General features: G+C 38.3%; 50 protein-coding genes, 1 tRNA gene and 1 riboswitch (2 of these 52 running past the window's edge). Of the genes, 22 read left to right on the forward strand and 29 right to left on the reverse strand.

Annotated elements, in window-relative coordinates; all coding sequences use genetic code 11:
- Together HEQ36_RS10265 and HEQ36_RS10270 are read right to left on the reverse strand one after the other, a co-directional pair.
- Positions 1-331, reverse strand: partial view of a hypothetical protein gene (locus tag HEQ36_RS10265; RefSeq protein ID WP_168636927.1) — the 5' portion only. The gene continues 179 nt to the left of window position 1, outside the view; only the first 331 of its 510 coding nucleotides appear in the window; its start codon is at positions 329-331; the stop codon falls past the left edge of the window.
- 139 nt (positions 332-470) lie between these two features.
- Positions 471-1,118 (reverse strand): class I SAM-dependent methyltransferase, encoded by a 648-nt coding sequence (locus HEQ36_RS10270; RefSeq protein WP_168636926.1) that lies wholly within the window; start codon positions 1,116-1,118, stop codon positions 471-473.
- A 111-nt stretch (positions 1,119-1,229) separates the two neighbouring features.
- Between HEQ36_RS10270 and HEQ36_RS10275 the strand changes: the two genes are divergently transcribed.
- Together HEQ36_RS10275 and HEQ36_RS10280 are read left to right on the forward strand one after the other, a co-directional pair.
- Positions 1,230-2,882, forward strand: coding sequence for a glycosyltransferase family 39 protein (locus tag HEQ36_RS10275; protein WP_168636925.1), 1,653 nt, complete (start codon positions 1,230-1,232; stop codon positions 2,880-2,882).
- Positions 2,883-3,242: 360 nt separating this feature from the next.
- On the forward strand, positions 3,243-4,109 hold the full coding sequence (locus tag HEQ36_RS10280; protein ID WP_168637105.1) for a hypothetical protein: 867 nt from the start codon (positions 3,243-3,245) through the stop codon (positions 4,107-4,109).
- A 189-nt stretch (positions 4,110-4,298) separates the two neighbouring features.
- Here HEQ36_RS10280 and HEQ36_RS10285 read toward each other — a convergent pair whose 3' ends face one another.
- From HEQ36_RS10285 to HEQ36_RS10305, 5 genes are all read right to left on the reverse strand, one after another.
- Positions 4,299-5,132: an ABC transporter ATP-binding protein gene (locus HEQ36_RS10285; protein ID WP_053539391.1), complete on the reverse strand. Its 834-nt coding sequence runs from the start codon at positions 5,130-5,132 to the stop codon at positions 4,299-4,301.
- 17 nt (positions 5,133-5,149) lie between these two features.
- Positions 5,150-6,592, reverse strand: coding sequence for an ABC transporter substrate-binding protein (locus tag HEQ36_RS10290; RefSeq protein WP_168636924.1), 1,443 nt, complete (start codon positions 6,590-6,592; stop codon positions 5,150-5,152).
- Positions 6,593-6,674: 82 nt separating this feature from the next.
- Complete coding sequence (ntrB, locus tag HEQ36_RS10295; protein WP_168636923.1) at positions 6,675-7,520, reverse strand: nitrate ABC transporter permease; 846 nt, start codon at positions 7,518-7,520, stop codon at positions 6,675-6,677.
- A gap of 99 nt (positions 7,521-7,619) precedes the next feature.
- Positions 7,620-7,816, reverse strand: a riboswitch (cyclic di-AMP (ydaO/yuaA leader).
- Positions 7,817-8,326: 510 nt separating this feature from the next.
- Complete coding sequence (gene rnc, locus HEQ36_RS10300) at positions 8,327-9,001, reverse strand: ribonuclease III (RefSeq protein ID WP_039200756.1); 675 nt, start codon at positions 8,999-9,001, stop codon at positions 8,327-8,329.
- Between the two features lie 125 nt (positions 9,002-9,126).
- Positions 9,127-9,894: an NYN domain-containing protein gene (locus HEQ36_RS10305; RefSeq protein WP_039200757.1), complete on the reverse strand. Its 768-nt coding sequence runs from the start codon at positions 9,892-9,894 to the stop codon at positions 9,127-9,129.
- Between the two features lie 550 nt (positions 9,895-10,444).
- On the opposite strand from HEQ36_RS10305, the gene HEQ36_RS10310 reads away from it, so the two are divergent.
- A complete protein-coding gene (locus HEQ36_RS10310; protein ID WP_039200758.1) occupies positions 10,445-10,861 on the forward strand; it encodes a XisH family protein in 417 nt (138 codons plus the stop codon).
- A complete protein-coding gene (locus HEQ36_RS10315; RefSeq protein ID WP_039200759.1) occupies positions 10,849-11,184 on the forward strand; it encodes a XisI protein in 336 nt (111 codons plus the stop codon). The genes HEQ36_RS10310 and HEQ36_RS10315 overlap by 13 nt, the downstream gene beginning before the upstream one ends.
- A 49-nt stretch (positions 11,185-11,233) precedes the next feature.
- Here the strand turns inward: HEQ36_RS10315 and HEQ36_RS10320 are convergent, their stop codons facing one another.
- Positions 11,234-11,950 carry a GUN4 domain-containing protein gene (locus HEQ36_RS10320; protein WP_039200760.1) on the reverse strand — a complete coding sequence of 239 codons (717 nt, stop codon included), beginning with the start codon at positions 11,948-11,950 and terminating at the stop codon, positions 11,234-11,236.
- A 430-nt stretch (positions 11,951-12,380) separates the two neighbouring features.
- On the opposite strand from HEQ36_RS10320, the gene HEQ36_RS10325 reads away from it, so the two are divergent.
- Positions 12,381-13,802, forward strand: coding sequence for an NADP-dependent isocitrate dehydrogenase (locus HEQ36_RS10325; RefSeq protein ID WP_168636922.1), 1,422 nt, complete (start codon positions 12,381-12,383; stop codon positions 13,800-13,802).
- A 139-nt stretch (positions 13,803-13,941) separates the two neighbouring features.
- Here HEQ36_RS10325 and HEQ36_RS10330 read toward each other — a convergent pair whose 3' ends face one another.
- On the reverse strand, positions 13,942-14,403 hold the full coding sequence (locus HEQ36_RS10330; RefSeq protein WP_039200761.1) for a hypothetical protein: 462 nt from the start codon (positions 14,401-14,403) through the stop codon (positions 13,942-13,944).
- A 755-nt stretch (positions 14,404-15,158) separates the two neighbouring features.
- On the opposite strand from HEQ36_RS10330, the gene HEQ36_RS10335 reads away from it, so the two are divergent.
- Complete coding sequence (locus HEQ36_RS10335; RefSeq protein ID WP_039200762.1) at positions 15,159-15,662, forward strand: DUF4112 domain-containing protein; 504 nt, start codon at positions 15,159-15,161, stop codon at positions 15,660-15,662.
- 19 nt (positions 15,663-15,681) lie between these two features.
- Positions 15,682-16,617 carry an alpha/beta hydrolase gene (locus HEQ36_RS10340; RefSeq protein ID WP_039200763.1) on the forward strand — a complete coding sequence of 312 codons (936 nt, stop codon included), beginning with the start codon at positions 15,682-15,684 and terminating at the stop codon, positions 16,615-16,617.
- 505 nt (positions 16,618-17,122) lie between these two features.
- Here the strand turns inward: HEQ36_RS10340 and HEQ36_RS10345 are convergent.
- Positions 17,123-17,638 (reverse strand): hypothetical protein, encoded by a 516-nt coding sequence (locus HEQ36_RS10345; protein ID WP_052149817.1) that lies wholly within the window; start codon positions 17,636-17,638, stop codon positions 17,123-17,125.
- Between the two features lie 196 nt (positions 17,639-17,834).
- Positions 17,835-18,896, reverse strand: a complete 1,062-nt coding sequence (locus HEQ36_RS10350) for a D-alanine--D-alanine ligase family protein (RefSeq protein ID WP_053539385.1) — start codon at positions 18,894-18,896, stop codon at positions 17,835-17,837.
- Between the two features lie 224 nt (positions 18,897-19,120).
- Between HEQ36_RS10350 and HEQ36_RS10355 the strand changes: the two genes are divergently transcribed.
- The gene (locus tag HEQ36_RS10355) at positions 19,121-19,315 is read left to right on the forward strand and encodes a hypothetical protein (RefSeq protein WP_160289939.1); all 195 of its coding nucleotides are present in this window, start codon (positions 19,121-19,123) and stop codon (positions 19,313-19,315) included.
- 45 nt (positions 19,316-19,360) lie between these two features.
- Here the strand turns inward: HEQ36_RS10355 and HEQ36_RS10360 are convergent, their stop codons facing one another.
- On the reverse strand, positions 19,361-20,770 hold the full coding sequence (locus tag HEQ36_RS10360; RefSeq protein ID WP_168636920.1) for a 1-acyl-sn-glycerol-3-phosphate acyltransferase: 1,410 nt from the start codon (positions 20,768-20,770) through the stop codon (positions 19,361-19,363).
- A gap of 116 nt (positions 20,771-20,886) precedes the next feature.
- Between HEQ36_RS10360 and HEQ36_RS10365 the strand changes: the two genes are divergently transcribed.
- Positions 20,887-21,519 (forward strand): DUF938 domain-containing protein, encoded by a 633-nt coding sequence (locus HEQ36_RS10365; protein WP_053539383.1) that lies wholly within the window; start codon positions 20,887-20,889, stop codon positions 21,517-21,519.
- A gap of 75 nt (positions 21,520-21,594) precedes the next feature.
- Here HEQ36_RS10365 and HEQ36_RS10370 read toward each other — a convergent pair.
- Positions 21,595-21,667 (reverse strand) — tRNA-Ala (locus HEQ36_RS10370).
- 79 nt (positions 21,668-21,746) lie between these two features.
- Between HEQ36_RS10370 and HEQ36_RS10375 the strand changes: the two genes are divergently transcribed.
- Entirely contained in the window at positions 21,747-22,634 is an 888-nt protein-coding gene (locus HEQ36_RS10375; RefSeq protein WP_053539382.1) for a rhodanese-related sulfurtransferase, read from the forward strand.
- Between the two features lie 185 nt (positions 22,635-22,819).
- Positions 22,820-25,690, forward strand: a complete 2,871-nt coding sequence (gcvP, locus tag HEQ36_RS10380; RefSeq protein ID WP_168636919.1) for an aminomethyl-transferring glycine dehydrogenase — start codon at positions 22,820-22,822, stop codon at positions 25,688-25,690.
- A gap of 154 nt (positions 25,691-25,844) precedes the next feature.
- Here gcvP and HEQ36_RS10385 read toward each other — a convergent pair whose 3' ends face one another.
- The 7 genes from HEQ36_RS10385 to HEQ36_RS10415 form a co-directional block, all read right to left on the reverse strand.
- A complete protein-coding gene (locus tag HEQ36_RS10385) occupies positions 25,845-26,486 on the reverse strand; it encodes a hypothetical protein (RefSeq protein WP_015081133.1) in 642 nt (213 codons plus the stop codon).
- Between the two features lie 970 nt (positions 26,487-27,456).
- Positions 27,457-27,858, reverse strand: coding sequence for a GxxExxY protein (locus tag HEQ36_RS10390; RefSeq protein ID WP_168636918.1), 402 nt, complete (start codon positions 27,856-27,858; stop codon positions 27,457-27,459).
- A gap of 1,050 nt (positions 27,859-28,908) precedes the next feature.
- Entirely contained in the window at positions 28,909-29,256 is a 348-nt protein-coding gene (locus HEQ36_RS10395; protein ID WP_053539379.1) for a type II toxin-antitoxin system RelE/ParE family toxin, read from the reverse strand.
- Entirely contained in the window at positions 29,253-29,507 is a 255-nt protein-coding gene (locus HEQ36_RS10400; protein ID WP_053539378.1) for a hypothetical protein, read from the reverse strand. The genes HEQ36_RS10395 and HEQ36_RS10400 overlap by 4 nt, the downstream gene beginning before the upstream one ends.
- A gap of 756 nt (positions 29,508-30,263) precedes the next feature.
- Positions 30,264-31,514, reverse strand: a complete 1,251-nt coding sequence (locus HEQ36_RS10405) for a DUF4912 domain-containing protein (protein WP_168636917.1) — start codon at positions 31,512-31,514, stop codon at positions 30,264-30,266.
- A 477-nt stretch (positions 31,515-31,991) separates the two neighbouring features.
- The gene (locus HEQ36_RS10410; RefSeq protein ID WP_168636916.1) at positions 31,992-34,280 is read right to left on the reverse strand and encodes an IMS domain-containing protein; all 2,289 of its coding nucleotides are present in this window, start codon (positions 34,278-34,280) and stop codon (positions 31,992-31,994) included.
- A 280-nt stretch (positions 34,281-34,560) separates the two neighbouring features.
- A complete protein-coding gene (locus HEQ36_RS10415) occupies positions 34,561-34,869 on the reverse strand; it encodes a DUF3067 family protein (protein WP_053539375.1) in 309 nt (102 codons plus the stop codon).
- A 316-nt stretch (positions 34,870-35,185) separates the two neighbouring features.
- Here HEQ36_RS10415 and petC point away from each other — a divergent pair, with 316 nt between their 5' ends.
- From petC to glp, 3 genes are all read left to right on the forward strand, one after another.
- Positions 35,186-35,725: a cytochrome b6-f complex iron-sulfur subunit gene (gene petC / locus HEQ36_RS10420; protein ID WP_168636915.1), complete on the forward strand. Its 540-nt coding sequence runs from the start codon at positions 35,186-35,188 to the stop codon at positions 35,723-35,725.
- 106 nt (positions 35,726-35,831) lie between these two features.
- Positions 35,832-36,833, forward strand: coding sequence for a cytochrome f (gene petA, locus HEQ36_RS10425; RefSeq protein ID WP_168636914.1), 1,002 nt, complete (start codon positions 35,832-35,834; stop codon positions 36,831-36,833).
- A 547-nt stretch (positions 36,834-37,380) separates the two neighbouring features.
- Positions 37,381-38,607, forward strand: a complete 1,227-nt coding sequence (gene glp / locus HEQ36_RS10430; RefSeq protein WP_168636913.1) for a gephyrin-like molybdotransferase Glp — start codon at positions 37,381-37,383, stop codon at positions 38,605-38,607.
- Positions 38,608-38,719: 112 nt separating this feature from the next.
- Here glp and HEQ36_RS10435 read toward each other — a convergent pair whose 3' ends face one another.
- From HEQ36_RS10435 to HEQ36_RS10460, 6 genes are all read right to left on the reverse strand, one after another.
- Complete coding sequence (locus tag HEQ36_RS10435; protein WP_168636912.1) at positions 38,720-39,115, reverse strand: hypothetical protein; 396 nt, start codon at positions 39,113-39,115, stop codon at positions 38,720-38,722.
- 258 nt (positions 39,116-39,373) lie between these two features.
- Positions 39,374-41,218: an ATP-dependent zinc metalloprotease FtsH3 gene (gene ftsH3, locus HEQ36_RS10440; protein ID WP_168636911.1), complete on the reverse strand. Its 1,845-nt coding sequence runs from the start codon at positions 41,216-41,218 to the stop codon at positions 39,374-39,376.
- Positions 41,219-41,421: 203 nt separating this feature from the next.
- A complete protein-coding gene (locus tag HEQ36_RS10445) occupies positions 41,422-42,207 on the reverse strand; it encodes a hypothetical protein (protein ID WP_168636910.1) in 786 nt (261 codons plus the stop codon).
- Positions 42,208-42,383: 176 nt separating this feature from the next.
- The gene (locus HEQ36_RS10450) at positions 42,384-43,598 is read right to left on the reverse strand and encodes an acetate kinase (RefSeq protein WP_168636909.1); all 1,215 of its coding nucleotides are present in this window, start codon (positions 43,596-43,598) and stop codon (positions 42,384-42,386) included.
- A 41-nt stretch (positions 43,599-43,639) separates the two neighbouring features.
- Positions 43,640-46,042: an exonuclease domain-containing protein gene (locus HEQ36_RS10455; RefSeq protein WP_168636908.1), complete on the reverse strand. Its 2,403-nt coding sequence runs from the start codon at positions 46,040-46,042 to the stop codon at positions 43,640-43,642.
- A gap of 165 nt (positions 46,043-46,207) precedes the next feature.
- Complete coding sequence (locus HEQ36_RS10460) at positions 46,208-47,551, reverse strand: DEAD/DEAH box helicase (RefSeq protein WP_168636907.1); 1,344 nt, start codon at positions 47,549-47,551, stop codon at positions 46,208-46,210.
- A 275-nt stretch (positions 47,552-47,826) separates the two neighbouring features.
- Here HEQ36_RS10460 and HEQ36_RS10465 point away from each other — a divergent pair, with 275 nt between their 5' ends.
- The 5 genes from HEQ36_RS10465 (at position 47,827) to HEQ36_RS10485 (ending at position 53,838) form a co-directional block, all read left to right on the forward strand.
- Positions 47,827-48,951, forward strand: a complete 1,125-nt coding sequence (locus tag HEQ36_RS10465; protein WP_168636906.1) for a DNA cytosine methyltransferase — start codon at positions 47,827-47,829, stop codon at positions 48,949-48,951.
- A gap of 113 nt (positions 48,952-49,064) precedes the next feature.
- On the forward strand, positions 49,065-49,751 hold the full coding sequence (gene deoC / locus HEQ36_RS10470) for a deoxyribose-phosphate aldolase (RefSeq protein ID WP_039200300.1): 687 nt from the start codon (positions 49,065-49,067) through the stop codon (positions 49,749-49,751).
- 116 nt (positions 49,752-49,867) lie between these two features.
- Positions 49,868-50,797, forward strand: coding sequence for a DNA repair protein RecO (recO, locus tag HEQ36_RS10475; protein ID WP_168636905.1), 930 nt, complete (start codon positions 49,868-49,870; stop codon positions 50,795-50,797).
- Positions 50,781-52,400: an MFS transporter gene (locus HEQ36_RS10480; protein ID WP_168636904.1), complete on the forward strand. Its 1,620-nt coding sequence runs from the start codon at positions 50,781-50,783 to the stop codon at positions 52,398-52,400. The genes recO and HEQ36_RS10480 overlap by 17 nt, the downstream gene beginning before the upstream one ends.
- A 289-nt stretch (positions 52,401-52,689) precedes the next feature.
- Entirely contained in the window at positions 52,690-53,838 is a 1,149-nt protein-coding gene (locus HEQ36_RS10485; protein WP_027401627.1) for a glycosyltransferase family 4 protein, read from the forward strand.
- Between the two features lie 62 nt (positions 53,839-53,900).
- Here HEQ36_RS10485 and HEQ36_RS10490 read toward each other — a convergent pair whose 3' ends face one another.
- Positions 53,901-54,134: a hypothetical protein gene (locus tag HEQ36_RS10490; protein WP_053539365.1), complete on the reverse strand. Its 234-nt coding sequence runs from the start codon at positions 54,132-54,134 to the stop codon at positions 53,901-53,903.
- A gap of 174 nt (positions 54,135-54,308) precedes the next feature.
- Positions 54,309-54,539: an RNA chaperone Hfq gene (locus HEQ36_RS10495; protein ID WP_053539364.1), complete on the reverse strand. Its 231-nt coding sequence runs from the start codon at positions 54,537-54,539 to the stop codon at positions 54,309-54,311.
- 118 nt (positions 54,540-54,657) lie between these two features.
- Here HEQ36_RS10495 and dapF point away from each other — a divergent pair, with 118 nt between their 5' ends.
- From dapF to HEQ36_RS10510, 3 genes are all read left to right on the forward strand, one after another.
- Positions 54,658-55,497 (forward strand): diaminopimelate epimerase, encoded by an 840-nt coding sequence (gene dapF, locus HEQ36_RS10500; RefSeq protein ID WP_053539363.1) that lies wholly within the window; start codon positions 54,658-54,660, stop codon positions 55,495-55,497.
- A 984-nt stretch (positions 55,498-56,481) separates the two neighbouring features.
- The gene (locus HEQ36_RS10505; protein ID WP_174763373.1) at positions 56,482-57,081 is read left to right on the forward strand and encodes a Uma2 family endonuclease; all 600 of its coding nucleotides are present in this window, start codon (positions 56,482-56,484) and stop codon (positions 57,079-57,081) included.
- A 148-nt stretch (positions 57,082-57,229) separates the two neighbouring features.
- Positions 57,230-57,370 (forward strand): hypothetical protein, encoded by a 141-nt coding sequence (locus HEQ36_RS10510; protein WP_160289959.1) that lies wholly within the window; start codon positions 57,230-57,232, stop codon positions 57,368-57,370.
- A 248-nt stretch (positions 57,371-57,618) separates the two neighbouring features.
- Here HEQ36_RS10510 and HEQ36_RS10515 read toward each other — a convergent pair whose 3' ends face one another.
- Positions 57,619-57,671: the final stretch of a GMC oxidoreductase gene (locus HEQ36_RS10515; protein WP_168636903.1), read on the reverse strand. It continues 1,480 nt past the right edge of the window; the window shows 53 of its 1,533 coding nt (coding positions 1,481-1,533); its start codon lies off the right edge, out of view — the gene reads right to left on this strand; its stop codon occupies positions 57,619-57,621.

Here is a 57,671-nt window from a genome sequence, read left to right on the forward strand (position 1 = left end):
CAAATTTAGCCGCTGCCCCTGGTATGCTACTAGTATCAGAAATAGCGAGTTGGGCAACTACCTTACCACCCTTTTTCAAGTTTGCCTCAGAAAAGCCCTTTTTCTCTTGGGTGTAGACTCGATCATAGCCATCTCCGCCACTGGGGAAGAATTCATTTAATTTACTACCCTGAGTTGCATTTTTAACTACTGCCTGTCCACTTCTTTGCTTCGTACTTTCCTGTTGTACTTGATCAAAACGACTGGGTGCTTTTGTCGCGCAAGCTGTAGTCAGTAGTACAATTGATAGCAGTACAGCAGCTAAAACTCTCCGCCCACGATTTATCACCATTTTTGGCTTCTCCTTGATACTTGAGCTTGTGAGGCAATTATCAACTATTTTGTCACTTACAAACTAGAAAATTTACTTTTAAATAATGATTGGAGGTAGTGATCATCACAAAATATTTGGATATTTTTGTAGTACAAGACTACGCGAGACGTTGAGCTATCACTGCATAAAAAGGATCTCCACCTGCTACTCCCAACCACTGCAAGAAAATTGGTGCTGTTGAGGTCGAACAAATCACTTCCGGGGTCGTGAATCCAGGAACTGAGGTAAAATAGCCCTTGACCAATTCTACTCTAAAAGCTTCCGAACCATCTCGCCAGGCTTGAATTGCCTTTTGAAAAAACATCCGGTTAGAAAAACTAATAATTGCGATCCCACCGGGTTTAAGAATGCGGTGTATTTCCGAAAATATAGCCTCTGGGTATTGGATATATTGCACAGAAACACAGTTAATAACAGCATCAAAGTCTTGATCTGGAAAAGGTAACTGGAGATTTGTATTGAGATTTTGGACAAAATAATGATTTAATTGAGTATTTCGGGCTAGTTCTTCAGCATTTAGTCCATGTCCTTGTACATGAGCAAAATTTATCTCTGTAGGTAGATGCGATACCCAGCTACTCATTAGATCAAGAACACGCATATTTTCTTGAAGTCGCTGACGATATAAATCAGTCAGTTGTCGAATAAAACCATCATCTACATGAGTGACAAAGCGAGGGTAATCATAGAATAACAGATCATCCGATTCATCTAACTTAATCCGTTGATTTGGTTGCAGTAGCATAAATGTCTTTTTTACCTGATCTAGAAATTTTGGCTAGTATTTTAATTGGTAAGTTATTTTTGATAACTTCACTTATTTTACATGAAAAATACTATATTTTACAATTCATAAATGTTTTTTAAATCACCACGAATCATCAATATTATCCAATTAATTCGGCTATTTTGGCAATTACCATATTGCAAATTATTAATTTGGCTACTTCCTTTATTGTTATTTACTTCTGGGGAAACCAGTCTCATGGCTCATGATGAAACACTTTATGCTTTGAGAGCTAGACAAATGTTGGAAACAGGTGATTGGGTATCACCTTGGGGTCATCCTCATCATAAGACCCCTGGTTTTTATTGGTTAATTGCTATTTTTTATCAAATATTTGGCGTTAGTGATACAACCGCGAGAATACCGACAATGATTGCGGGAATTTTGAGCATATTTGTTATTTATAAAGTGGGAGAAATTCTTTTATCTCAAAAATTAGCATTTTGGGGAATTATTATTCTCAGCGTAGAATTTTTGTGGATACAATATTGTCGGTTATCAACACCAGATTTACCAACTATATTATTAGTATTTATAGGAATTTTCTTTTTATTAAAATCTGATATAAATCCTCAAGAACGATATTTATATGGTTTTATCACCGGGGTGAGTTTTGGCTTAGGTTTTTTGATGAGAAGTTTAATGATTTTTCTGCCAATGATGGCATTATTACCTTATTTAATCATAGATCATCGTCGTCATCGTCATTTAACTAACCCCATGTTGTATTTAGGGTTTTTGGTCGGTTTAATTCCTACCTTAATTTGGCTTTATTTTAGCTGGTTACGTTATGGTAGCGATAGTATTGCAGCTTTATTGGGATTTGTTATAGAACTAGGTAGTCATGAACAACATAGAAATGGCATTTTATTTTATGTATGGAATCTAGCTTTAAAATCTTTTCCTTGGTTCTTTTTCAGTTTATTAGGAATAATATTAGTAATTCGGCATTCAATTTCTAAATATCCATTAATATTAATCGGGTTTCCCGTTATCTTATTTACTGAATTGAGTATATTTTCCACTCGTTTATCTCATTATAGTCTTTGCCTTTATCCATTTATTGCTTTTTTATCTGCGGTGGGTTTAGATTGGTTAGGAAAAATTTACCAAAAAGGATTTGATGATCAACATTCATCTCATCAAATAGTTTATTTACCAAGAAATATCAGTTGTGCTTGGGGAATATTAGGCATAATTTTAGTTTTAGCCGGAATAAGTATTTTAGTTTGGGGTGAGGTAAATATTCACAAATATGCAATTCTGATGATATCTTCTGGTTTTGGTAGCTTAATTGTGCCGTTAATCTGGATAGGTAAGTTTTATTATCACCGTAAGTTTTTAACTTCTCATTATTGGCTAGGTAGCTTATTAATTAGTTGTTGGTTATCTGTAGCTACAGCAAGTAATTTAGGTTTGTTAGGTGATTTCAACCCAGATTTTAGAGTATTTTACAAACAAGAAACAATTAATAAAGTTTTGCATAATCATCCGATTAACTTTGTTAAAGGTAAAGGATTTAATGATAAAGAATCTCTGCTAATTTACTTCTATACACCTCAATATGGGAAGAATGTAGATTTAGTTTCCCAGTTACCTATTTTGAGTTATGCTTGGATTTACCAACCGAGTTTTGTTGAGTTACCAATACATTATCGGGTTATTGGTAGTTTTAAAGATTATCAATTAATTCAGGTTGTATCTAAAAAAATTCTGATATAGGAGTAATATTTTATTTTTGATAACTAGTAGTCTGTCAAATAAATTTTGACGGATAAAGAAGAAATGAACCACGTTCGCGGAGCGTGCCGTAGGCATTAGGACGCAAAGAGCGCGAAGAAAGAAAGAAGAGGAAAGAAGGAAGAGGAAAGAAGGAAGAGGAAAAATTTATTTACCCGTCAATTAGTTCTTGACAGACGACTAAGGTATGTTAGCTACAGCGTAACTCACCATGATATTAAAATTTCTCAAATATCATTCATGATTTCTATTTTTATATGTGAAAATTCCCGATAAATATTAAAAGTATAATTTAGGTTTATGTTAAAATACGGGAATATTCTCGATTATTGTAACTTCACCATGAAAAAATTAATTCCCGTAATTGCTGTCATTCTTAGCTATGTATCTTTGATAGGTTGTGGTAACACACCCAAGGTTGCAGTTCAAGAAAATTCGAGTAATATTGTTACTGAAAGTCCAACGGAAACTTCTCCAGTAGCAGTCAGTGAAAAAGAAGATAAACAAGCATCAGAAACACAAAGAAATAAAGATAATAAAGAACATAAGAGAAAATTTGTTCGTAATAATCTAGATAAAAATACTAAAACGGGTACAAGTATAAAACCCAAGGAGGGAACGGTTACAAAATTAGTCAATGGTGATTTAATGTGTTACGTCACTTTAGTAGATAAAAAAGGAATTGAACACAATGTTGGGGCGACTTTTGAAATGTGTGCTGATGAAAAAAAGGTGTTAAATAAAAAAGTTAATGCCGTTTATGAAATCCAATCAGTGAGTGATTGTCAAAGTGCAGAACCTTGTGGTAAAACTCGCAAAGAATCCATTATTACAAAAATGGAAGTTGTAAATGCAGGTGTAGAGGAAAAATCACCAAGCAGTAATTCCCAAAGTGGTAAATCACAAACTTTAAGTAATGATAAATGGACAATTACTTTGAGTAATACTGATTCTTGGAATGGAGTTAATGGTACGGGAGATGTCAGTTATCAAGGATGTGATACTAATGGTAAATGTCTCCAGTTAACAGGTGGTAAAGTCTCCTGTCGAGATGGTAAATGTATTACAGGTTGGAAAAATGGGGATTATGTCTACATTTTAGAACAACCTATAACTGAAGATGGAAATTCTACCTCCACTTTAATAGTGAGAAAAGATAATACTGAAATTTTAAACTCTCCGGGCTTAAAAGTTGTCTCTGGTAATTAGGGAACAAAAATTTGGCGTTGCTGATTAAGGGTATGAATTTTAGTCTCACGCCAAGGCGCAATCACGCACTGAGGTTTGAGTTTTAAAGGTTCAATTTGGGAATTTCATACCTCGATATGGCTACGCCGCGCAGGCTATCAGCAACGCCAAAAATTTAAGCAAATTTGGGCAACAACGGGGGGTTTGTCCCTACTCCGGTGTGAAATTTTGATCAAGAAAATTCAGAGCATGATTGCGAAGTTCAAAATATTCTGTGGAGTTACGCATGGCTATTCTATCTCTGGGATGTTCAAAAGGAACTTTTAAAATTTCTCCTATTTTTGCCGATGGTCCATTCGTCATCAAAATAATTCGGTCTGACATATAAATTGCTTCGTCAACATCATGGGTAATCATCATGACTGCTTGACGATGATGTTCCCAAATATCTAATACTTGACGTTGTAATTTACCACGAGTTAAGGCATCTAAAGCCCCAAAAGGTTCATCCATTAATAACATTTTGGGACGAATTGCTAAAGCCCTAGCAATACCAACCCTTTGTTTCATTCCTCCAGAAATTTCATCAGGGTATTTATCTGCGGCTGGGGTTAAGTTTACCATTGCTAAATGTTCATTGACAATGCTAATTTTTTCGGCACGGTTGGCATTTTTCAAAACTTCATCTACTGCTAAACGGATATTTTCGCGGACAGTTAACCAAGGTAATAATGAATAATTTTGAAATACCATCATTCTATCGGCTCCTGGTTTACGAATCTCTTTTCCATCTAAGCGAACTGAACCAGATGTAGCTTTTTCAAAACCACCAATTATTTTTAATAATGTGGATTTACCACAACCAGAATGACCAATTACAGAAATATATTCATCTTCCTTAATAGTCAAATTAACATGATCTAAAACTGTGAATTTTCCTTTGTCCTGGGTTGGATAGGATTTAACTAAATTTTCGATTTCTAAAAATCCGTTACGGGGCAAAGTTTCTGTAATATTATGTTGGGATGAAGTTATATATTCCATAATTAATTACCTATTTTTTAGGATAAAAAAAACTGAGAAGGAGCGTTAGCACGGATATCAAAACTATGAAGATATCCTACAGGATTACTAGGATCAAATCCTTTTTTATCTATAAATGCTTCAGGAGGTTCAACTTTATAATCATCTTTGGGACATTCAATTCCCATTTCTGCGGCTATCTCTCGATATAAATCGGTTCTCCAACCTTTTGCGGCTACTTCTTCAGCATTTTTAGGAATTTCTTTGATTTGTCCCCACCGTGCTGCTTGAGTCATTAACCAAAGACTGCGAGAACGCCATAAAAATGTAGAATGTTCCCCTTTTTCGAGGGGAATACTGTTAGGAAGATCATAAAAAATTGTCGTATCATCTGCTTTGATAGTTCTGTCTTTACCATCAAAACCACCATAGTTATAATTGCCAATAATTCCCGGTCCAGTAAATTTAGTAATAGGAACACCCGGCTTTTTAGGTTTCGCACCAGTAAATGATCTTTCTGTGAGTAATTCGGCTATTTCTTGGCGATTTTCGGGTTTGCTACAATATTGACAAGCTTCAATCATTGCCTTTACCAAAGAACGGTAAGTTTTAGGATAATTAACAATAAAAGATTCCATTACACCCAGGAGTCTATCTGGATGTCCGTGCCAAATTTCCTTACCTTGAGCGAATGTAAAACCAATACCTTCATTACCTGTAATTGCTCTAGTATTCCAAGGTTCGGCGACCATGTAAGCTTGCATTGCCCCAATTCTCATGTTTGTTACCATTTGCGGTGGTGGAACAATTATGACCCGAAATTCTTTAAGAGGATCAACACCCGCAGCAGCAGAAAGATACCGAGCAAAGTATTCATAAATGGCAGAACTGAGGACTACAGCCCAGATTTTCTTTTCTGGGGGTTGTTTGTCAAAATAGCCGCGAAAGTCCTTCCCAAAGGCTTCTAATGCCCCATCACCGTATTTTTGTTGATATTCATACCAGGGACGAATGCCATAGTCCCACATATCCCGATTCATGGTCATGGCGTTACCATGTCGGTGGATGGTCATTGCTGCACATAAGGGGGCATGACGCGCACCTTCTGCACCTATTCTAGCGTTGGTAACAGCACCGGAGACGACGGGGGAAGCGTCGAGACGACCGAAAATTAAGCCGTCGCGGGAGGTAGCCCAACTGGCTTCGCGGTTGAGTGTGACATTTAAACCATATTTGCGGAAAAATCCTTTTTTCCAAGCGATCGCAAATGGCGCACAATCATTAACAGGAACATAACCCACAGTAATGTCCGGTTTTTCTAAATCTTGGGATTTGACTACAGGTGTCACCGCTAAAGCTTCTTCTGTTAATCCCTTAGCAGACCTATCTCCCGAAACAGCACAGGATGATAATATTATTCCCGCAGTTGTCGCCCCTATTCCTGTAATAAAATCTCTGCGAGTTAAATGATTTTCAGTCATAATTTATCATTTGGGATTTTATGAAAGTACAAATTCATCTGCGTTTATCCGCGTTCATCATCTTCTATCAGCGTTTAAATCATTAATTTCCTGGACGGTGAGTAACTAACTCTTGAAGTTTCCCTACACCGTAATCTAAAACCAACCCAGTTAAGCCAATTATAAACACAGCTAAAAATACAGAACTCAGATTTAAACGACTCCATTCATCCCAAACAAAAAAGCCAATTCCTATTCCACCTGTCAACATTTCTACAGCCACAATTACCAACCAAGCAATACCTAAACTAATTCGCAAACCTGTAAAAATATAAGGCAAACTAGCAGGTAGAATAATTTTAGTAATCTGTCGCCAACGGGGCATTTCTAGGACTTGTGCTACATCTAAATAGTCTTTTGGTACACTAGAAACTCCTAATGCTGTATTAATAATAGTTGGCCAGAGGGAAGTAATGAAAATCACAAAAATAGCGGAAGGATCTGCTAAATTAAACAGAGATAAAGAAATTGGCAACCAGGCTAAGGGTGATACAGGTTTGAAAATCTGAATAATGGGATTAAAAGCCAGCATTGCGGGTCTCGAAATTCCAATCAAAAAACCCAAGGGAATTGCTACTAATGCCCCTAAACCAAATCCTAATATTACCCGCCGTAAACTGGCTAATAATAACCAACCAATTCCTAAATCACCTGGACCTCTCTCATAGAATGGATGTAAGATATAGTCCCAATTGGCAATTAAAGCTTCCGGTGGTGTGGGCATTAATTCATGGTTAGCTAGTGCTACTACCCACCACAATAAAATAATTCCTAAACAGCCGAGTGCGGGAAATACGAAAGTATCTTGAAAAATTACTGGTTTGGTTTTTCTCCAAATAGCTTTTCCAGCAACTGCGACAATGGCAGCTAAATTTAGTTGCAATATCATTTATTTCACCTCAGCAGAGTTAAGCTTGGATACGCAAATATTAACTAGTACCAACCTTGGACACTGATGAGATCAGAACATAATTAAAATTCTGTCTCTTCAGTCTCCTCTCAATGCCTACGAAGTTAGCTGACGGGCTAGGGTTGAGAGATACCCTTTTTTGCTTGATTTTAGATTTGATTTGAGTTTTAAATCTTAAATTCCTAAATTAGTCAAGACAAAAATACGCCCCACAATTTGGTTCCTCCGTTCCAGCACTATTAAATTAAATGTACTGGATTAAGCTGACTTACTCAATTCTGAATCATGATAGAACATTAACATTTATATTCAGTAATAACATCAGTATTCGTCATGAATAATAGTTTCCGGCGATTATAAATCGCTACTACACAGGCTAAGTCCACCTGCGTGAACTAATGAAAAATCAAGGGTTTGAAACCCATGTATCCCTTAGAGGATGTTTTAAAAGTGGTATCCCGTAATTTTCATCATATTGTTACCCCCCTTAAGTAGGTTGGTGTTGAAAATTGTCGTCATAGCAAGGCAAGAGGCAAGAGTAAAGAAGTTTTCAGGGATTTTACGTTTCTTTACACAGTTTGGTTTTATTGAAACAAGAAAATCCAGTTCCCTCCCCTTTATAAGGGGAGGGTTAGGGAGGGGTAAAACATTTGATACAGCAATCATGAATTTTCAAACACCCTCTCACGGGACAGCAGGAATAGATGGGTTCTGTCTGTGTAGCTGCGAATTATATTCGCCAATACAAGCAGAAAATCAACAATTATCAATTTAATAACCATTTTCTACAAGTTATCTAACGCATTTTCAGCAGCAGCTTTTTCTGCATCTTTTTTATTGCGTCCTTGTCCTTTTCCCCGCCATATTTCTTTCCCATTCACTACTTCAAAGACATCAGATTCAAATATTGGTGTATGAGATTGTCCACCTATTTGTCTTGTAACATATTTGGGTGGAGTTGTGTTACCACTACTTTGTACCCACTCCTGAAAGCGGTTTTTTGAGTCTACATTAGAGCGAGATACAACAATATTCTCAGGTACAGAGGCAAAAAGTTTTTCTACAATAGGGCGAAGTAATGCAATATTGCAATTTTTATCTCGATAATAAGCACCAATAACTGCTTCAAATGTGCTACTTAATAAATTAGGATTATTATATCCTCCATCGAGAATTGCACCTTGTCCTAAACGGATTCTCAAGTCTAAACCTACTTCAATCGCAAATTTTGCTAATTGTTTTTCATCTACTAATGCAGAACGACGACGAGTTAATTCATCTTCTCCTTTTTCTGGATGAAGTTCATAGAGATATTCACCGCTTAAAAAATTGAGAATAGCATCACCAAGAAACTCTAGGCGCTCGTTATGTTCTTCTCCTGGGTGTTCATTGACATAAGAACGGTGAGTTAGTGCTTGACGAAGAAGTTTTTCGTTATTGAATGTGAGAAGTTCGTGCATTTTAATCTTTTATCTTTTAGGGACTTATTGAAAAAAACAAAAAACCGCAAGGTGCGGTTATCATAAACCAGTTATATTAATAAACTGGAATTAACAAGACAAATTCAGGCAGGTATTTTATCTAATTATTCTAAAAATAAATCCTGATTTTGTCTGATGATTCTACCTTCCTTGACAACCATATCAACAAATTGTGTAAAGGTTTTGATTTTTTTGCCATTAGGTGTGGAAATAGAAGGAACACCTTGATATTTAGGCAAAAGTTGACGCATCAATTTACTAAGATAGCTGTAGTTTGTAGGTTTACCTTGAGTGACTGCTTTCTTGATAGCTTTTTTCAAACATTCTACAGCTTCATTATAACTAATCTGAGCATGGATATTAGTTATTTGAGGTTGATTTCTTTTCTGAACTAATTTAGGTAAATTGTCTATTAAATAGAAATTCTCATCTCCAACCAGGTTGATTAATCTTTGACTTGCACTACCTTTTTGAGCCAAAACAATTACTTTTTTTCCCATAGCTTTGAGAATTGTAATTAATCCAGCAAAATCCCAATCTCCTGAAACAAGAATAATCGTTTTTAGCAAAGGATTAACAGCAACTGTTCTGCAACATTCTTTATTAAGTTGCTTATCTGCACTATTTTTTGAATTATCAGGAATATCTACACAATTAAAACCAAGTAATTCAAATTTATTTTTAGCATCAACTTGACTTTTGTGCAGGGAATTATAGTAAAAATTCTTCCATTTTATAATTCCCTGCATTTTCGCAAAATCAAGCAATAAATCAGCATTTTTTGTGATTAAACCGACATTCTGAAAGTCACAAAAAATGGCAACAGAGTCTTGTTTTTGAACTGTTTCGGTGTTCAAAGGTAGATGACGCATAGTAAAATATCCAGTTTTTTAAGTTAACTGGACAGCTTCAACAAATCACACATTTATAGCAATATAACTAGACGAAGGAAAAAACTAAAAAATTAGCTTTCCCTCATTTAGTTGCTCTATGTTAACCAATTTCAGTGTTAAATCAGTTTCAGTCTCAGCAGCAAAATTCCTCCCTGGGAAAACCTGCGTTATGCCTTAGACTCAATATTTATCCATACAGCTTATTTCATTCGTACTAATTGAGTAATTAGCGACGCAACAAAACATCGGGATAAATATTGAAACTAAGCCACAACGCAAGATTTGCCATAAAGGAATCCTGCTTCTGAGACAACCACCGATGCTTTAGCCATAGAGTTCTAAGCTGTTGTACCATTTGTTTGGTTGTCCTGTTTAATTATTTACACATCTCATCTGAGGTGTCAATACTTAATTTAGATGTACTATATATAACGCACAAATACTTATTTGGGCTATTACGAGAATTTCAGTTAGGTGAGACGGAAAATATTATAATAATCATAGATAGAAATGACTTAATTGTAAGCTAATGTCTGCTAAAGATATTTTTCATGATGCTGTTAGGAAAGGATTAGAAAAAGAGAGTTGGGTAATCACGGATGATCCTTTGAGAATTCGCTCAGGTAGGGTTGATATGCAAATTGATTTGGGTGCAGAAAGAATCATAGCTGCTGAGAAAGGAGAAGAAAAGATCGCGGTTGAGATTAAAAGCTTTGTTAGTTCCTCAAATATTTCTGAATTTCATACAGCCTTGGGTCAATTTCTTAACTATCGTCTTGCTTTGAAAAAACAACAGCCTGATCGTTTTTTATATTTAGCAGTTCCGCAGGGGGTTTATGAAACCTTTTTTAACTTGCCATTTATAGAAGAAGTTATTGACCATTTTCAATTAAGTTTACTAATTTATGATCCAAATAATGAGGTGATTTCACTATGGAAAAAATAGAACAATATCGTGGGTATATCCAAAATTTATTAATTGAATATGCCCAGGGAAGTCCATCGGATGAAGAAGTAGAAACACAACTCATTTTTGATCAAGAAAGAGATCATTATCAGGTTGTTTATACGGGTTGGAAAAATCGCCACCCGATGTATGGTTGTGTTTTACATCTTGATATCAAAAACGGCAAAATTTGGATACAACAGAATGGAACTGAAATTGGTATTGCCGATGAATTAGTTAAATTAGGTGTACCAAAAGAAGATATTGTCTTAGCTTTTCATGAGCCTTTGATGAGACAATATACAGGCTTTGCAGTTGGTTAATTTCAGATCCCCGACTTCTTTGAGAAGTGGGGGATCTAACGGGATATAACTACTTATTCCAAGCAGGATGACACAACAGAGAAGACATCACCCGCACCCCGCGCAGTTGGTTAGAGAGGGGTAAATGACCTCTAGGGGCGGTTAAATCCCAGGTGAACCCGTTAGGATATCTTGTCCAGTTATTACCATTCTTCCAGTCAATTTTTGGCCACAAGTTGACCCAATTTTTACTTAAACCTAACCAAATTTCGCGCTGGACAGAGAAGCCAAATTTACCTTCTGAGTGAACTACCCAGAGTTGATTGATAGTGCGTAAGTCTTGAATTGGTAAACCTTCTACCTCGGTAAAGTATAGCCATTTTCTTTGTACTGCTTGGGGACTTGCCGCTTCACACATTTTTTGAATTGTCAAGAGATCAGCCGCTTGAAAATCCTGATTGGCAAGTAACTTTTGCAAAGAATTGTAACTGATCCCACAGTCCGATTTTAGAGGTACAATTCCTTCAGGAAAGTTAGTTTGTAGAAATTCTTGATCTGTCGGTGCATTAGTATTATAGATGACTTGGTAGACTTTACCATCAATCCAAGTTGCTGGGGTATCACGACGTTTCAGCAAAAATTCCTTCAACACATCTAACCCATCATTACCCAAGTCAGCTAACTGCGGGATGATTTGTTGTTGGACTTTTTCGGACCCAGCGATTAACTTTTGGCGGAGGGAGTCGAGATCATTTGTAGTGCCTGATACAATCATTGGGTCTGTCATGCCGTTACTCGTGTTAGCGTGAGCGTGAATAAACTATCTATTGCTATCGGTTATTCTACAAAATGAAGGACGAATAGCGAAGTGAATTTGCAAAGTCTTTGAGTGTGTGTCTGAAAAAATTACTCCCAGTGGACTGTGCAAATCCTAACTAACAATACTTTATCAGGTAAGGGGTCATAGAATCCAGGGGTTACTGTAATGATCTTAGGGCGCAAGACCTGGATCTTAGGGCGCAAGACCTGGATCTTAGGGCGCAAGACCTGGATCTTAGGGCGCAGGCCCTGGATGGATCTTAGGGCGCAGGCCCTGGATGGATCTTAGGGCGCAGGCCCTGGATGGATCTTAGGGCGCAGGCCCTGGATGGATCTTAGGGCGCAGGCCCTGCGCCCCTACGAACTTGTGAATTTCTTCTATTTGGAATGTGTGAATTATGTACGAAAAGATTACTCCTCCCACTATCGGCGCGAAAATTACCTTCAAAAATGGTGAACCGGTTGTTCCTGAAAATCCAATTATTCCTTTTATTCGCGGTGATGGTACGGGTATAGATATTTGGCCAGCGACGGAAAAGGTGCTGGATGCGGCGATCGCTAAGGCATACAAGGGCAAAAGAAAAATTAGCTGGTTTAGGGTTTATGCTGGTGATGAAGCCTGTGATCTCTATGGTACATACCAGTATTTGCCCCAGGATACATTGACGGCGATTAAAGAATATGGCATAGCTATTAAGGGTCCTTTGACTACTCCTGTCGGTGGGGGGATTCGGTCTTTAAATGTGGCATTACGCCAAATCTTTGATCTTTATACTTGCGTGCGTCCTTGTCGTTATTACGCTGGAACTCCTTCTCCCCACAAAACTCCTGAAAAACTGGATGTGATTGTTTATCGGGAAAATACGGAAGATATTTATTTGGGGATTGAGTGGAAGCAAGGTAGTGCAATCGGCGATCGCCTGATAAAATTCTTGAATGAGGAATTGATACCTGCTACCCCAGAACATGGTAAAAAGCAAATTCCCCTGGACGCTGGTATCGGCATCAAACCCATCAGCAAAACCGGTTCTCAGCGTTTGGTGAGACGTGCCATTAAACACGCTTTGTTATTGCCCAAAAATAAGCAACAAGTCACCTTGGTGCATAAAGGCAATATCATGAAATACACAGAAGGCGCTTTCCGGGATTGGGGTTATGAATTAGCAACCAGCGAATTCCGTCAAGAGTGCGTGACAGAACGGGAATCTTGGATTTTGGGTAATAAGGAAAAAAACCCCAATATTTCCTTAGAAGAAAATGCCCATGAAATTGATCCTGGTTTTGATTCCCTGACTCCAGAGAAAAAAGCCCAAATTGTCAAGGAAGTTGAAACCGTTCTCAATACAATTTGGGACAGTCACGGAAACGGTAAATGGAAAGAGAAAATCATGGTCAATGATCGCATTGCTGATAGTATCTTTCAACAAATCCAAACTCGACCAGATGAGTATTCTATTCTGGCGACAATGAACCTGAACGGTGATTATTTATCCGATGCTGCTGCTGCTATTGTTGGCGGTTTAGGCATGGGTCCAGGGGCAAATATTGGCGATTCCTGCGCGATTTTTGAAGCTACTCATGGGACAGCACCAAAGCACGCGGGCTTAGACAGAATTAACCCCGGTTCGGTGATTCTTTCCGGTGTGATGATGCTGGAATATATGGGTTGGCAAGAAGCCGCAGATTTAATTAAAAAAGGATTGGGTGATGCGATCGTCAATGGTCAAGTTACTTATGACTTAGCGCGGTTAATGGAACCACCTGTACAACCATTAAAGTGTTCTGAATTTGCAGACGCAATCATCAAACATTTCGGTTAATTTCTACTATTCTCAAATTAAGATCCCCGACTTCTTTAAGAAGTCGGGGATCTAAGCATCACATAATTGAAATGATTGCTGTATCAAATGTTTTACCCCTCCCTAACCCTCCCCTTATAAAGGGGAGGGTTAGGGAGTGTCAATCACCTCCTGTATTTTTGCTGCCCGCTCTTAAACGGGCTAAACTATCAATAGCATCACCTAAAGCTGTAGTAAGACTTTTTCGAGTTTGAGCGTGATTTTCTTGCTCAAGTTTCAAAGCTTGTAATAGACAATCACGTTCCTGTATGACTTCTAACAATTGAGTTTGTAACTCTTCTATAGAATTAAACTGGGAAATTTCTTGCTGAATAGCTGTAGTCATATCAGTTCCTGTTTCCCCATTAACAACCGAAAATTTTTGGACTTCAGCCTTTATAGACACCATAGCTTCTTGGTGCATTTTTGCGTCTACACGCCGTTGTTCTGCTTCGGTATTATAAAGTTGTCGCCATTTTTGCGAACTTTCCCAAGCTTCATCTCGTTCCCGCTGAAATTTCGTCATCTGTTGTGTGAGAGACTGAATTTCGGTTAACCATTTTTGTGTGAGATCTTGAGTCATAGAAGTTTTTTGTAGTAGAGATAGGTTTAACCTTTTTGATAGAACCAATAGAGTAGTAGACTAGAAAAAAATTATCAATGTTGATTGTCACCGAATAACTCAATCTAAGTAGGTTGGCGTTGAAAATTGTCGTTATGGCAAGGCAAAAGGCAAGAGGCAAGAGGCAAGAGTGAAGAGGGTTTAGGCGATTTTACATTTCTTTACACAGTTTGGTTTTATTGTGTTCACCTACTTAGTCAGAGCTTAAATATGTTGAGAGATAAATTTGCAAACAACTTGGGAATTAGTCAAGCTCGTAAAAAACAAGTATACCTGGATATATGTAGGGTTTGCTGATAGCGTAGCGCGGCGTAAGCCATAAAAGTTATCTGTGAGGGTAGGGGAACTCTTAACTGGGTACAGGGAACAGTTTCAGCCTGGATAGTCTCAATTTCCCATAAGTAGGTTGGCGTTGAAAATTGTCGTTATGGCAAGGCAAAAGGCAAGAGGCAAGAGTGAAGAAGTTTTCAGCGATTTTACGTTTCTTTACACAGTTTGGTTTTATTGTGTCCACCTACTTATCCGATCAGGAAAAATGCAACTGTTTTGAGACACCATTAGCTAAAAACTTGCACTTTTTTATGATCAAAATATGCAAAATCCTTATTGGTAAATGGTTCTAGCTTTATTCAGCCAGCCCTAAATATGAAAAAATTTGAGTTAAGAAAATGAGATAATAAGAAAGTTGATCACTCAGTCAGTGGAAATAATTAATAATGCCTAATTCTTCTGAACCATTTGTAATTACACCTGATGGTTATGCACCTCGATTAAAGCGTCTACGTCAATTTAGTGGACTATTAGATAATATAATTACTATTCCCGGAACACAAATAGGAGTCGGGTTAGATCCAATTATTGGATTACTACCCATAGGTGGTGATGCTTTAGGATTAATATTTTCATTTTATATTATCATGGAAGCCGCACAATTAGGCGTACCCGTAGCCACATTAGGACGGATGGTAATGAATGTAATTGTAGATTCCTTAGTTGGGGCTATTCCCATGTTAGGAGATTTGTTTGATTTTGCTTGGAGAGCGAATAATTACAATATCATTTTATTGGAAGCAGCTTTAAAATCTCCGCATCAAAATCAAAAAGCAGATAATTCATTTATCCTCATTTTTAGTATTGGCTTATTTCTACTGGCTATTGTTTTAATATCCATACCCGTGATATTAATAAGAATATTATGGCAAATTTTTACTGGTAGTTAAATGACTTATCTATAAAATCATGAAAGATTGGTGGCAAGATAATTTTCCTCAAGGGCGGCAAAATCTGATTATTAATGATTCTCAAGGTTATCCAATTCAAATAGCCTATGGTGAAAAAGGTAACGGGAGACCGCTGATTTTATTACATGGTTTAGGCAGTTGGAGTTATAATTGGCGGCATAGTATTGAACCATTATCTCGATATTTTCGAGTAATTTGTTGTGATTTTAAATGTTTTGGTTTTTCAGAAAAGCCCGTATCTCGTCGAGAAGAAACAGGACATCAAATTATTGAATTAAAACGCATTATTCAAGCTTTATGTGATGAACCACCGATAATTGTCGCCGAATCTATAGGGGCATTAATTTCTCTGGGATTAGCTGGTAAAAGTCCTGATTTAATCGGACGGTTAGTAGTAATTAACGCTCCTATTTTTACAGAAACTTTACCTCATTGGTCTATGGGTTTACTGGCACAAACACCAATAGAAATTATCCATGCAATTGATGATTTACGTCTTGCATATTGGTTTGCACCTTTAGTCAGAGAAGTGATGGGAGCAGAAAGACGCAAGGTATTATATAATCCTTCATTATTAACAGAAGAAGATATTTATTGGATTACTTACCCATTCATTGAAATTCCGGGGACTTTGGTAAAAGTGGCTGAAGAGTTACAAATTGCTGCTCAAGAAATTGAGAATTTGCGAAAAAATCAGCCAAGTATGCTGAAAAATATTCAAAATAATCTCAAAAATATTGAATGTCCAACTTTGGTTTTATGGGGTGATCAAGATAGTTGGTTTCCTGTTAGTCATGGAGAAAAATTACATCAACATTTGCCTAATTCTCGCTTACAAATTTTGCAAAACTGTTATCATGATGCGTCAACTGGTTCTGCTGATGTGGTGAATGCAGCAATTTTAGAGTTTTTAAAAGAGACCGATTTCTGTTGAATTTTGAAAATTGACTAATGATAGAAATTCAGGCAATTTTCCGTACCTGCCTCGTACCTGCGCTAAAACCCTCTAAGATACAAGGTTGTTATAAATAAAAAGAGAGTGGGAGAAGGCATACCAAAAGCCTAAAATCTCCCACTCTACATTTACTGCTGTAGCGTTTGGGAACATATATAAATACTGCCAGTTATTTAGGGGGGTTGATTTAACAACGACAGTATTGATATGCGGTTAATATTCCCTTTGCAGCAAATGTCAAATCTGATTATTGTGATTATTTTTGATTCAATTAATGGTCAATCAAGTGTTTATAAATCATTGTTATTTACGCTGAAAAATGTGAGCATAAATTAAGGGTAAGGGATTGTTTGAAATAATCAATATTTAGTAAACGTTAATAACCACAGAATTGAAGTTGTTTATCTTGCATCAATGTAACTTAGGTAATTAAAACTTGGTTGCCAAGTTGGCATTTTCTTGAAAGTCTTGTATTGCTAGGTTTTCAGAGAAATCGTGAATCTTGTCTGTCTTTGACAAATTCTGTATTGGCATGAAGGGGATAGATTTTTTCTGGAGGCGAAATTATGAGCAAATTTTTACTATTAGTGGGTTTATAACGCTTTCGGGAGGGCATTTTTTGACTATTGCGATGGCGTTGACTAGTTCTTGTGCTTTCTTTGGAATTTTGTAATAGGTAGAAAATTACCAACGAACCGCTGGAACAGCAGAAGATGACGGCAATGATCAACCATAGAGGTAGGGGATTACTAGTATCGGAAAATGTAGAAATGGTTGATTGTACGGGGATATATGGAGTTTCTGCCTGTTTTACCTGTGGCACATAGCCAATATAAATTAGTTGATTATAGGCAATAATTACAACTCCTATCGGAATTATTAACAAACTCAAGAACCAGATTCCAGGGTATTTTTTCAGTAGATTTACTGGAATTCTTCCAGTCTTTCGCTTTTCTTTTAACTCTTGTTCATTATCCATCACATTAATCACATAAATCATATAGGAATCCGGTTTGATTCCTGAATTTTCCGTTGAGTTAGGGAACAGGGAACAGGGAACAGGGAACAGGGAAGAAGGATTTCAGTATGTACCGAGTTCTGTTCAAAAATCAAATAGGAGTCCTATATTTATGACAATAGGAAAAAGAAATATTTTCCCCTTTTAACTAATCCGCTATCTCCTATCCCTAATCCCCTTAATTAATGGGAGAATGCCTGGCGATCGCTAGTTGAATTAACTGATGTACTAATTGGGCAAAGGGTATACCCGTATTAGCCCAGAGTTGGGGATACATACTTGTGGAGGTAAACCCTGGGAAAGTGTTAATTTCGTTAATAAAAAGTTCTCCGGTAGCTTCTACATAGAAAAAGTCTACTCTGGATAAACCAGCGGCATCAACAGCCGCAAAGGCTTGTAAAGCCATGTCTTGAATTTGCTGTGCCACTGTATCTGGTAAATTTGCGGGAATGAATAAATCGGCTTTCCCAGGGGTATATTTGGTTTCGTAATCGTAAAAATCACTATTAAAGGTAATTTCACCAACAACGGAGGCTTTGGGGTTTTCGTTACCTAAAACGGCACATTCGACTTCTCTGGCTACAACTCCAGCTTCGACAATAATTCGCCTATCATGGGTGGCGGCATTATCTAAAGCTGTTTCTAATTCTTGACGCGATCGCACTTTGGCAATTCCCACCGACGAACCTAGATTAGCAGGTTTGACAAAGCAGGGATAGCCCAATGTGGCTTCAATTTCATCACACAGCTTGGGAAATACACAAGCATTTGACCAAACTTGCTCTCTGCTGACAGCAATATATTTTACTTGAGGTAATCCCGCTTGGGCAAAAGCCATTTTCATGGCAATTTTATCCATTCCTATGGCTGAACCCAAGACTCCAGAACCCACAAAGGGAACTTGCATCAAAGTTAGTAAACCTTGAATTGTACCATCTTCGCCATTAGGACCATGAAGCACGGGAAACCAAAGATCAACTTCTTGAGTTTCTGGAGGAAATTGCCATAAATTAGGGGTTATGGAGGGGATTTCATGGGGAACACCAGATGTTAAAACCTGTTGTGCAGTAACTCCTGCTTGCCAACTGCCATTCTTTTGAATGTAGAAAGGTAAAACTTCGTATTCTTTAGCATTTTCTTCTAAAGTGAGGGCATGGGCGATCGCCCCGGCTGAAATTATTGAAACCTCATGTTCTCCAGAACGTCCACCAAACAGTAAACCCACCCGTAACTTAGTCATTTTCTTCTATATCTCCACAGATTCGCAATTTCTATTATCACCAAAAAAAGGGAACAGGTCATATCAAATCCGGTTAAATTCACATAGTAAGTAACTGAACAAAAATATTGACAGTCATTGCGAGCGAAGGGAAGCAATCACAACCCTTGGAATTGCTTCATTTCACTTCGTTCCATATGGCTAACGCCACGCAACGCTTACGCAATGACATTGTGTAATTAATTTTGTCTCACTACTTAAAGCTGTGGTTAGTTTGCGTGGACATATTTTCTATTTTCATACTTCAATTTACCAATATCGGGGTTTCTGGTTTTTTGGCGATCGCTCTCAGCAAGTATAATAAAGTAGATGAGGTCATCTCAAAACATTTTGATGTTCCTTTACCTGAAGATATTTTGAATAGTTTCGCCGATAAATGAAACTATTACAAAACCCTCTCCCCGCCTCTGCGCCTCTGCGTGAACTTAATCCTTAATCAACCCCTCCAACATCACCTGTAAATCCTGCGTTAACTCACTTACACCCTTTCGCAAAGCTTGTTTATTCCCTTGACAATTTTCCCATCTTGTATTCACATTAATCGGTTCACCAACAAAAATCATAGCTTGTTTCCAACCTAAACGCGGTCTTCCTGGTAAAGTAGAATTCTGAATGCGAGACAACATATCAAACATTAATAAAAGCGTTTCTGCAAATCTTTCTGGTGTGGGTTTTTCGAGAATATAATCAGCAGTAACCGCCACAAAACTTTCAGCAATTCTCATGTGCTGCATTTTTAAATCGGCTTCTTCAGCTACCCAATCAGCTAGACCCCGTTTAAAAGGTGGTAAACTTGGAATATCGGCAATATCATCTCGATAAATATAATTCCAACCAGCATCCTCTAAACGGCGACATCTATCAATAAAATTACCTTGAGGCTGGATATTAAAATACTTTTCCGTAATTTTCAAAGCAGTGTCCATCAAACGGTGTAATCTAGTAGTTAACAATTCATTTATAGGAACTTCTGAACTGATAATTTCTGGAAAATCCTGATGATAGAAACGGCGATAAAATTCCTCCATTTCCGAAATTAGATATTCAGCTAAACGTAAAACCCGCTGATATAAAATTCCTTCCCGTTCCTTTCCATTTGTACTAAGTTCCGTCCCAGGTAAACCGCTATCAGCTTCCAATTTAGATAAAAGCCAATCTATTTTTTGCCAAGGGGGATTAACATAACTATATTTAATGCCAATAGGAATAATAAAAACCTGTTCTTCGCGGTTAGCCTTTTTTAAATCTTCCACACACCAAAAACCCAATTGCGCCACACCCGGTTCTAAAGGACTGACTATACTACTATGTCCATTTGTACCACCTTCAGGAGCGATCGCAATCGGCATTTCGGCATTAGCAAATAATTCTCTGGCCGTTTGGATAGCATTTCTATCTACGCGTTTCCCTCTACGAATAGGTACACCACCAAGTCTAGAAAATAACCATCCCAACCACTTTCCTGCCCATAAAGTCATTCCTCGTTCATACATAAAATGACTGTGAACAGGGTATTTGAGACTAATACCTTTTTCCCTGGCTGCCTGGGGGACAATTCGTGATAGTAGGTATAACATAGATAGAGGATCTTCCACCTCTGGGTGACGGAAAGCAATTAAAAATCGGACTTTACCTGCTTGAAATTCGTGGTATAATTTAGCTAAAACTTCGGCGTTTTTAGCTTCAATATTGACAATACCCGCAGGTAGCCAAGGTCTAGTTCTCACCCGTAAAATCAAAGGCAAAAACCAAGACACGACTTTAACAACGAAGGGATTATGACGTTGAGGAATAAATTTTAGGGGAGGTTGGGTAGAATGAATAGACTTAGGCAAATTGTTCTCCTGTAGTGTGGCGAAAAAAGCTAAAATTGAGCGATAGCGTTCGCGGTAGCGTCTCGAAGAGATAGCGAGACCTAGGAAGCGCTGCTAATTTAATTATCATAATCATAATGAACACACCCGCAGACCAGCGAAGATTTGCCCCCGCAACCCAGCGCAACCGCGAACCCATTCTAGAATTGCTTTTACAAATATTGCCTCAACATGGGACTATTTTAGAAATAGCCAGTGGCACAGGTGAACACGCTACATTTTTCTCCTATCACCTCGCACCTCGACAATGGCTACCTTCAGACCCTAACCCAGAACTGCGTGCTAGTATTAGCGCCTGGACTGAATTTTTCCCCTGTAAAGCCATGCAGCCACCCCTAGATTTAGATGCAAGTTCACCAATTTGGCCTGTGGAAAAAGAGATAATACCACAACCACCTATTTCTGCCATTGTCAATATTAACATGATTCATATTTCCCCTTGGTCATCCTGTTTAGGACTAATGGCAGGGGCTGGACGGATTCTGCCACCTGGTGGTATACTCTACTTATATGGTCCCTATAAACAAAATGGCGAACATACCGCACCCAGTAACGCTGATTTTGATGAGTCTTTACAAGCACAGAATCCAGACTGGGGAGTGCGTAACCTAGAAGATGTAGTTAAAGCTGCTGAAGCCCAAAATCTGATATTGCACCAAACTTACCCCATGCCAGCAAATAACCTTTCCTTAGTATTTAAACATAATTAGGGTTTGCTGAATTTAAATGCGGCTTTTATTCTTTGCGCCTTTGCGCCTTTGCGTGAGACGTATTTCGTAAATCAATGGAGGTTAGCGGACTCGAACCGCTGACATCCTGCTTGCAAAGCAGGCGCTCTACCAACTGAGCTAAACCCCCAAGTGTGTTTTTTATGTAAAAAGGGTTGATTTTACATAACTAAGTCATCATAAACTATTATTATTAATTTGCCAAGACCATGAACCAAGAAAATCAGACAGTTGTTGCTGCACTATATAAATTCGTGAATCTCCCTGATTGTAGAGAACTACAAGTAGCCTTATTATCCCTTTGTCAGTCACAAGGAATCAAAGGAACTATCTTACTAGCACAGGAAGGAATTAACGGCACAATTGCCGGTTCTCGTCAGCAAATTGACACAGTTCTAGCCTTTCTTCGCAATGATTCACGGTTTGCAGATTTAGAACATAAAGAATCCTACACAGAAATTCCCCCATTTGAGCGGTTAAAAATCCGCTTAAAGCCAGAAATTGTCACTTTAGGCTTACCAGAAGTAAACCCAGCGGAAAAAGTAGGAACTTATGTCAAACCCGAAGACTGGAATGATTTAATTTCTAACCCAGAAGTCACAGTCATTGATACCCGCAATGATTATGAAGTCACCATTGGGACTTTCAAAGGAGCAGAAAATCCGCAAACTCAGATATTTCGAGATTTTCCCGAATATGTACAAAAACATCTTGACCCCAAAAAGCATAAAAAAGTAGCAATGTTTTGTACTGGAGGAATTCGTTGCGAAAAAGCCTCATCTTATCTACTTTCTCAAGGTTTTGAAGAAATTTATCACCTCAAAGGAGGCATTCTCAAATATCTAGAAGAAGTTCCCCAAACAGAAAGTTTATGGGAAGGAGAATGTTTTATTTTTGATGAAAGAATCACAGTTAGTCATAACTTAGAAACAGGAAATCAAGAATTATGCTTTGCTTGTGGATATCCCGTTTCCGAAAAAGATAAAACCTCCCCAGAATATGAAAAAAGTATTTCCTGTCCCCACTGTTTCCATACCTTAACACCCGAAAAAAGAAAACGACTACAGCAAAAATGGAAACATTACCAAACTAAATAAAACGTAAACCCACAAACTTGCCATAGGCGTAAATCTCTTCATTCTCCACCTCTGTGACCTCTGTGCCTCTGTGGTTAGTTAAAAAACCCTATTTACAACTCACATAGAATTGCTATAGAAAAAACCCTAATATCCAAAAGTGATCATTACAATATATTAATACAGAAACCTTTGGAGAACGATTTGTGGTAGCTAATCCCCCGCGCACTCAACCTCACACTAGTCAAAAATTAGGCAACTTTGCACAAAGACACATTGCACCAAAACCCGATGATGTTCAGCAAATGCTAGATTTATTAGGTCTTTCCAGCCTTGATGATCTGATTGATAAAACAGTACCACAGGCAATCCGGTTTCATCAAACCCTTAATCTACCAGCAGCGCAAAGCGAATATGCAGCACTGGCAAAATTAAAGCAAATAGCTGATAAAAATCAGGTTTATCGCTCATTTATCGGCATGGGATATTATGACTGTATTACCCCTACCGTCATTCAACGCAACATCTTAGAAAATCCCGGTTGGTATACAGCATACACCCCTTATCAGCCAGAAATTGCCCAAGGACGTTTGGAAGCGTTGTTAAATTTCCAAACCATGATTATTGACTTAACGGGTTTAGAAATTGCTAACGCTTCTTTGCTTGACGAAGGGACAGCAGCCGCAGAAGCCATGAGTATGAGTTATGGTGTGTGCAAAAATAAATCCCATAACTATTTTGTGTCTAGTGAATGTCATCCTCAAACCATTGATGTATTGCAAACACGCGCCAAACCTTTAGGCATAAACATCATTATCGGTGATCATCAAACTTTCGATTTTTCCGAAACTATCTTTGGTGCAGTTCTGCAATATCCCGCAACCGACGGGACAATTTACGACTACCGCAATTTTATCACAAAGTCCCATGCTCAGGGTGCATTGGTGACAATAGCCGCAGATCCTTTAAGTTTAACATTACTCACACCCCCCGGTGAATTAGGGGCTGATATTGCTGTAGGTAGTACCCAACGCTTCGGTATTCCCTTGGGATTTGGGGGACCACACGCTGCTTATTTTGCCACGAAGGAAGAGTATAAACGGCTTGTTCCAGGGCGCATTGTGGGGGTATCAAAAGATATTCATGGTAAACCTGCATACCGTTTAGCTTTGCAAACCCGCGAACAACACATCCGCAGAGATAAGGCCACCAGTAATATTTGCACGGCACAGGTTTTATTGGCAGTGATGGCGAGTATGTATGCAGTGTATCATGGACCCGATGGACTGAGAGCGATCGCTCAAAATATCCATGAACTTACCGCAACTTTAGCCGCAGGATTGAAAAAGTTAGGTTATAAAATCAGTTCGGAAAACTTCTTTGATACCTTGCGGGTAGAATTAGGAAATACCAGATTAGAAGCAATTCTCGACGCTGCAAATGAGAGAAATATCAACTTGAGAATTTTCGATAATTCCACTGTGGGTATTTCCTTAGATGAAACTACCACCGAAGCAGATTTAATTGACCTTTGGCAAATTTTTGCGTTGAAAGATCAATTACCTTTCACTGTAGAAGAATTACCAATTTCTCATTCTCAATTATCACGTCAAAGTAAATATCTCACCCATCCAGTTTTTAATCGTTACCATTCAGAAACTGAGTTATTACGTTATTTACATCAACTAGAAAGCAAGGATTTATCATTAACAACTTCAATGATTCCCTTGGGTTCTTGTACGATGAAGTTAAACGCGACTTCGGAAATGATTCCCGTAACTTGGGCAGAATTTGGTAAAATCCATCCTTTTGCGCCAATTTCCCAAACTAGAGGTTATCAAATCCTGTTCCAACAACTAGAAGCATGGTTAGGAGAAATTACAGGTTTTGCGGGAATTTCCTTACAACCAAATGCAGGTTCTCAAGGTGAATATGCGGGACTTTTGGTAATTCATGAATATCATCAAAGTCGGGGAGAAGGACACAGAAACATTTGTTTAATTCCTCAATCTGCACATGGAACAAATCCCGCGAGTGCGGTAATGTGTGGAATGAAAGTAGTAGGAGTTGCTTGTGATGATCATGGTAATATTGATGTTGAAGATTTAAAAGCCAAAGCTGAAAAATATAGTCATGAATTATCAGCTTTAATGGTGACATATCCATCAACTCATGGGGTATTTGAAGAAGCAATTCAAGAAATTTGTGGTGTAATTCATTCTCACGGTGGACAAGTTTACATGGACGGCGCTAATATGAACGCCCAAGTAGGTATTTGTCGTCCTGGTGATATTGGTGCAGATGTCTGTCATTTGAATTTACACAAAACCTTCTGTATTCCTCACGGTGGTGGTGGTCCGGGAATGGGTCCCATTGGTGTCGCTTCCCACCTTGTCCCGTTTTTACCAGGACATTCTGTGGTGAGAATGGGTGGTGATTTGGGTGCTGTTTCTGCTGCACCTTGGGGTAGTGCAAGTATCTTAGTGATTTCTTGGATGTATATTATCATGATGGGTGCAGATGGGTTGACGGAAGCAACCAAAATTGCCATTTTGAATGCTAATTACATGGCTAAGAAATTAGAGTCTTATTATCCGGTTTTGTATCAGGGAAAAAATGGTTTGGTGGCACATGAATGTATTTTAGATTTGCGAAGTTTGAAGAAATCAGCGCAGATTGAAATTGATGATGTTGCGAAGCGGTTAATGGATTATGGTTTTCATGCACCTACTGTTTCTTGGCCTGTTGCTGGGACAATTATGGTAGAACCAACGGAAAGTGAATCTAAACAGGAATTAGATAGATTTTGTGATGCTTTGATTGCGATTCGTGAGGAAGTTGCCGCCATTGAATCTGGTACAATGGACATTCACGATAATCTTTTAAAAAATGCCCCTCACACTGCGGAAAGTTTGATTATTGGTGAATGGAATCATCCCTATTCCCGTGAACAAGCTGCTTATCCTGCAAGTTGGAGTAAGGAATATAAGTTCTGGCCAAGTGTGGGGAGAATTGATGCGGCTTTTGGGGATAGGAATTTTGTTTGTTCTTGTTTACCGATGGAGGCTTATAGTTAGTTAATTGTAGGGTGCGTTAATGAAATTTAACGCACCGTTTTGATTGTGGGATAAGGTGCGTTACGCTGGCGCTAACGCACCCTACAGACTAACTGATTTTTAACTTTTTTGATTTAGGAACAGCATAAACAGATTCATTAGCAGTTTTAATTGTCTATGGTAATTTTTTTAGTATCGTTTGTGCTTTTGAAGAATCTGCTTTATAAAAATATATTCTTCCTCTAAACCACGTTTTGCTTGTATCATTCAAATAAGTAAAAGTACCAGTCATTTCTGATGGTTTAACCTCATTAGGATCCTTCTTTATATTTGTTGTTATATAGAAGGTACTGGGGATTCTATCCTGAGTATCAATCTGGAAGACAACAAGTTTTCTTTGTGGAATTACAAAAGCAATTTTGCTGTCCAGTGCGACTTTTTCTATTTGTCTTTGTGAGTTTGGATCTCGCGTTTTACAATTTCCAGTAGTCATTCTTTCGCCAGATAGACGTATTTCATAGTCTGCTACATGGTTTATATTTACTCTACCATATCTATTTTTACAACTATCTTCTATAAAAACTTTTTCCTCATTTGATTCAGATTGATAAACCCATTCTCCTTGAATATCTACATCATTCGGAAGTTGTAATTTCCTGTCAATAGTTAGGTTTTGTGATGATACACTCACCCCAAGTAAATTTTTATCGTGAAGCAAAGCAATAACTGTACCACATACAGTAATAACAGTAATAAATGCTACACTGCCACAGATTATAGGATGTTGTTTAAATTGTTCTTTGATGTAATCAAGCATACAATTGCACCAGATAAATAATTTACTCTCCTGAATTTATGTAACTCTCAAACTACAATAACCCCGCCAAAAAAGCAATATTTTTGGCAAAAAGTTAAGATTCCTTTTATGTTTGCGTTTTAACCCTATGGAAAATTGGGCGTTGCTGATTAAGAGTATGATTTTATTTCAAGCAGAGGCGCAGAGTCTCAGAGAGTAAGAGTTTCATTTTTTTGATTTTTCAATTTCATACCCCAATTCAGCAACGCCCAAGATTTTTATTTGGTAGGTTATTGGTGGGATGCTGAAATTGTCATTGTCTGAATCAGGATATCCAGGATTTTAGGATTTACAGGATTGTGATTTGTAAGTTGTTGGTAGGATAATGAAATTGTAATTGTCAGAATCAGGATGTCCAGGATCTGAGGATGTACAGGATTGTTATTGATGAATTGTCTGTGAATATTGAGATATTATAAGTGAGATATTATAAGATACAGTTACACCAACAGTCAACAAATAACAACAAATAATTTAACGGATAATTTATTATCTAACATCCTAAAATCTGTACTTCTCATAGACAATCAAACAGCCACATCCTGTAAATCCTTTAATCCTGGTTATCCTGATTCAGACAGATTGTTATTGATAAATTATCTGTGAAGATTTGAAGATTATAAAATCCAGTTACAGTAATAGTCAAGAATTAACAGCTGATAATTTAACTGATAACTTATCTATCATCCGAAAATCTCTATATTTTATAGACAATCAAACAACCACATCCTGTAAATCCTCTAATCCTGGTTATCCTGATTCAGACAAAAAATACCCTCAAAATCCCCACTTCAAATAAAAAACCACATCCTGTAAATCCTAAAATCCTGGTTATCCTGATTCAGACAAAAAATACCCTCAAAATCCCCACTTCAAATAAACAACCACATCCTGTAAATCCTTAAATCCTGGATATCCTGATTCAGACAAATTAACCCTGATATCTAGGATTAAAAACCTTCTTATATTCCAACTTCAACCCACCAAAATTAATCAATAAACCAACGGGAAAATTATAAGCTATCACATAGTTTTTCGCTTGTGCTAAATGAACATCTTCTAAAGAAATAACCGCTTTCAACTCCACCACAACCTGATTTTCAACTATAAAATCTGCCCTTCGTGTTCCTACTTCAACTCCCTCATAATAAATTGTTTGTTCTACCTCTCTTCCAAAACTTAAACCTGATTTTTTGAGTTCAATGTCCATACATCTTTGATAAATAACCTCCTGAAAACCATTTCCCAAAGTTCGGTGTATTTTCATTGCACATCCATTTATTATGTATGTAATTTCGTCTAATTTTAGATTTTGGGTATTAGATGTGTTCATGGATTTACATGATTGTGATTTGTAGGTTGTTGGTGAGATGCTGAAATTGTAATTGTCTGAATCAGGATGTACAGGATTTTAGGATGTACAGGATTGTTATTGATAAATTGTCTGTGAAGATTTGAAGATTATAAAATCCAGTTACAGTAATAGTCAAGAATTAACAGCGGATAATTTAACTGATAACTTATCTATCATCCCAAAATCTCTATATTTTATAGACAATCAAACAACTACATCCTGAAAATCCTCTAATCCTGGAAATCCTGATTCTGACAGATTGTGATTGATGAATTGTCTGTGAATATTGAAAAATGATAATTACAATCACAGCATATTATCTATCATCCAAAAATTTCCATTTTTCCTAAACAATAAAAAAATTACATCCTGTACATCCTCTAATCCTGGTTATCCTGATTCAGACAGATTGTGATTGATGAATTGTCTGTGAATATTGAAAAATGATAATTACAATCACAGCATATTATCTATCATCCAAAAATTTCCATTTTTCCTAAACAATAAAAAAATTACATCCTGAAAATCCTCTAATCCTGGTTATCCTGATTCAGACAGATTGTGATTGATGAATTGTCTGTGAATATTGAAAAATGATAATTACAATCACAGCATATTATCTATCATCCAAAAATTTCCATTTTTCCTAAACAATAAAAAAATTACATCCTGTACATCCTCTAATCCTGGTTATCCTGATTCAGACAGATTGTGATTGATGAATTGTCTGTGAATATTGAAAAATGATAATTACAATCACAGCATATTATCTATCATCCAAAAATTTCCATTTTTCCTAAACAATAAAAAAATTACATCCTGAAAATCCTCTAATCCTGGAAATCCTGATTCTGACAGATTGTGATTGATGAATTGTCTGTGAATATTGAAAAATGATAATTACAATCACAGCATATTATCTATCATCCAAAAATTTCCATTTTTCCTAAACAATAAAAAAATTACATCCTGTACATCCTCTAATCCTGGTTATCCTGATTCAGAGAATATCTCATCAAAAATGCGATATTATTCTTGTGCAAATTCATCAGGAACTTCACCAATAGTCTGCTGTGCTGCATGACGAATATGAAGAACACGAACTGTAGAAATTTCTTCTCCTTCTATAATTGTGAAAATAATCCTGTATGCGTTGCGTCCTTTACCATAAATTATCTGCCGAATTTCTTGACTAAAATAATCATTTTCTCTAGCTAAAGAACATCGTTTTGGCATTTGTGATAAAGATTCAATTAGTTGTAGTAAACCTGCATACCACTGACTTGCTTTTTCAGAAGAAGTTATTTGAGACATTTGTAAAAATGCTTTATCTGCCTCGGCTTCTGCTATACTAGAAATATCAATATAGTATTTCATACTTCACGGGGCAGGTTATATTTACGACGTTGTTCATTAGCAAAATCATCAAAAGACCGAAAGCGACCTGCTTCAAAATCATCTAATCCTTGCTGAATACCTTGAATAGCTACTTGTGAATCTTCTAATTCCCAATCTAGGATATTTTTCAATAATTCAGCCGCTACTAAACTGATATCTTTTCCTTGTTGGGTTGCTTTTTCACGTAGTCTTGCTTCTAGTTCTGGAGTCAGGGAAATAGCGATCGCCATAACTGTATATTTTGATGAAAGTTTATAAATATTATAACATCCTGTAAATCCTAAAATGCTGGATATCCTAATTCAGACAAAAAAATCCTCAAAATCCCCACATCAAATAAACAACAACATCCTGAAAATCCTCTAATCCTGGAAATCCTGATTCAGACAAAAAAATCCTCAAAATCCCCACATCAAATAAACAACAACATCCTGAAAATCCTCTAATCCTGGAAATCCTGATTCAGACAAAAAAATCCTCAAAATCCCCACATCAAATAAACAACAACATCCTGAAAATCCCGTAATCCTGGAAATCCTGATTCAGACAAAAAAATCCTCAAAATCCCCACATCAAATAAACAACAACATCCTGAAAATCCTAAAATGCTGGAAATCCTGATTCAGACAAAAAAATCCTCAAAATCCCCACATCAAATAAACAACAACATCCTGAAAATCCTCTAATCCTGGAAATCCTGATTCAGACAAAAAAATCCTCAAAATCCCCACATCAAATAAACAACAACATCCTGAAAATCCCGTAATCCTGGAAATCCTGATTCAGACAAAAAAATCCTCAAAATCCCCACATCAAATAAACAACAACATCCTGAAAATCCCGTAATCCTGGGTATCCTGATATGGCTGGCGCCACGTTACGCTATCAGACATTGTTGATTTTCTTTCCATAAAAAACCCGCTACAGTAATCCTATAACGGGTGAATTTATTAATTGCAGTTATGGTTAATCTTCAAATACAGAACTTATACCATCCATTCCAAAACAGCTTCATCTTTAGTATTAGTATGACGAGAAGGTGTTTCGCGCTCAAACTTCATGTGAATAGAACGGGTTTGTTCACCATCAGCCGCAACAGCTAAAATTGGGTAGTCAATTAAACCATCTTGGAAAGACATTTGGAAGCGGAATGTACCATCCGAATTAAGTTTAATGGGACGACCACCAATGGTTACAGTTGCATCAGGTTCGGTTGCACCGTAGACAATCAGTTCAGCATCAGCAACTAACCAGAATTTGCGAGGACGCGCAGGAACAGCAGAAGCGGAGAAACCGGACATTCCCACACCGGACATAGTTAAACCAGATACGGTAGGAATAGCCCACATACCTACACCAGATGGGAAAACGTAGGAACTGAGAGCTTGTTCGGGAGCAGCAGAACCGGGGACGTGCTGCATAGAACCGAATATAGAACCTGCAACCCGTTGAGCTTCAGCGGATTCTGCTAGACCAAAGATTTGTTCGTAAATGGGATTTCCACCACCCGCAGCAGCAGTAGCAGTAGCAGTTGGTAATTTCTTGGATGGGGGAACTAGTTCGTAGAAGGTCTTACCACGTAGGTCTTCTTCAAAGTCTACGGTGATGAAGACATCTTCAATCCAGTCAGCAGGATAGACGGGGGGAATATGCACTCTCGCGGAACGCGCTAATACCAACCAACCACCATCAGCGGTGCGATAACCGACATCTATCACATAATCGCGATCGCTCACGGGAATTGGCAAATACCATTCTCTCGCTAGTTCATCAGCAGGGTATTCTTGAATACTGTGGGGACTTTGATAATCTAGATCAACATCAGTGACATCATAAATCCGCAAAGCTAGGGTTTGTCCACCTTGACGACGCAGTGCTTCTTTATGGTCGTTAGGAATATCCCAGTAAGTGTAAGCCCATTGAGGATCACGAGGTAACAGAACAATCCGACTGTCACCATAACCAGCTGGTAAATCTGCTAGTGCTTCATCAACATCAGCGAGAGAACCACCAGTCCGATCTTCTTGACCTAACTCAAATTTTGCTGCTTCCACGGTTTCTTGTGCCTCCAGATTAGGGGATGAACTGAGCGAGAATTTACTATTTTGAACGTCTTCAATTGATGCTAATAACTGCGATTTACGCATTCTGCTATAACGAGATATACAGTATTCACTGGCAACTTTGCGTAATTGCCGTAAGGTCATCTCTTCTAGCGGTGGGCGTTCTTTTGCCATTTATTTGGACTCCAGTAGTTTGAAAGGTAAATTATTGTTTCCGGGTTAAAAAAGTTTTGATGAAATATCATCTACCCAGATTTTTTTATTCCTGACTCCCGGTTTTGCCCCAGTTTTAAATTTGTTTACTGTTTGTTTTTTATTAAGATACCAACTCATCGAAATTCCTGGTTATGCCGTTGTTTTGCATTTATTGAGGATTGCAAAGAGTTGTTAAGTAAATATTAACCAGTAAAACTATCTAGGGATCAAGGGGTCTAAAGATAGGTTTTACTATATTTCACGTAGTTATCAGCCCTGCGGGGATCAATATGTCATGAAATCTTAATATAGCGATCTCAGTCAGGGCATTAGTGTCAAAGTTTCATAACATTAAGGGAAGAGTCAGGAGGTAGGGGCGCGGGCCCCGCGCCCAGTCAGGAGTCAGGATGAAGAAAGAAATTTTTCCCCTCTTACCTCTTACCTCTTGCCTCCAACTTACAAAAAATTCTGAATCACTGACATTTTCTGAATCAGCCATTTGCCTTCTTTGCGAACCAAATCATAACGAACCCGCAAGTTTTCACTAGAAGACTTTTGCTGCTGACTATTTTGATAGAACTTGGTAACTTCTTGTACTTGAGCATCTACAGATACATAATCTTTGTCTGTACCCTTGTTAGAGACAGTGACTATTTCCACATTATGCTTGTACTGGCGATGGCGTTGATCTTCTTGTTCTTGCTGGGCTACTGACTGCCATTGGGATAAAACTGCACCTGTTAAAATTTCCTTTAAACCATCAATGTCATGATTTTGCCCCAAAGCTGAGGTTTTGGCAGATAACCAAGTTTCAATTACTTCCTTTGCTGTCTCCTTGGTCAGTTCTTCATTATTGGTGGCTTCAGGTTCGCTGTTGGGGTCAGGAATGTTGATGGGTGGTTGATTTAGTTGTATTGCTAACTGTTCTCCCTTTAATGATGGACTGGGAAAGAAGATATTTTTGACCAAGCCAAAAGTTGTTGATACTAATAACGAAAAAATTAATACTCCTCCCAATGAGAAAAAAACTAGCCAAACTAAGCGCGTTTTTGGATCTAGACTACTGAGAAAATTAGCTTGAGACTGGATGAATCGCTGGGGAAGTGTATTAGCAGTCGGTTTGCGTCTTCTGCGTTTGGGAGACTGCTGGTTTGTTACTGTCGTCGGATGATCATTAACTGGATGTGTTCTTCTGTTTGGGTTTGCTGCTGTTAAGGGTATTTGTGATATTTGATTTCCCTCATTTCCATCTGTTGATGGATGATTCCACCTCGGTATAGAACCCTGGGAAGATTCAGGTTGAGGTCGAGGATGGGTTTCTGGTAACTCAGGATTGACTGGTTGATGATGTTGTGGTGTTTGTGTGGTGTTATTATTATGGTGACGGGAATGATGAATATCTGGCTGGGGAAAGGATTGATGGTTAATTACTGCCCATTCATTGGTAATTTGGGCATCGTTGGGTAAAGATTCTAGATAAGCTTGTACTTGTCTATCAGCAAAGTATTCTTTTAACGAGGCTTGCTGTTTTGCCAAATCTCGAAAGTGGGGAAATACTTCTTGCTGTAACCATTGTTCACTGTATAAGCATAGTCCGGGTAATAGGTCTGGTGAGTCTTGCGATTTTTCCCGAATAAAAGCTAAGGCTTCATATTCTTGACTTAGTTCTAAGACGCGGGTGGCTTCTTCCGTTTGTCCCATGAGTAAAGCACAAAGGGATTGTTCTAAATGCACGTCTTGGCGTTTGCCTAATTGCATTAATAGTTGCTTGGCTTGACGAATTAATGCTGGTTGGCGTTGGGCAAAACCTCTGGCGATTAAGGAATATACTGCTAAATATGTAGCCACGGCTGAGGGGCGTTTACTTTCTAATTCAAAGAGTTTATGCTGTTCTGAGACTGTTAAATAATGGCGAATTTGTTGGATAAATCGTAAAAAGTCATCTATGTTAAGTCCTGATTGATCGTTGCCCGTGCCATCAATGCCGCCACGATCTTCTAAGATACTTTGTAATAATTCTAATCCTTGCCGACGTTTGGGAATCTGTGTTTGTGGTAGTGCTAATAGTTCCAAGATGCGATAGGGACGCAGTTTGTAAAGATCAGCGGTCATTTCGGCGCGGACGCTGGGAAATAAGCCTTCCCGTGCTAATAACTCCTCACCAGTTTCTAAAGATATGGCGGCATTTTCATAGTGACCTTGCTGCCATTCCTCCCGTCCTAGTTCTAGGCAAGCTAGGGAGACGGTGAGGATAATGTCTGGTAGGTCTGGGTTTTCAGGAGTTTCTGCTTGGGTAGTACGATGACCTGTTTTGAGACTAATTGGACTAGGTTTATTAACTAGGTACGGGCGACCGAGTTTTAATACTAATTCATATTCTCCTAGTTCTTGGAGTATTAACAAAGAACCAATAAATCGCTCTGGGGTGATTTCGATGCTGAGACTTTGAGCATCTTGGTCTTTGGAGTTGGTATCTACTAGATTTTCCTGTGAACCTGTGTCAGCAGTTTTGCTAGGAGTATAAACGTGAGCCAGATAAAGCTGATCGTAGGCTTTGCGCTCATCGGTATTTAATAAAACCATATAAGCTTCTTCAATCAGCTTCTTGCGAGAAGATATAGATGTAGTCGAATATTCCCGTCGGGGCAATTGGACAATGCGATCGCTGTATGCCTGTCGCAATTGTTCCTCATTTGCCGCCAACGGTAATCCTAGAATTCGGTAATAATCGAGCGGAATTCGCACAGCTTACGTCCCCTGCACTGTGTTCTCGTAGCATCTCGTAAAAATTAACATAATTTACCTGGAGCGTTCCAGGCTTCTAAAACCGTCCCATAATCATAGCCTGATTAATACCGTGTTAACCTAGTACAATAAGTGTATATAGTAACAGATATCTTATTTTTTGCCGTTAATTTTTTTATATCTTCAGTTTAAGGTAACTGCATCAGGAGTTAGGAGTCAGGAGTCAGGAGTCAGGAATATATTAATTATTACCCATCACCCATTACCTATTACCTGATTTTTAAACAATCCATTCTGAAGCGCGTTCACCCAAATCAAGAGGTATGCTAACTGCTTTACCAAGACGAGGACGCTCTTTAGTTTCTAGAATAAAAGTTTGTACTTGTTGTATTCCGCCTAAAGCATTAAGATAATTGGCAATGCTGTCCAGATGATCTTGATAATCTATTTCGCTCATGGGGAAAGAAGCTTGTCCAAAGTATTTCCACATGATTTGCAGAAATATTTTGCCTTGGGTGCGGCGAAACTGGACATCATAAGGTTGTCCCCATTTATCAATCAACAGTTGGCGTAATTCCTTTCCGGTCATAGTAATTTTAGATTTTAGATTTTGGTAATTAGACAATTATTTCTCCCTGCCCTCTGCTCCCCTGCTCCCCTGCTCCCCTGCCTCTTCCCCTAAGCTTATCTAGATTTTACATTTAGTTATGATATTAAGTTCCGTGACTCCAGTATGATAGGGATATAAAGAAATGTAATGCTAACGGAAGAGATGCTCACTATGTCTTGCAACTAAGAATTATGGCATCGCTATGAGCGTTATGATTTCAATTCAGATGAGAGTGGCTCTTGTGCTGGTACTCTTGTCAAAATGATTAATAAATTACACAAACAGCGCGGAGATTATGGCTCAATTTTCAGAAATTACAGACGTTCCCGATATAGGTCGTCGTCAGTTTATGAACCTGCTCACTTTCGGGACTGTTACCGGGGTGGCGTTGGGTGCATTGTACCCTGTTATTAACTACTTTATCCCTCCTGCTAGTGGTGGTGCTGGTGGCGGTACTGTAGCCAAGAATGAACTAGGTAATGATGTTAGTGTTAGCAAGTTTCTGGATAGTCATAATGTAGGCGATCGCACTTTGGTGCAAGGACTCAAGGGAGATCCTACCTATATTGTGGTGGAAAGTAAAGAAGCGATCGCTGACTACGGGATTAATGCTATTTGTACCCATTTAGGTTGTGTTGTCCCTTGGAACGTGGCTGAGAATAAGTTTAAATGCCCTTGTCATGGTTCACAATATGACGCTACTGGTAAAGTAATTCGTGGTCCTGCACCAAAATCCTTAGCTCTAGCCCATGCCAACGTAGAAGACGACAAAATTCTACTCACACCTTGGACAGAAACCGATTTCCGCACCGGGGATGCCGCTTGGTGGGCTTAATGCATTAGTCTCCAGTCAACAATCTAGGGCTTTTTATCAACTCTTGACCAATGACTACTGACCAATGACAAATGACCAATAACCACTGACAAATGACTTTATAGAGATGAGAAATGCCCTTACACCTGCGAGGTTAACTCGCACTGCTAAAGCAATGGTTAATACATTGCTTATAGCGATCGCTACTGTGACTTTTTTCTTCACTAGCGATATAGCCGTCCCACAAACTGCTGCTGCCTATCCTTTCTGGGCGCAAGAAACCGCTCCTGCAACCCCCCGCGAAGCAACGGGTCGAATTGTTTGCGCTAACTGTCACCTAGCAGCTAAACCCACAGAAGTGGAAATTCCTCAATCTGTGCTTCCTGACACTGTATTTAAAGCCGTTGTCAAGATTCCCTACGATGCCACTGTGCAACAAGTGGGTGCTGATGGTTCTAAGGTGGGCTTAAATGTTGGTGCTGTACTAATGTTGCCTCAAGGCTTCAAGATTGCCCCAGAAGATCGCATTTCTGAAGAACTCAAGGCAGAAGTGGGTGATATGACATTCACTCCTTACAACGACAGTACAGATAATGTTGTCATTGTTGGTCCATTACCTGGTGAAGAATATCAAGAAATTGTCTTCCCTATTCTTTCTCCTAACCCCGCTACAGACAAAAATATCCACTTTGGCAAATACTCTGTTCATGTAGGCGGTAATCGCGGACGTGGACAAGTTTACCCCACAGGTGAGAAGAGCAATAATAACTTATTCAACGCTTCTGCTGCCGGTACAATTAGCAAAATTGCTCAAACAGAAGATGAAGACGGTAACGTTAAGAATCTAATTAGCATCACAACCGCAACTGGTGATATTGTTACCGATACAGTTCCCGTTGGACCTGAATTAATTGTGACTCAAGGACAAGCCGTTGCCATTGGTGATGCTTTAACCAACAACCCCAATGTTGGTGGTTTTGGTCAAAGAGATGCAGAAATTGTTTTGCAAGACTCTTCTAGAGTTACATGGTTAGTTGCTTTTATCTGTTTAGTGATGATGGCACAAATCATGCTAGTTCTCAAGAAGAAACAAGTAGAAAAAGTCCAAGCTGCGGAAATGAATTTCTAAATCATAACTATGATTGGTGTGATTTATTTGATTTAGATACTTCATGAATCGGAAAAATCACTGTTGAGAATGATTACAAATTCTTTGCTAAATCATCGGTTATTTGACAGGCTTTTTGCCTGTCTTTTTTCTTATCATGGGCAATAAACTGATCAAAGTTCTCAAATCCAATGTTTATTTGCTATAGTCCTCCCCTTTCCCCTTGTAAAGGGGGAAACAATAAAAATCTAGTTCCCTCCCCAAAGCATCGGGGAGGGTTAGGGTGGGGTAATTTGAGGAATAATGGTGATTCGATAACTTGTGTGTACACCGTAGCCTTTATAAGGGGAAGGTTAGGGAGGGGTAAAACATTTACAGCGATTTCCAATCATATAAGGTACATCTTAGCCCCCTCATCGCTTGCGGGGAGGGGGTTGGGGGTGGGGTTCTTGTTCCGGGTTTGATGACAATTTGCTGTAATACAGCAATCATGACTTTTCAAACAACCTCTCAATAATAAAAGTTAATTAATCTTAATTTCTAACAGTAACTAACTAAATCATCCACTATGTTATCCGTTAAAGATGCAGAAACGATTATTTTCAATCATGTTCAACCTTTAAATCAAGAACATGATCTTGAAGTTGTTGATTTATTGACAGCATTTCACCGAATTTTAGCAACTCCTGTAATTAGTTCTTTAGATTTTCCCCATTGGGATAATTCCGCAATGGATGGTTTTGCAGTGCGTTATGAAGATGTGCAAAATTCCACTTCTGAAAATCCCACAATTTTAGAAGTTGTCGAAGAGATTCCCGCAGGATATCAACCTCAAAATACTATTAAACCAGGACAAGCAGCAAGGATTTTCACTGGTGCAATAATCCCAAAAGGTGCGGATACTGTAGTTATGCAGGAAAAAACTAATTTAGAGAAAAACTGGGTTTCTATTTTTTCTGCACCGCAACCGCAGGAATTTGTTAGACACCAAGGAGACTTTTACCAAGCAGGAAAAGAACTTTTACCAGCAGGAATTCCCCTCAATGCAGCGGAAATTGCGATTTTAGCGGCTGCACAATTGGCAGAAATAAGTGTTTTCCGTCGTCTGCGAGTGGCAATTTTTTCAAGTGGTGACGAATTAGTAACACCAGAACAAACCCTAAAACCTGGACAGATAGTAGATTCTAACCAATATGCTTTAGCAGCTTTAGTACGTGATTTGGGTGCAGAAGTGTTAACATTAGGAATTATTAAGGATAATCCTAGCGCATTAACAGAGACTATCAATTATGCTATTAACAATAGTGATATAGTTATTTCTTCTGGTGGAGTTTCCGTAGGTGATTATGATTATATTGATAATATATTAGCATCTTTGGGAGCAGAAATTCATTTTCGTGCCGTGCAAATGCGTCCAGGAAAACCTTTAACATTTGCTACATTTCCCAATTCTCTTTATTTTGGTTTACCAGGAAATCCCGTTTCGGCTTTAGTGACATTTTGGCGATTTGTAAAACCGACAATTAAAAAACTTTCAGGAATTAATCGAGGTTGGGAAAGTAAATTTATCAAAGTAAAATCCCATTGCGAATTAAAATCTAACGGAAAAATGGAAACTTATATTTGGGGTAATTTAAAATTAAATAATGGTATTTACGAATTTAAGCAAACAAGTGGTAACTTAAATTCAGGGAACTTAATTAACTTATCCCAAACTAATGCTTTAGCCATTTTACCAGTCGGAAAAACCCTAATTTCACCAGGAGAAGAAACCTTAGTTTTGCGAATAGGATAAAATAAAATGAACTCTCTGCGACTCTGCGCCTCTGCGTGCAAAAATAGATTACTTTCATAAGTCTAGCTATATTTTGTTGGGTTTCACTTCGTTCTACCCAACCTACAATTTTCTAGAATGAAATAAACCTGATTATTAAATTGTTTTGATTAAGCGGAAGCATAGGAGAATCTATATCTAAAAACCAATTTTCATCAATCAATTCTAGATTTTCATTATAGATAAGAACTAACTCACCTATATTTTCCAGAAAATTCATAAGAGAAAATTTGAGTTTTAGAAAACGGTTATCTTGGGTAATACCCACAAAACTGCTGACTAATTTTGCTTCTATGGGGTGAGGTAAAGTAATTGATTCATAATATTTATCCTGTTCATCCCAATAACCATTTATTGTATAACAGCATTGTTCAAGATGTTTTTGAACAAGAGAATTAGTATCTAAATTTTCTAATATCTCAGTTAAATCTTGCCAGATTTGGTGATTTTTCAATTTAAGTGTAGTCATAATCTATTCTAGATTAATGTTGTCTTACAAAACCAGGAAAATGTAATATACCATAAAAAAATGTCCCAAAACTGACGCAAAAAACCTCTCTATTTTTTCTCTCTCTGTGTCCTCTGTGCCTCTGTGGTTCGTTTTAAAAAAAGAGTATTAGGCTTAACTAAACCGTATGGGATTTTAGCATCTTTAACGTTCACAAGAAACTAAAAAGAGTAATTCCAGAAAAACCAGAATTACCCTTTTTAGATATTTAAGAAAAAACTACGCAAAAGCTGCCATTTTCACATCGTTATTACCAAGGATTTGTTGTAATTCCTCAGCGTCAACGGTTTCTTTATCTATCAGCATTTGAGCAATTTCATCTAAAACCTGGCGGTTATTGACTAAAACTTCTTTAGCTCGAATGTAAGCCGTATCAACTAACTTCCGCACTTCTTCATCAATAGCAGCAGCAGTTTCTTCCGAGAAATCGCGTTCTGACATAATATCTCGACCCAGGAACATATTTCCTTGTTGACGACCCAGGGCTACTGGACCCAAGCGATCGCTCATCCCAAACCGAGTTATCATTTGTTTAGCTACTCTAGCCACTTGCTGTAAATCATTAGAAGCACCAGTAGTCACTTCCTCTTCACCAAAAATGATTTCTTCAGCCAGACGACCACCTAAAGCCACAGCCATTTGATTTTCCAAATAAGCACGGCTATATAAGCCAGTGTCCATGCGGTCTTCACTAGGAGTAAACCAAGTTAAACCACCGGCTTGACCACGAGGAATAATGCTAATCTTTTGCACAGGGTCATAGTCAGGCATTAAAGCCCCAACTAAAGCGTGGCCTGCTTCATGGTATGCAACCAAAGTTTTGCGCTTTTCGCTCATTACCCGGTCTTTCTTTTCGGGTCCAGCTAATACACGGTCAATTGCATCATTAATTTCATCCATCGAAATTTCAGTTAAATTGCGACGGGCGGCTAAAATTGCGGCTTCATTCAACAGGTTAGATAAATCTGCACCGGTAAAACCAGGAGTCCGGCGGGCAATTTTATCCAAGTCTACATCTTTAGATAAAGTTTTACCACGGGCATGAACTCTGAGAATTTCACTTCTACCAGCGTAGTCGGGACGGTCAACCACAACTTGACGGTCAAAACGACCTGGACGTAATAAAGCAGCGTCTAATACATCAGGACGGTTGGTAGCAGCAATAATAATAATACCAGTGTTACCTTCAAAACCATCCATTTCCGTTAGTAACTGGTTGAGGGTTTGTTCCCGTTCGTCGTTACCACCACCTAAACCAGCGCCCCGTTGACGACCTACTGCGTCAATTTCATCAATAAAGACGATACAAGGAGCATTGGTTTTCGCTTGTTCAAATAAATCGCGGACACGGGAAGCACCCACACCAACGAACATTTCCACAAATTCAGAACCAGAAATTGAGAAGAAAGGAACACCAGCTTCGCCCGCTACAGCCCGCGCGAGGAGGGTTTTACCAGTACCAGGAGGTCCAACTAAAAGTACACCTTTAGGAATTTTTGCACCAATGGCGGTAAAGCGATCGGCATTCTTTAAAAAGTCTACAACTTCATTTAATTCTAATTTGGCTTGGTCAATACCCGCAACGTCACCAAAGGTAACTTGAGTTTGGGGTTCCATTTGCACTCTGGCTTTAGATTTACCAAAGTTCATAGCTTGGCTACCTGGTCCACCTTGTGCGCGACGGAGGAGGAAAAATAAACCAACTAACAGCAATACAGGGAAGAATAAGCTGCTAAGAGCCTTAAACCAGAATCCTTCGTCTGCTTGAGGTAATACGGCAATATCAACACCTTTATTTGTCAGAGTATTGATTAAATCTGGGTCATTAACTAAGGTAACAATCTTTTTGTTAGGGTCATATTTAGGTGTCACCAAGGCTGTAGACCGGTCGGAACTTAAACTGACTCTCTCAACTCTGCCTTTTTCGACTTCTTGGATAAATTGGCTGTAGCGCCATGTTTCTCGGCTTTGAGGTTGTTTGTCAAACAATGCCGTTCCTAGTGCAATAACGACTATAAAAAGGAGCGCGTACAGCCCCGTATTTCGCCATTTTTTATTATTCACCGATGTTGATTCTCCTGTACTTGTTTGCTGCTTATACCTAGCTTCTCTAAGGAAGAGGACATTATGATAATTATGTTAACTTATCTTAATATATCTTAAAATAATCCTCCTGTCATAATAAAAATAATCTGTTCTACCCTACAGGTCTAAAAGATGAGGATAGTAGAAATTCTATTGTAACGATTCTTCGCAGTTGTCCGTTGTCAATCTTTTTCTGGTGGTCTAATACTAACTGTGCCGTCGGCATTTGTAACGACCTTTCCTCCCAGGGCTTCAATTTCCTGAATTGCTCGGTTGCGAGTTTTTTCATCTACATTATTGTTTAAAACCATTGCCCATGTAGCCACTCGTGCTGCTTTACTATCAGGATTTTTACTCAGAAACTTGGCAGTTTTTTGAGAAATAAACGCTACTTGCTTACCTTCTTCATCAGTATAAGTGCTTGCCCACTCTGCGGCTTTGAGAAAAGATTTTTTTGATGCCTGAGCATTACCTAAAAATAGTAACTCATCTGTGCCTTTATAGCGCCAGATATAGTATGACCTGGGGGGAATTTGTGGTGATAAAGATTTTAATCCTTTTTCCATTAAAGCTATAGTTCTATCTGGCATACCACCGTATAAAGAACTACTTATAGAAAGTCCTAAATAAGCTTCTAAAAAACGTGGATCACGGTCTAAAATAACTTCAAAATACTCTGGGCTGATACTGTATCCAGTTTTATCTCTGGCTTCATTATCACCGAAGAATTGCAAAAAATCAATATATACCCAATCGGCAATGAAATTTTTATAACTAAAACTGGGGATAGCCTCAAGTAAGTTTAAGCGAAAACTTTCTTTCTTGAGGTCTTTTTGGAGAGCTTCTACGGAAATAGCTTGTTTATTAATTAATAGTTTTTGCAGTTCTGGTATTTGCATTAAGCTAATACTGACAATACAAAAGCAAGCAACTAATGGCGTGGTAATAGCTTCACGAGATAAAAACATAGTGGGGGAGTGGGGGGAGTGGGGGGGGAGTGGGGGGAGTGGGGGAGAAATTTCTTTCTTCTGAACTCCTGATAGCGTTCACGTGGTGTGCCGAAGGCATAGCGTGGCGTTAGCCATACTCCTGAATGGGCGCAGGCGGGCGCAGGCCCTGCGCCCCTACCTCCTGAACTCCTGTATTATTGTTGCAGCAATTTCCAACATTGTTGAGCTATTGACCAATCTTCTTGAGTTTCTATGACTAAGATTCGTACTGTGGAATCAGATGTGGCAATATCAATATCAATAGGTTGTTGCTGATTTTTCGCCAAGTCAATTTTCAGTCCTAAAAATCCCCAAGCTTCACAAGCAGCTTGACGGATTGCTGGGGAGTTTTCGCCGACTCCAGCGGTAAAGACTAAAACATCTAAACCTGCTAAACTAGCCAGCATTGCCCCGATACCAGCCCGGAGGCTATGTACGTATATATCCCAAGCTAGTTGAGCGCGTTGATTACCTTGGTCTTTTGCAGCTATCACTTCCCTTAAATCACTAGATATTCCAGAAATACCTTTTAATCCTGAAGCTTTATTTAACACATTATCTAGTTCGTGACTAGAGTAATTATACTGTTGCAATAAGTAAATCAAAATCCCTGGATCTATTGAACCACTGCGGCTACCCATCATTAAACCATCTAGAGGAGTAAATCCCATTGTTGTGTCAATACTGCAACCATTTTTGATGGCGGCTAAAGAACAACCATTACCTAAATGACAGGTAATTATTCGCAGAGATTGTAAATCTTGACCAAGAATTTCCGCTGCTCGATTGGCACAATACTGGTGACTGATGCCATGAAAGCCATAACGACGGATACCCTGTTCAACTAAATGATAGGGGATGGGATAGATAGCTGCGGCATCGGGTAAAGTGCGGTGAAATCCAGTATCAAAAACTGCTACTTGGGGGATATTCCCTAGACTATTTTCAATGGTTTCAATACCAGCTAAAGCGGCTGGATTATGGGCTGGGGCTAGATTACATAAGTGAGCGATCGCCTGTTTAATTTTTTCCGTAATTATTACAGCCTCTTGGTAATCTTGACCACCATGTACCACTCGATGTCCTACCACATCTATGGCTGCTAAATCATCAATTACCTTGGTTTCACCATTCGTAAGAGTAGATAACAAATGAGTAAATTGCACCTGTCGGGAATCACCAGAAATGGTTTCTTGCAGTTTTGCACCTGTAGCGGTTTTAACTGTAATTTCTGCCTGATTTTGGTTTTCAGTCCAATTTATTTTTCCTTCCCAAAGAGGTTGGGGGGCTAAATTAGGAATCGGGGATGTCATGTCGTACAGACAACTCTTTTGGCTGCTAGAACCGGCATTGAGGATGAGTATTTTCATAAATTAAAATTTACGCACTGTAACAATTTACTACAGTGATTTTATTGTTTGGGTGGCGTAAAACCAAACTTTGTAAAAATCCAGTGATACCATTCTTGATGAGTGGTAACGAAAGTTAAAGCTGATTCCAAATCTATATCTAAATCTTTGTTATGAATACTGATAATCAGATCATAAATCAAATCAAAGAGAATCCTATCTTCTTTATTAAACAACATAAAATTCCCATTAGCACTATTTTCTAGTTGTTTAATTCGTTCCTTACCGACTTTAGCAGTAATACCTGGTTGACGTTCATCTCTGATTAAATAAAATTGGCTTTGGGAATTATTAATAACTAATTCATTGAAATTACTAATCCGACTCGTAAAGGGAGTACCACTAATTTCTAAAAAAGCAATTACATGATACTGATTTCCCTTTTCAATAACAATATGTTCTGGTAATACCTTCTTACCTAAACGATATTGGCTTAATTTAAATGACTGGATATGAGTTAAAGCTTCAGCAATATTTTTCAATTTACCAACATCATCACCATCACTAATAATAGATGGATTATGATATTTTTGTTCTAACTCAATTCTATGTTCATTCAGATATTCAATTACAGGATTTACGGGAATTGTAGTTTCACCAGATAAATAAGTTGCTAATTTATTATGTAAGTTCCTTAAATCAACAGCATTAGGTGATTGTATAGCTTGAATTAGTTGACTTAACACTTCCATTGATGTTTGTTGCTGTTGCTGTAAAAATTTTAATTGCTGTTCTATTTTTTCATTACCATCTAATTCCCGAATTGGTTTTCTTTCGTCTGGTAAAGAAATTCCATTAACTCTATGATCATAGTATTTAGCCGCCCGATTTAAAGCTGCCCGAATAGGTTTCTTCCCTAAAATATCATCTAAATCTTCAGGTAAAAATAACTGTTCTAAGGTAATATCTACAGTTTGTATTTTCACTTTGAGAATAGATTTAACTTCCGCTTCTGTTGGTTGACGTAAAGAAACCTGATATTGAGCTACTCTCCCAATAATAGATTGATCAAATATTGTTTGAAATTTTTCCCACCTATCAGGAAATAAATTCAAAATAATTAAACTATTGGGAACATGAGTGAAAATTTCTTTGATACCTTCCCCAAAATTTAACAAAATTTCTTGATTGTGTGGAAGTCCTAAACCTTCTAATTGATCAAAAATAATAATTAAAGGTTCATCCAAAATAGATAATTTACCTAAAACGGAAATAGCTTCTAACGAAAAAGCTTCCTTACTAATTTCTTCTCCCCAATTTGGTAAACCAACGGTTTCAGATTCTTCGTCAGTTAAAACATTTCCGGCTAACCAACGAGTGCTAATATTTCTATATTTATAATCTGTATAACTGCAATATTTAACCATGCCTTTAATGATAGATAAAGCAAAACTACCCGGAGCATAATTACTCATCCACCATTCATTAATAGTCTTTTCTATATATTGCCAATATTCTCGTTTTCGTTGTGTATTTTCTTTACTTAAAGCACTAATACTATTATCTTCTAAATCATATAAGGCTTTTAAAATATCTATATCTTTTTGTGTAACATCTCTATCATTAAGACTAACTATTTTCCGAAAAGTGTTAATAATTAAAGAGTATAATTGAGGTAAATTTCCGGCTTTCTCAACTAGAGATTCTAAAATTCTACTATAAATATGATAAAGTACAGATTGAGCATTATTAGGCTGCCGAACAAACAGTAATCTATTACTTGATAATCTCTCATTAGCCAGTCGCATCATTAAATGAGTTTTACCAGTACCTGGTTCTCCAATAACAACAACACCTTTACTCTGATGATTAGGATCTAATTTGATGTTATTTAAAGAAGTTTGTAAAATCTGAAATTCTCGATGATAAGTATCAGCATAATCTGGATGATGTTGAAAAGGAGTGTCAACTCGACTGCTAGTAAATGGATTAGGTTGTTTTTTGAGATGTTCTAACATAATTTTTCTATAAAGATGATAAGTAAATGTGGCATCATAACTAGCGGTATGTGCCATATTCGGCAGAAAATATTGATTATTAGCTCGCAGATTCAAGTATTTACTCAGATACTCTAAAGAATAACTTTCTAAATTTGGAAAACAGTCTTTAGCTAAAATCCAAGTACAATCAAATTCTAAATTATGCCAAGGTAAACCAACTTGTCGAAAACTATACTTGAGGATATCAATATCATGTTCTGCATAGTGACAGATAATTTTTTTATCTTCAACAATAGTCAAAAATTCTGTTAATAAGGTTTTGAGACTTTTGAGATTTAAAACATTTTGAAAACCATGAGAATTACCATCACAAAAACCTTCATAAATCACCACACCTTGACTATTAACAATAGCTAATTCAGTTAAATTTGGGTTGCCTTCAGTATCTAAAATAACAAAGTCCATATTTGTCAGTAGATAATAGTAATACCTGTGCTAATTGTATCATAAATTATAAAGAACCGATTTCACCAAATATCAGTTCCCAAACCCCAAAAGTAGTCTGGGGAATGGGTAAAAGTTGATAATTGTCAATTGTCAATTGTCATTTATCAATTATCAACTCAGCTATTACCTACGTTTACCAGAACGACGTGGTGTAGGAGAACTAGAACCAGGCTTTTTATCCCCTGCGGCTGTGCGTGAAGAAGGCTGTCTAGGTGATTTTGAAGAAGCAGATTTAGGAGCAGAACGACGAGTCCGCTGATTTCCACCACCACCAGAAGGAGCTTTGCGTCCATTAGGAATTGGTTCAGCTTTAATTTCTGGGTTGACTCCAAAACCATCTACCACTTCTTTCGGTAAACGCTGCTCAATGAGTTTCTCAATATCCGCTAACAAATGATGTTCATCAACACATACAAGGGAAATCGCTTGACCTTCCGCACCAGCGCGTCCAGTCCGACCAATGCGATGCACATAATCCTCTGGGACATTGGGTAAATCGTAATTAATAACGTGAGGTAGTTCGCTAATATCAAGACCACGCGCAGCAATATCCGTTGCTACCAATACCTGCAAAGTCCCATCTTTAAACTTGGCTAAAGCATGAGTTCGCGCTCCCTGGCTCTTATTACCGTGAATAGCGAGCGCTTGAATGCGATCTTCACCCAACTGCTTCACCAACCGGTCAGCACCATGCTTGGTGCGGCTAAATACTAATACTTGATACCATTTGTTTTCTCGAATTAGATGAGAAAGTAATTGGCGTTTGCGATCGCGGTCTACATGATAAACTTTTTGTGATACCGTTGCCGCAGTCACATTTCGGCGTGCGACTTCAATCATAGTCGGGTTATTTAGTAACCCAGCCGCAAGAGTTTTAACTTTATCAGAGAAAGTTGCAAAAAATAGCAGATTCTGCCGCTGTTTAGGCAAAAGTGAAAGAATACGCCGGATATCATTAATAAACCCCATGTCCAGCATTCGGTCTGCTTCATCCAGTACCAACACTTCCACACGGGACAAATTCACAGTCCCTTGTTGGACATGATCTAACAATCGTCCTGGAGTTGAAACCAAAATATCTACACGGGTTCTCAATTTCTGTTTTTGGGGACCAATACTCACTCCCCCAAACATCACCATTGAATTCAAATTCAAATATTTACCATAATCACGGACACTTTCTTGCACCTGTGCAGCGAGTTCACGAGTAGGAGTCAGAATTAAGGCGCGAATTGGCGGAAATCCATGAGAATTACTAGAAATGCCCTTATTTGCAGACAAACGATGTAACAAAGGCAGAGTGAAACTGGCAGTTTTACCAGTACCCGTTTGCGCTCCAGCCATAATATCACCACCGGACAACACCACAGGAATAGCCTGTGTCTGGATTGGTGTAGGTTTATCATATCCCCGCTCAGTGACAGCACGAACAATTTCCGGGGACAAGCCGAGATTAGAAAAAGACATAGAACTCCAAGAATAACATCGGCCTGTCGCCAATCACGGCTTCAGTCTTAGGCGGACGAATGGTTTAAAATACACAAATGGGCAATAAGCACCAAGACTAGGGGCAAATCCCACAGCCTCTGATCATAGCAGAATTATGGTGAAATCTGAACCTATAGGAATTATCCCTTGTGCTACTTGTACCAATATTAGTATAAATACGCTAAATATTCTTTGTACAATCAATATAATTCCTAAGAAAGCTAAACAAAAAATTAAACCGTTCATAATGTCAAATGTCTACCCCCCTTATCTTCTCATTCTTTTCCGGTTCAGGCTTCCTCGATTTAGGTTTTGAAACCACAGGCTATAACATCGCTTACGTTAACGAAATCTTCCCTCCATTCATGTCCGCATATCGCTATTCACGGGAAATTCTCCATCTCCCCCAACCTGAATATGGATATCATCAAGAAGAGGCCGCAGACGTAAGTAAATTAATAGTAGGAACACCAGCACAACGATTAAATGAATTAGTCAAAGATTCTCGTAAATCAAATAATGTAATTGGCTTTATTGGTGGTCCACCCTGTCCTGATTTTTCTATTGGTGGCAAAAACAAAGGACATTTAGGTGATAATGGTAAACTCTCATTTGCTTATGTTGAATTAATTTGTCAAAATCTACCCGATTTCTTTTTATTTGAAAATGTTAAAGGTTTGTGGAGAACTACAAAACACCGTTTATTTTTTGAAGAACTAAAAATTAAATTACAAAAATTCGGTTATATCTTAACAGAACGGTTAATTAATTCTATTGAATATGGTGTCCCTCAAGATAGAGATAGAATTATTTTAATAGGTTTTCAAGCTAAATTTCTCAAAGATATAAAAATCAAAGATGAATTTACTTTTCCTTGGGAAAACCATATTTTATATCCTCAAGAACAAATATTTACGTATCCTTGGAATAAATGCGAGCCATTTCAAGAGGATTCCATAATTCCTTGTCCTAAAAATATTCCTGAAAAACTCACTGTTGAATATTGGTTTAGAAAAAATCACGTTCTCAACCATCCTAATGCTCAACATCATTTTCAACCAAGAGCAGGTAAAACAAAATTTGCTACTATTGCTGAAGGAGATGATTCCAAAAAATCATTTAAACGTTTGCACAGGTGGCGTTATTCTCCCACAGCTTGCTATGGTAATAATGAGGTGCATTTACATCCTTATAAGATCAGACGCATTTCTGTAGCCGAAGCTTTAGCAATTCAATCTTTACCCGAAGATTTTTCCCTTCCAGAAAATATGTCACTTACGAATATGTTTAAAACCGTTGGTAATGGTGTTCCCTACTTAGCAGCAAAAGCCTTAGCACAAACTATTCTTGACTTTTTAAACACTGGTTCGCAAGAATAAGGGCGCAGGCCCTGCGCCCCTACTTTCTGACTTCTCTTGATATGTAGTTTAATATATAAGAAATACTTTAATTTTCATCAAGTTTAATCAACTTTACACCAAAAACAAAAACGATGGCAGCAGACTATCCAAATATTGATATTGCACCATTTATTGATCACTCTCTGCTATTACCAATCGCCACCCCAGAGCAGATTAGTCAATGGTGCGACGAAGCATATAGATATAACTTTGCAGCGGTATGTGTAAATCCCTGCTATGTCAAGCAAGTAGCAGAACTTCTCTATAAAAAAAATCCTCAAGTTTGTACAGTCATTGGTTTTCCCAATGGTGCAAATACTTCAGCCGTAAAGTTATATGAAGCTAAAGAAGCAGTAGACAATGGTGCTACTGAGTTGGATGTAGTTATTAATTTAGGGTGGTTAAAAGCGGGAAAAACAGAGGAAGTTCACCGAGAAATTGCCACAATTTGTGAAGAAGCTGGACAACCTGTAAAGGTAATTTTAGAAACTAGCCTCCTGACGGATACAGAGAAACAAATCGCTGCGGAACTGGCTTTGGATGCTGGTGCTGCATTCTTAAAAACTAGTACAGGTTGGAATGGTGGCGCAACTGTAGCTGACGTGAAGCTTTTGAAAGAGATAGCAAAAGATCGTGTAGGCATCAAAGCATCAGGAGGTATTCGCACTCATAATGATGCTTTAGAGTTAATTATGGCTGGTGCGACTAGACTAGGTACATCCCGCGGTGTGGATTTACTTCGTCAACGCAATTACCCAGAAAAAGAAAAGAGTGAGTAGTCAGTCGTCCTTTGTTTAGCTGTTCTTTGTCAGTTGTCCTTTGTCTGTTGTTCTTCCTTTACTACTGACCACTGACCACTGACCACTGACTACTGACTACTAACTACTGACTAAAAATGAGCAAAACCTACAAAGCAACTGGTATTAATCTCAAGGCGCAAGCGCTGGGCGAATCTGATAAAATAGTTACAATTTTAACTCAAGAATTTGGGTTAATTCGGGCAGTTGCGACGGGAGTACGGAAACAAAACTCCAGCTTGGGGGGGAGAATGGGGATGTTTGTCATTAATGAATTACTCATTTCCCAAGGACGAAATCTCGATAGAATTACTCAAGCTGAAACTATCAAAACTTATCCGGGTTTATCTAAGGATTTGGGTAAATTAGCTGCTAGTCAATATTTAGCGGAAATAGTTTTGTGTCAAGCGTTAAGCGAACAACCGCAAACAGAACTTTATGAGTTATTTAATGAGCATCTTCAGCGGCTAGAGGATATACCAAAAATAGAAATAAACTGTGTAGTTGCCTATCTAGCTCAAGGTGTATTTCAACTTTTATCCTTAGCGGGACTAACACCACAAGTAGAGTCTTGTTGTTTAACTCAACGGCTTTTAACCCCAGACTGGACAAATCCCCATTGGCAAGTTGGATTTAGCATTCCTTCTGGTGGCATAATTTGTTTAGACGCTTGGAAAACCTTGCGAACAGAAATAGAGCAGGAGAAACGGGAAAATAGGGAAATGACACAAACAAGCCAGACAAATGTTTCCAATCCCCAATTCTGGTCTTCTAACCCTAGCTACGAAACGGTTTTTCACCAGCAGGAGTTACCAATTATTTCTCGTCGGTTGAATGGGAAACAACTGGTTATGCTTCAACATCTGTCGGAAACAGAGATAATACAAATAGATGTGGCCGACTATTCTGGATGGTTAGCTGTTGAGCAAATTTTACGCCAGTATGTTCAGTATCATTTAGGACAACCTATTCGCTCTGCCACTTTGATTGATTCCTATTTTGCCGCCAACCATGATGCAATCGTCTGATTTAAATAAAAAAAGCCGAACTCACTCACCTAGCGACGCTAAAAAAAAGCATAAAGCATCAGATCATAATGTTGCTTCTGCTCCTAAACTTAGTCATATTCATAGTCCAGAAATGTCACTAAAAGATGTTTCTGAAGATGGAAATTGCCCATCAGAAATTCCATTAACTGATATTTCTCAAGCCTCAGAAATAAAATCTGATCCATTATTAAATGGTACGGAATCGAATGGTAAATTAACGCCGGATTTAACGCCAGCAACGCCGCCATTAATAGATGCCGATTCTGGGGGTACGGATTCTGCAAATAATCAACAGGCGGGGTTTTTACCTGTATTAAAAAACCCTAACTTTCTCGCTCTTTGGGCGGGTCAAGTTTTCTGTCAATTAGCTGATAAGGTTTATTTAGTATTGATGATTGCTTTGATTAATAGCCAGTTTCAAGCTAGTAATCAAAGTATTAGCGGTTGGGTTTCGGCTTTAATGATAGCGTTTACAATTCCTGCCGTATTATTTGGCTCTGTAGCTGGGGTATTTGTAGATCGTTGGTCAAAAAAAGTTGTTTTGGTAGCATCAAATATTTGGCGTGGTATTCTGGTTTTACTTATTCCTACCCTGTTATGGTTAACCCATGATTGGCAGCCTATTGGCGTTTTGCCTGTGGGTTTTTTGATTATTTTAGGAGTAACTTTTTTGGTTTCTACCTTAACACAATTTTTTGCCCCGGCAGAACAATCGGCTATTCCTTTAATAGTCAAAGAACAGGATTTGCTTTCAGCTAATTCTCTCTACACAACGACAATGATGGCTTCGGTGATTGTGGGTTTTGCGGTAGGAGAACCAGTGTTGGCATTAGCAGACGGACTGTGGGGGCAATTAGGCGGTGGTGGGGGATTGGGTAAGGAAATTTTGGTGGGTGGTAGTTATGCGATCGCTGGGTTAATATTATTTCTACTCCAAACTAACGAAAAACCCCATCCCCCGGAAACAGAATTTCCCCATGTTTTGTCAGACTTGCGCGACGGGTTACGTTACCTCCAAGAAAATCATCGCATCCGCAATGCTTTATTACAACTAATTATCCTATTTTCTGTCTTTGCCGCCCTGACTGTGCTGGCAGTTCGTATGGCAGAAATTATTCCCAATCTGAAAGCCTCTCAATTCGGCTTTTTATTAGCATCTGCTGGTGTTGGTGTGGCTATTGGGGCGACAATTCTCGGACAATTTGGACAACGCTTTTCCTATAAACAACTGAGTTTTTGGGGTTGTCTAGGTATGGCAGGATCTTTAATTGGTTTATCACTGTTCACTACTCAACTTTTACCCGTGCTGCTATTTATAGCTTTGGTGGGAATATTTGGGGCTTTGGTGGGTATCCCTATGCAAACTGCAATCCAAACCGAAACACCCCCAGCTATGCGAGGTAAGGTATTTGGACTGCAAAATAACGTGATTAATATTGCCCTTTCTCTCCCCTTGGCTTTAGCTGGTGTGGCGGAAACTTTTATCGGCTTAAAAGCAGTATTTTTTACCTTAGCTGCGATCGTCTTAGTTGGCGGTCTCTTTACTTGGTATAATTCTAGTGAGTCCTCAGATGGCAAATAGCCAGAAACTGCATCAAACTATTGGGTTTCGTGCTAAACTTAATCCAGCAAGATGCAAAATACTTGCTGGGAATCAACCAAATAATCAGCATATTAATTTGTAATCAAGTTAAAAACTTTATGAATTATTAGCATTATCAATAAAGCTATTGATTGTTTAATTGCCCAGATTATTTAGGTTTTAAAGTTAGAGATATCTGAGTTTTTGTGAATACCAAAAATTCGGCTATAACAACTTCATAATAAAAACAGTATATTTTACCCTCGTTTTTTTTATAGATAACCGAAGAATGCGTATAGCTTGGATTGGAAAAAAAACACCCTTTTGCGGTAACGTCACCTACAGTCGAGAAATTACCAACGGATTACTAGACAGGGGACACGAGGTTAGTTTTCTGCACTTTGCTCAAGAAGAAGCGACAACTGACAATTGGCCTAATTTTCAAGAAGTTCCTTTACCATTTATCTACAAATCTCAGGTTTACACAATTCCCTCTTTCAAAGCAACTAAGGTTTTGAAAGATTCACTACGGGAAATTAAACCAGATATAGTCCACGCTTCTCTGACTCTATCAACTTTAGATTTTGTTTTACCAGAAATTTGCGAAGAGTTAAATTTGCCCCTCATTGCTACTTTCCACACTCCATTTGCAGGGAAGGGAGCAAAATTAATATCTAGTACCCAGCTTTTAGCTTATCAACTTTATGCTCCCTTTTTAGATCATTATGATCGGGTAATTATCTTTTCCCAAATTCAACGGGAATTACTCTCAGGTATGGGGGTTGGGGACAGCAAAATTGCTGTGATTCCTAATGGTGTAGATCCTGTTAAGTATTCTCCCGGTGTTTCTCATGTTAAAGCCGAATTCGGGGCTGAACGTTTGTTTGTTTATCAAGGGAGAATCGCCCAAGAGAAAAACGTTGAATCTCTCTTGCGGGCTTGGAAGCAATCAGATATGGGTGTTAATACCAAATTATTGATTGTGGGTGATGGTCCATTAAAGCCTTCTCTGGAGTCATTTTATGGTCGAGAACATGGCATCATCTGGTTAGGATTTATCGCCGATGAAAATCGCCGGATCGAAATTTTACGAGGGGCGGATGTATTTATTTTACCTTCTTTGGTAGAGGGATTATCCTTGTCTTTATTAGAGGCTATGTCCTGTGGTGTAGCTTGTTTAGCTACTGACGTGGGTGCAGACGGGGAAGTTTTAGAAAAGGGGGCTGGTGTAGCGATTAATACAAGCAGTGTGCGATCGCAGTTAAAGACCCTATTACCACTATGCCAAGATCATCCAGAGTTAACCACATTGTTGGGAGAAAAAGCCAGGAAGCGAGTATTAGAACGCTATACCTTAAATGATAATATCACCCAATTAGAAGAGCTTTATAGCCAAGTTCTCGCCCAGCGTCCTTTAACACTAAGCTGGGGTATTTAAACCTCCGTAGGGGCGGGGTTCCCCCGCCCTTTATCAGTCTTCCTTGTAAGGCGTTAAAATGATCACGTGATCATTGGTAAACTTATGTCGAATCCTACACTATCTAGGTATGGTTTCCAGTCAAAAGCATTAATATCTAAACTGGTAAGAAAATTATTGATGATTGGGTTTAAAGGAATGTAATTGGGTACAGGGTTTGTCCCGATAGCTGTAGTCGTACCACCTACTATAATTTTTTGTTGGTCAATAGATATGTCTGCGAATACAGGTATATCTGTGATGCGTATTTTAGACATTGTAAAAATATCCTTAACGTTGATTAGTCTCGCTAAATTCCACCGTTAATTTAAATATTAGACAAAGCAATAATATCCAGTCAATCCGATAAGCAACTAGAAGCAACACAGTTTTATATAGATTTAAGTAGGTTGGCGTTAAAAATTGTTGGCATTCTGTGGGTTTAGTCCTGTTTAGGCTACTGTATCACTGAATGGTTTCATGTAGGCGATCGCCTGTTTCCAAACCATAATTTGCTCATTATTACCATCAAAAACACAGATACAATTGTGATCCTGCCAAAATATGCGACCTGTAATCAAATCACCAGTCATTAATCTAAATTCGACGGTTAATTTTTCTTTAATACACTTCTGGACTTGACGAATGCTAGGTAGGGAAGTATCAAATTGATTGGTTGCCATATATTATACTGGTAATTGGTAATTGGTAATTGGTAATTGACGACTGACAACCGACAACTGACAACTGACAAATTTTTTAATAGTATGAATGAATCTTTAATAATTCATTTAGGGCAAAATGGCAATCGAATTTACTAAGTATCACGGACTCGGTAATGATTTTATTCTTATTGATAACCGTTCCTCATTGACACCAGTATTAACACCAGAGAAAGCTGTACAGTGGTGCGATCGCCATTTTGGGATCGGAGCAGATGGTGTTATTTTCGCACTTCCTGGACAGAATGGCACTGATTACACCATGCGAATTTTTAACTCCGATGGTTCAGAACCGGAAATGTGTGGGAACGGGATTCGCTGTTTAGCGGTATTTTTGACAGACCTAGAAGGCATTTCCCGGACAAAAGATAAATATCATATTCATACCTTAGCAGGTGTGATTGCCCCCCAACTCACTGATGATGGTCAAGTTAAAGTGGATATGGGTGAACCCCGGTTATTAGCAGAAGAAATTCCTACCACTTTATCACCTAGTGAGTTTCAAGTCATTAATCAACCCTTGGAAGTAGCCGGGAAAACTTGGGATGTTACCTGTGTCAGCATGGGAAATCCCCACTGTATCACCTTTGTGGAAGATGTTGCGGCGATTAATTTAGAAAGCATTGGTTCCCAATTTGAAAATCATCCCGTATTTCCTAAAAAAACCAACACCGAATTTATTGAAATAGTCAATCGTAACTATTTGAAAATGCGCGTTTGGGAAAGAGGTGCTGGAATTACCCTCGCTTGTGGTACAGGTGCTTGTGCGTCCTTGGTAGCGGGTGTATTGAACGATAAATGCGATCGCACCGCTACCATAGAATTACCCGGCGGACCCCTAGAAATCGAATGGTCAGAACTTGACAACCGGATTTACATGACAGGACCCGCAGAACGAGTATTTACAGGTAAATATTAAATTTAGTCTGTTTTTGTTTTGAGTTGTAAGTTATACAAGCGATTGTCTACAAAACTATTGTAGGCGATCTGCTTGCAGCAGTGCTAGTTCCCTCCGGGACGCTCCGCGTAGCAAGATCCCGTAGGGTACGCCATCGCACTGTGCTAATTGATTTGTTTTTGGTATAATTATGAGAGTTTGGACTAATTATCACAGTATTTCCAGCTAAATCTTAAAACCTTCTCATAAGAATACCCGGTAAGTGGGAAACGAGCGCGTCTTTAGACCTGAGAGGGAAACGACACGAGCGGTTTTAACCGCTGTGGATATTAAAATTGAAACCAGATTTTTGATTGGAACCTGGAAACCAACTCCCATTTCTGGGGTAATGTTAGCTAGATGCCTCCGGCACGCTGCGCGAACGACCTGTTATAAGAGCTTGCTTGAGCTTGCAACACTGTTCCAGTGACCTTAGAACTGTTTAATTACAAGCGACAGAGCGGGGAACTAGCTTCGCATTCCGAGGTGTCGTGACTCAAATAACGGCTACCCTTCGACAACGCTCAGGGTGGTCTGGTCAGTACGGCTTGCTTGATTACTCTTGCAAGCCCAGTCCCTTTAGGGCTGGGTTACTGACCTTATAATGAGAGTTATTTTAGTCAACAGATGATAAGATTACTCATTGACCAATTTAACACAGTATGTCACGAATCAGCAGAAAATTGATATTAATGCAGAAATTTCTAAATATATCAATAGTTTAATTGTTAAGGAGTATATCAACGAGTACAATAGAATTAGTGCATAAATAGTGAAATCGGCGGTTAGAAACCGCATCTACACAAACAAAACCTGCCTTCGCAGGTTAAAGACCTTAATTTAATCTTAATCCGCGCAGGCGGACTTTGTTTGTATAGCCGCGTTGGCGGAGCGTGGCGAAGCCATATTCTATTCGCCAGGGCTGTATAATTATTGATATTAGTTTCATCTGTGGAGTTAAATCTAATGACACAAGCTGCAATCACAAATTTAGAATTAATTCAACCTTTAGCTAATCATCAGGCTTTGACAGATGAGCAATTTATGTTATTGCAGGAAAATGATAATCTTTATGAATATGTGGACGGAGAGCTAATTATAGTGGCAAATTCAGGTGTAGAACATGGCTACTTAGCTCTAACTCTTGGATATTTTTTAACAGGTTTTGTGCGTGATCATAAACTCGGTATAACTTGTGATTCTAGCACTGCTTTTAAAATGAAAACTGGTAACAAAAGATCACCCGATCTGGCTTTTATTTCTAAGGAAAGGTTACAAGGTTTAAAACGATTACCCAAAGGTTTTTTTGATGGCGCTCCTGATTTAGCTGTAGAAATTATTTCTCCTAATAATACTTTTGAAGAAATTCATAATAAATTAGTAGAGTATTTTGAAAACGGAACTCGTTTAGCATGGGTAATTTTGCCAGATGAAGAATGTGTATTAGTTTATCGCAAACCTAAGCCATCACAGCTTTTGCAATTGGAAGATAGTCTTAATGGAGAAGATGTTATTCCTAATTTTAGTCTGCCTTTGATAGAGTTATTTCAAGAATTATCTTTTTAGATTAAGTAGGTGAACACAATAAAACCAATCTGTGTAAAGAAAAGTAAAATCGCCCAAACCCTCTTCACTCTTGCATGAGTGCCTCTTGCCTTGCCATAACGACAGATTACCACAACACTTTTTTTATCATACACTTTTAAAAGTTGACTTGTCTAATTATGGATACGCTAGACATTTCAAATTCTTAAAACAATCAAAAATATTATTAACTCAAATTGCTAGTTATCTAGTTAAGGCTGATACTTCGACTATGGCTACGCTACGCAAGCGATCGCCAATAGGTAATTAAGTAGGTTGGCGTTGAAAATTGTCGTTATGGCAATGCAAAAGGCAAGAGGCAAGAGTGAAGAGGGTTTAGGCGATTTTACATTTCTTTACACAGTTTGGTTTTATTGTGTTCACCTACTTAGTGATAAAATCCCTATTTTCATCCTGTACATCCTTTAATCCTGGACATCCTGATTCTGAGAAAAAATGCTTACCGCGACCTGTAGGGGTTTCCCCGCCCTTAATTATATTCCATCCCCACCACAAATACTATATCCTTGTCAATAAATGTTCTCCCACCCGCAAAGCATTAGCAATAATAG

The organism is Anabaena sp. 54, from assembly GCF_017355725.1.
In the GTDB taxonomy this organism is placed as follows: domain Bacteria; phylum Cyanobacteriota; class Cyanobacteriia; order Cyanobacteriales; family Nostocaceae; genus Dolichospermum; species Dolichospermum heterosporum.

Coding starts and splice junctions, on each gene's coding strand:
- HEQ36_RS10270 (WP_168636926.1), bottom strand. CDS start 1,118: ATGCTACTGCAACCAAATCAACGGATTAAGTTAGATGAATCGGATGAT.
- HEQ36_RS10275 (WP_168636925.1), top strand. CDS start 1,230: ATGTTTTTTAAATCACCACGAATCATCAATATTATCCAATTAATTCGG.
- HEQ36_RS10280 (WP_168637105.1), top strand. CDS start 3,243: ATGAAAAAATTAATTCCCGTAATTGCTGTCATTCTTAGCTATGTATCT.
- HEQ36_RS10285 (WP_053539391.1), bottom strand. CDS start 5,132: ATGGAATATATAACTTCATCCCAACATAATATTACAGAAACTTTGCCC.
- HEQ36_RS10290 (WP_168636924.1), bottom strand. CDS start 6,592: ATGACTGAAAATCATTTAACTCGCAGAGATTTTATTACAGGAATAGGG.
- ntrB (WP_168636923.1), bottom strand. CDS start 7,520: ATGATATTGCAACTAAATTTAGCTGCCATTGTCGCAGTTGCTGGAAAA.
- rnc (WP_039200756.1), bottom strand. CDS start 9,001: ATGCACGAACTTCTCACATTCAATAACGAAAAACTTCTTCGTCAAGCA.
- HEQ36_RS10305 (WP_039200757.1), bottom strand. CDS start 9,894: ATGCGTCATCTACCTTTGAACACCGAAACAGTTCAAAAACAAGACTCT.
- HEQ36_RS10310 (WP_039200758.1), top strand. CDS start 10,445: ATGTCTGCTAAAGATATTTTTCATGATGCTGTTAGGAAAGGATTAGAA.
- HEQ36_RS10315 (WP_039200759.1), top strand. CDS start 10,849: ATGGAAAAAATAGAACAATATCGTGGGTATATCCAAAATTTATTAATT.
- HEQ36_RS10320 (WP_039200760.1), bottom strand. CDS start 11,950: ATGACAGACCCAATGATTGTATCAGGCACTACAAATGATCTCGACTCC.
- HEQ36_RS10325 (WP_168636922.1), top strand. CDS start 12,381: ATGTACGAAAAGATTACTCCTCCCACTATCGGCGCGAAAATTACCTTC.
- HEQ36_RS10330 (WP_039200761.1), bottom strand. CDS start 14,403: ATGACTCAAGATCTCACACAAAAATGGTTAACCGAAATTCAGTCTCTC.
- HEQ36_RS10335 (WP_039200762.1), top strand. CDS start 15,159: ATGCCTAATTCTTCTGAACCATTTGTAATTACACCTGATGGTTATGCA.
- HEQ36_RS10340 (WP_039200763.1), top strand. CDS start 15,682: ATGAAAGATTGGTGGCAAGATAATTTTCCTCAAGGGCGGCAAAATCTG.
- HEQ36_RS10345 (WP_052149817.1), bottom strand. CDS start 17,638: ATGATTTATGTGATTAATGTGATGGATAATGAACAAGAGTTAAAAGAA.
- HEQ36_RS10350 (WP_053539385.1), bottom strand. CDS start 18,896: ATGACTAAGTTACGGGTGGGTTTACTGTTTGGTGGACGTTCTGGAGAA.
- HEQ36_RS10365 (WP_053539383.1), top strand. CDS start 20,887: ATGAACACACCCGCAGACCAGCGAAGATTTGCCCCCGCAACCCAGCGC.
- HEQ36_RS10375 (WP_053539382.1), top strand. CDS start 21,747: ATGAACCAAGAAAATCAGACAGTTGTTGCTGCACTATATAAATTCGTG.
- HEQ36_RS10385 (WP_015081133.1), bottom strand. CDS start 26,486: ATGCTTGATTACATCAAAGAACAATTTAAACAACATCCTATAATCTGT.
- HEQ36_RS10390 (WP_168636918.1), bottom strand. CDS start 27,858: ATGAACACATCTAATACCCAAAATCTAAAATTAGACGAAATTACATAC.
- HEQ36_RS10395 (WP_053539379.1), bottom strand. CDS start 29,256: ATGAAATACTATATTGATATTTCTAGTATAGCAGAAGCCGAGGCAGAT.
- HEQ36_RS10400 (WP_053539378.1), bottom strand. CDS start 29,507: ATGGCGATCGCTATTTCCCTGACTCCAGAACTAGAAGCAAGACTACGT.
- HEQ36_RS10405 (WP_168636917.1), bottom strand. CDS start 31,514: ATGGCAAAAGAACGCCCACCGCTAGAAGAGATGACCTTACGGCAATTA.
- HEQ36_RS10415 (WP_053539375.1), bottom strand. CDS start 34,869: ATGACCGGAAAGGAATTACGCCAACTGTTGATTGATAAATGGGGACAA.
- petC (WP_168636915.1), top strand. CDS start 35,186: ATGGCTCAATTTTCAGAAATTACAGACGTTCCCGATATAGGTCGTCGT.
- petA (WP_168636914.1), top strand. CDS start 35,832: ATGAGAAATGCCCTTACACCTGCGAGGTTAACTCGCACTGCTAAAGCA.
- glp (WP_168636913.1), top strand. CDS start 37,381: ATGTTATCCGTTAAAGATGCAGAAACGATTATTTTCAATCATGTTCAA.
- HEQ36_RS10435 (WP_168636912.1), bottom strand. CDS start 39,115: ATGACTACACTTAAATTGAAAAATCACCAAATCTGGCAAGATTTAACT.
- HEQ36_RS10445 (WP_168636910.1), bottom strand. CDS start 42,207: ATGTTTTTATCTCGTGAAGCTATTACCACGCCATTAGTTGCTTGCTTT.
- HEQ36_RS10450 (WP_168636909.1), bottom strand. CDS start 43,598: ATGAAAATACTCATCCTCAATGCCGGTTCTAGCAGCCAAAAGAGTTGT.
- HEQ36_RS10455 (WP_168636908.1), bottom strand. CDS start 46,042: ATGGACTTTGTTATTTTAGATACTGAAGGCAACCCAAATTTAACTGAA.
- HEQ36_RS10460 (WP_168636907.1), bottom strand. CDS start 47,551: ATGTCTTTTTCTAATCTCGGCTTGTCCCCGGAAATTGTTCGTGCTGTC.
- HEQ36_RS10465 (WP_168636906.1), top strand. CDS start 47,827: ATGTCTACCCCCCTTATCTTCTCATTCTTTTCCGGTTCAGGCTTCCTC.
- deoC (WP_039200300.1), top strand. CDS start 49,065: ATGGCAGCAGACTATCCAAATATTGATATTGCACCATTTATTGATCAC.
- recO (WP_168636905.1), top strand. CDS start 49,868: ATGAGCAAAACCTACAAAGCAACTGGTATTAATCTCAAGGCGCAAGCG.
- HEQ36_RS10480 (WP_168636904.1), top strand. CDS start 50,781: ATGATGCAATCGTCTGATTTAAATAAAAAAAGCCGAACTCACTCACCT.
- HEQ36_RS10485 (WP_027401627.1), top strand. CDS start 52,690: ATGCGTATAGCTTGGATTGGAAAAAAAACACCCTTTTGCGGTAACGTC.
- HEQ36_RS10490 (WP_053539365.1), bottom strand. CDS start 54,134: ATGTCTAAAATACGCATCACAGATATACCTGTATTCGCAGACATATCT.
- HEQ36_RS10495 (WP_053539364.1), bottom strand. CDS start 54,539: ATGGCAACCAATCAATTTGATACTTCCCTACCTAGCATTCGTCAAGTC.
- dapF (WP_053539363.1), top strand. CDS start 54,658: ATGGCAATCGAATTTACTAAGTATCACGGACTCGGTAATGATTTTATT.
- HEQ36_RS10505 (WP_174763373.1), top strand. CDS start 56,482: ATGACACAAGCTGCAATCACAAATTTAGAATTAATTCAACCTTTAGCT.